The organism is Pseudarthrobacter sp. IC2-21 (assembly GCF_034048115.1).
Lineage (GTDB): Bacteria > Actinomycetota > Actinomycetes > Actinomycetales > Micrococcaceae > Arthrobacter > Arthrobacter naphthalenicus.
This window is the reverse complement of record NZ_CP139145.1, coordinates 115,343-171,729: the sequence shown is the minus strand read 5'-3', so window position 1 is coordinate 171,729 and position 56,387 is coordinate 115,343. Positions and strand designations below refer to the sequence as shown.

The following is a 56,387-nucleotide window of genomic DNA, read 5'->3' as shown; positions in this document are numbered from 1 at the left end:
GCTGCCGGCGCTGATTCCGCTGAAGTAGCCGCCGGAGACCACGGGCTGCGGGGCGGTTTGCGGTGCCGGCTTGGAGGAGTGGACGGTCTCGGGGCGGGACTGGAGCAGCAGCAGGTTCTCGCCGTCGGGGAGGTCCGCGTCGAGGGCCCATTCGATGTCCTGCGGGCACTTGTAGTGCTTCTCGGCGCGCTTGGCCATCTGCGCGACGGCGGTGAGTTCCCCATCGGTGAGGCTGCGGCGGCCGCGGCGTTCGTCGTCGACCTCGCGTTCCACGAGGCGCTTGGCGCCCGTGTCCGGAACCAGCTCGGCGTGCTTGTCACCGAGGTGTTCGGTGACGACGGCGAGCGTGACCTTGTCCAGCACGATGTTGTCCGGCGTGACCTGGCCGGAGACCACCATTTCGCCCACCCCGTAGGAGGAATCGATGGTGATCTTGGAGCGGTCCCCGTTGGTGGGATCCATGGTGATCGCGACGCCGGAAACCCGGGAGTTGACCATCTTCTGGACGACGACGGCCATGGACAGGCCCTCGTTCGGGATGTCGTTCTTCAGCCGGTAAATGATGGCCCGGGAGGTGAACAGTGAGGCCCAGCACTGGCGAATGTGCTCGGTGACTGCCTTGACGCCGTCGAGCCACAGGTAGGTGTCCTGCTGCCCGGCGAAGGAAGCGTCGGGCAGGTCCTCGGCGGTCGCGCTGGAACGGACTGCCACCGGAACGGGCGCGTCGAAGCGGTTCATCAGGGATTCGTAGGCACTGATGGTCAGCTCACGCATGGCCGGCGGGACGGGCCGGGAGCAGATGTCCTCGCGGATGGTGGCGGATACCTTGTCCACCTGGGCCATGTCCTCGGGATCGAGGCCGGCAAGGAGCCGGTGGGTCTCCTCGGTGATGCCGGCTTCGTCCATAAACGCATCGAACTGTGCGGTGGTGACGACGAAGCCGGGCGGGACGGGCATGCCGGCCGAGGTCATGGTGACCAGGGATGCGCCCTTGCCGCCGAGGTTTTCGAGTTTCGGCTCAATGCCGCCGTCGAAAAACTGGATGTATTCATTGCTGTGCATGGTGGTTAGGCCTTCCAACTGACAGGAACGGTCTCGGGGACGCGGAAGGAGAGGTTCTCGCGGAAGGGGATGCCGTCCGGATTGTCGAGCTGCAGGTCCGGGGCAAGCCGGGCCACTTCCTCAAGCGCGATCTTGGCCTGGAGCTTGGCGAGCATGTTGCCCAGGCAGTAGTGGATGCCGAAGCCGAACGAGAGGTGCTCGCGGGCGTTGCGGCGGGTGATGTCGAAGTCCTCGCCGGCTTCGAACTTGCTTTCGTCCCGGTTGGCCGAGCCCATCAGGAGCAGCAACTGGGAGCCTTCCTGGATGGCGACGCCGCCCACTTCGGTGTCCTTCAGGGCCTTGCGGCGCCAGCCGACGATGGAGCCCGCGTAGCGGAGGACCTCGTCGATGGCGGCGGGGATCTTCTTGGGGTCCGCCACCAGCTGCTGCCACTGCTCCGGGCGCGCCAGCAGTTCACGCAGGGCGTTGGAGATCAGGGTGGTGGTGGTTTCGTGGCCGGCGAAGAGCAGGCTGTAAAGGACGGACGCGATCTCATGGTCCGAGATTTCAGCGCCTTCCTGCTGCGCTTTGACCAGGTCGCCGGTGAGGTTGTCGCCGCCCTGCTCGTGTGCCACGCGGACCAGGCGGAGGCATTCCTGCCAGTACTCCACCAGGTTGTGGGCGTGCGGGATCTGTTCCTCATCGGTCAGGTCGCCCCAGGTCATGGCGGCCCGGGAATCGGACCAGCGCTTAAAAGTGTCAACCTGGGAGACGTCCGCGCCGATAAGGGTCAGGATGGTGATGGTGGGGACGTCGTAGGCGAGGTCCTTGACGAGATCGCCGCGGCGTTCGGGGCGGGCGAGCATCTTCTCGATGAGTGTGACGACGTTTTCGCGGATGAACGGTTCCAGCGCCTTGTAACGGCGCGGCGTGAAGGCTTTCTGGACCACGGCGCGGATGCGGGTGTGCTCCGGCGGACGGCGCGCGGAGAGGCCCGAGTAGGCGGTGAAGCCGCCGTCCTCCATGATCTTCCTGGCAGCGGCTCCGCGTTCACGGATGGGGGCCTGGGCGTTTTCACTGGAGAAGGTTTCCCAGTCTTCGAATACGGCCTTGATGTCGTCGTAGCGGGAAACAACGTACAGGCCAACGCGTTCATCGAACATGACAGGCTGTTCTGCCCGCAGTTCAGCGTAGGCGGTGAAGGGATCCTTCATCTGGAACGGCTCGTAGCCGTGGTGCCCGGCGGGGGCTTCGGCGCCGTACCGGAAGGGACAGCGGCCAGCCGTTTCTGTCGACGATGACATCTTGACTCCTGGTGACTTGGCTCCGCCCGGCACCGTCAGGGTGGCCGGGGGTTCTTAGTGACCAGTGTGGTCCACATCACCGCGGCGTGGATACACTCGCCTTCCACTGGACGGAAGTGACCTGACCCGGCGGAAACTTCTCCCCCTAAGGAGTTGTGCCGTGGCGGGCCACGTCCTGCTGCACCTCCCGGAAGGAGCCATCCGCGTTGAAGCCCAGCGCGAGGTGGGTCTTGCGCAGCCAGCGGCCGAAGATGAAGCCCGCAACGCAGTACAGGACAAAGAAAACAGCAAAGACCAGGATCCCGGCGTCCGTTCCGGAGCGGTAATCGGCATAGCGGGGATGGCCCGGCGCGATGTCTCCCTGGATCAACGGCAGGACGCGCCCGGCTAAGTACAGGGCAGTAACTGCCAGCGGACCGCCGAGCAGGTATCCAATGCAACCATTTCCGCGTTTGCGGATCGTGGCGTAGCGCGCAAACTGCCGCTGCCACTGCTCCCGGTCCGCTACGAGCAGGACCGCTGTCTTGTTATCCATGTGTCTCCCAGATGTGGCGCGTGCTGAGAAAAGCATAGGCGTGGCCACGGGGCTCCCCCGCCTCCGGCACCGGGGAACGGGGAGTTCGGGACGACTTGCGGTATGTTGGCGGCAAATCGAAAAGCCTGATCTGCTTTGATCTGACCGGGCGGAATCGGACGGGTGCAATGGGCGCCCTACCCCCAAAGGATGGAAGAAACGCACGATGACCGGTGCAACCAGGAAGGCGTCGGACCGCTCTGTCAGGTTCGGTTTCGCCTTCATCGGCCTTCTGCTCATCGCAGTCAACCTTCGGGTGTCCTTTGTCAGCGTGGGACCGGTCCTCGCAAACATCAGCAGCGACCTGCAGTTATCCGGCGCCGCAGCAGGGTTCCTCACAGGCCTGCCGCTCATTGCGTTTGCAGTCTTTTCGCCGGTGGCGCCCGCCTTCGCTTCCCGCCTGGGACTGGACCGGGCACTGTGGCTTTCCCTGCTGTTCCTCGCCGCGGGCATCGTGCTCCGCTCCTTGCCGGTGCCCGGCTTCATCTGGGCAGGCACCGCACTGATCGGCCTGGCCATTGCCTTTCTCAACGTCCTGGTGCCCTCGCTCGTTAAGCGGGACTTCCCGATGCGGGTCAGCCAGGTCACGGGCAGCTACACCGCCACCCAGGCGGCCTTCGCCGCAATCGGGGCCGCCGTCGTCGTCCCTGTCGCGCAGACGTCCCCGGCAGGTTGGCGGCTTGCCCTCGGAATCTGGGTGGGACTGGCCCTCCTTGCCATGGCGGTGCTTTTGCCGTGGCTGCGCCGGCACACGACGGGCGCCGCGCACGCCGCCCGGCAGGAGGTCTCCTACCGGTCGCCCTGGGCGTCAGCCCTGGGCTGGCAGGTGACAGCCTTCATGGGGCTGCAGTCGATCGCCTTCTACGTCCTCATGGCGTGGCTGCCCACCATCGAACAAAGCCGCGGCGTCCCGGCCACGACTGCCGGTATCCATCTGTCCATCTTCCTGCTCATCAGCGTCTTTGCCAGCCTCGCCGCAGGCGGAATCCTCCACCGGGGTTCGGACCAGCGGCTCGTGTCCTTTGTCAGCGGCGCCCTGACGTTCGTCACGTTCCTCGGGCTGGCCATTGCGCCGGACCTCATTCTGCTGTGGGTCCTGCTGGGGGCAATCGGCTGCGGCAGCCTCATTGTCATTGCGCTGTCGCTGTTCAGCCTCCGGACCGTGAATTACCCGCAGGCAGCGTCTTTGTCCGGCATGGCACAGTCCGTTGGCTACGCCCTCGCGGCGGCGGGGCCGGTGATGTTCGGCGGCCTTCGGGATGTCAGCGGAGACTGGACGCTTCCGCTCCTTGTCACTGCGGGCCTCATGGCGGTACTCGCCGTGATGGGCATTCTTGCCGGGCGTGACCGGGTGATCAGCGGGCGGGTTTGACTCATAAATTTTATGTAGCCTACTTAGTGTTTCGCCGTATCCAGTAGCCATTTTCTGAAATATGGTGATTATCACCACGCGATACCGAGTGGGTGTTAGGCCGGGTCAGTGCCCGGCCAAGCGAAACCAAGGAGAGTCCCATGTTGCTTTGGATAGCCATCATCATCGCAGTTCTCTGGCTTTTGGGCCTGCTCGCCAATATCGGCGGCGGCCTTATTCACATACTTCTGGTTGTTGCAGTGGTTGTGCTGATCTTCCATTTCATTCAAGGCAGGTCCCGGGTCTGACTGCGAATCCTCGTTTCGCCGTTGCGGGCCCCGGACCACGGAAGCCCGCAACAAGGCACCAGCAGAACCTCCCACGCCGATCAGGGTTCCCCGTAACGAAGTCCCATGGATAACCGAGCAGAGGTACGGCAGTTCCTGTCCTCGCGCCGTGCCCGCATCACCCCGGAACAGGCAGGCCTGGAACCCTACGGCGGCCGGCGCCGCGTCCCCGGACTGCGGCGCGAAGAAGTCGCACGCCTCGCGGGCGTCAGCGTGGAGTACTACACCCGCCTCGAACGGGGGAACCTCGCGGGCGTCTCGGACAGCGTCCTCGACTCGATCGCCGGCGCGCTGGAACTGGACCGCGCCGAGCATGATCACCTCTACGACCTGGCACGCGCGGCCGCGACCTCCGGCCGCAAGCGCAGCCCGGCAAACACCACAGGCCGCGGGGTCCGTCCCGTGCTGCAGCACCTGCTGGATGCCATCACCGGCGCACCCGCGTTCATCGGCAACAACCGGCTGGACATCGTGGCCGCCAACACCCTGTGCTACGCCCTCTACGCTGACATGTACCGCGGTGCGACGCGGCCGGGGAACCACTCGCGGTTCATCTTCCTGGACCCGCGGTCGCACAACTTCTATACCGACTGGAACAGCGCCGCCAGCGCCAATGTGGCCATCCTCCGCCGCGAAGCAGGCCGCAATCCGCATGACAAGGGAATCGCCGAACTCGTGGGCGAACTCTCCATGCGCAGCGACGACTTCCGCACCCGCTGGGCAGCGCACAATGTCAGACGCCACTACTCCGGCACCAAGTTGTTTCAGCACCCGGTGGTGGGGCTCCTGGAACTGGACTACCAGGTCCTGGAACTGGACGAGGACCCCGGCCACACCCTGACGGTCTACCCCGCCGTGCCCGGCAGCCCCTCGGAGGAAGCCCTCAAACTCCTCGCCTCCTGGGCCGCCACGGAAAACATCGTGCAGACCGCAAAGATGCCAGCCCGGAACCTGTAAGGCGCCAGGTACGGGTTCACCGAGGGGGGCCCTGCCAGTACCCCTCAAGGCAGGGCCTCCCTCAGAACTGCCGGATGCGCTTTGATGGAAGAGTGCCCGCTCGGCGCCACCCGCCCGCGGCCACGAACTCCAGCAGCTCCATCCGAAAGCTGTCTGCCCCTCTCAATAGGAGAAATATTGCTTATCGCTCATGCCTACGCTGCCCCGTCCGCTGACGGAGATCTCGTCCCCACCACCATCGAACGCCGCGACGTCGGCCCGCACGATGTTCTGATCGAGATCAAATTTGCCGGCATCTGCCACTCGGACATCCACACCGTCCGCGGTGAGTGGGGACCCCAGCAGTACCCGCTGGTTCCCGGCCACGAGATTGCCGGCATCGTCACCGAGGTCGGCACCGCCGTCACCAAGCACTCCGTCGGCGACCGCGTCGGCGTCGGCTGCATGGTCAATTCCTGCGGCGAATGCGTCAACTGCAAGAAGGGCGAGGAGCAGTACTGCCTCGCCGGAAACACCGGCACCTACGGCGCCGTGGACCGCGACGGCACCATCACCCAGGGCGGCTACTCCACCCACGTCGTCGTCACCGAAAACTTCGTGGTCAGCATCCCCGAAGGCATAGAGCTCGACGTCGCCGCTCCCCTTTTGTGCGCGGGCGTCACCACGTACTCCCCCTTGCGGCACTGGGGTGCCGGTCCCGGCAAGAAGGTCGCCGTCGTCGGCCTCGGCGGGCTCGGCCACATGGCCGTCAAGCTCGCGCACGCCATGGGCGCTGAGGTCAGTGTCCTGTCGCAGTCGCTGAAAAAGCAGGAGGACGGACTGAAGCTGGGAGCGGACCACTACTACGCCACCAGCGACGAGGCCACTTTCACGGACCTGGCGGGCAGCTTCGACCTGATCATCAACACGGTCAGCGCCTCGATCGACATCAGCTCCTACCTGCAGCTGCTGTCCCTCGACGGTGCCATGGTGAACGTCGGCGCCCCGGCCGAGCCGCTTCCCGTGAACGCATTTGCCCTCATCGGCGGCCGCCGCTCCTTCGCCGGTTCCATGATCGGCGGCATCCGCGAGACCCAGGAAATGCTCGACTTCTGCGCCGAGCACCACCTGGGCGCCGAGATCGAGGTCATCCCGGCCGGCAAGATCAACGAAGCGTACGAACGAGTCCTCGCTTCGGACGTCCGCTACCGCTTCGTGATTGATACGTCGACGCTCTCGTAATCGACGAAGTTTCACCGCTTAATACAGGCAGCCCCGGGACCACATCCTGGGGCTGCCTGGGTTAACTGGCACCGCCTGCAAGCGGTTCAGGTCCGCGGGCCGCGGTGCACGCCGATCAGCGTCTCCAGCGGAATCCGTGCGGTGGCCCGCTCAATCTGAGCGGAGATCCCCTTCAGGACCGGAAGATGCCGGGTCATGGTGGACGCGTGCGAGCTGGGCAGCACCAGGCCGAGACCGGCACCGATCCGGCCCGTATGGAACACGGGGACGGCGATGGAGCATGAGCCCAGCCGCACTTCCTCCAGGGTGGTGGCGTAACCCTGCGCCCGGATCTGGGTGAGCTCTTCGGCGAACCGCCGCGGGTCGATATGCGTGTGCGCGGTAGGCCGTTCGAGGTCCCGGTTCAGATAGGCGTCGCGGACCCAGTCGTCCTCGAATGCCAGAATGACCTTCCCGACGGCGGTCGCGTGCATCGGGAGACGGCCTCCCACGCGGGAGGCCCGGGGCACGCGTTTCGAGCCGTAAACGCGGTCAATGTAGAGGACTTCATGGCCGGCCCGTACCGCCAGGTGTGCGGTCTCGCCCGTGAGGGAAAACAGGTCCTGCACGTAGGGCTGGGCGGCGTCACGCAACTGGCGTCCGGTGTTCTGGGCGAGTTCCCACAGCCGGATGCCGAGCTGGTAGCGTCCGTTTGGCTCCCGTGAGAGGAAGCCCCAGTCCGTCAGTTCATTGACCAGCCGGTGCGTCGTGCTGAGCGGCAACCCGGATTTCTCCGCGATATCGGTCAGGCTCAGGGCGCCGCGGGAGGTCTCAAAGGCCTCCAGTATGGCCAGCACCTTGGACGTCACTGTGCGTCCGGGCTCGCGGCTGCCGCCGGCCATGGGGACCTCCTCGTTTCCGGACGCGCCTGCCAGTGTCCGGATTCGAGTCTAGATGGAGGCGGGGCCGTCGTCCCCGCCGGAGTTCGTGCCGGCGTTCTGTCCGGCGTTCGGTCCGGCCTTGAGCAGTTGTTGGCGCTGCGGCCACGCGGTGACCGATTCCAGCGCCGACAGCGCCCGTGCCATGGCTTTCGCCTCGTCCGTGAACAGGTGGCCGTGCACGCGTTGGCTGCACAGCCGGAGCGCCTGCCCCCGGTCCAGGCCGAACCAGTCCATCACCGTGTCGATGCCGTGTGGACTGAGCCGCCACGTTTTGTCGGCGTCCTTGACGATGGCGTCCTCGATGGAGAGTGCTTCACGGCGGGAGTCGTGGCCGTCAATGATGTCCAGAATCGCCGGGATTTTCGCGGCATCGTAGCCGGACTTCCCGAGAAGCTCCGCCCCGAGCCTGGCGCCCTCTTTCTCATGCAGCAGCACGAGGTCCGGCCTGCCGCCTCCCGGCGCGATCGCCGCCAGGACCTCCGACGGCGGCACCTGGGACCAGCCGATGTCGTGCAGCATGATCGCGGGAAGCACGACGGCGGCATCCGCTTCGGGGTGCGCGTCCAGCAGTGCGCTGGCCAGGCCGAAGGCGTACAGCGTGTGGGCGTCATTGTTCCGCACGTCAAGAAATGGCGCCGCCAGCTCCCACAGGGCAGCAAGATGAGGAGCCAGGGTGATGACACCATCGGGCTCCGCCTCGATTCCTGCCGTGACATCCGTTCCAAAGTGGTTGGCCGTTGCCTGCAACTTGGTCATGCTGCAACCTTGTTCCGTCACGGCGCCGGTGGCAACCTAAGCTCCCACTCAGCGGAAGCATTCTGCCCCCATTCCGGCCACAAAAAACCAGTCCCAAAAACTCCCCGCGCGCCCACAGCTGGGATAGCGTAGCCACTATGGCGCCGGGGCACTGTGGGCGGCATGGCAATCCGGAGCATTCCGCGCCTGGATTGCCGACTTCAAGGTTCGTTCGAGCAAAGGATGATCATGGCCGTATCAATTGAACTGGGCAAGAAACTCGACAAGGACTACGAGGGCAAGAGCCTGAAGGAAATCCTTGATGCCCCGCCGTCGGCGCTGGCCGGCCTGACGGAGAAGCACGACGAACTCCTCGCCGGAATGGGCATCAAGACCGTCAAGGACCTCGGCAGCAACAAGTACTTTGCCCTTGCCGGTGTCCTGGTGGCATTGTCCAACCACACCGACTAAGACTTTTCACAGCATCAGCAGGAGTCCGGCCGGAATTTCTCCCGGCCGGACTTTCCTTTCTCCGCTTGGCGCGGGAATTTCCGATGAGCGCGGGAACCTGTCTATTCGATCAGCGCCAACACGGCCCCCGCGCCGACAACTCCGCCGGCTAGAGCCCGCACGTCCGTCAGGGTCCCGTCCCTGTGCGCGGCAACCTGGGTCTCCATTTTCATGGCCTCCAGCACCACCACCGGATCCCCGGCAGCCACTTCGGCGCCCGGCTCCACCAGCCACTTCACGACCGTTCCGGCCATGCCCGCCCGCAGCTCGCCGGGCTGGGCGGCACCCGCCTCGGCGCCGCCGTCGTGCTCGTCTTCCATGGAAACCCCGGCCGGAACGCGCGCACCGGACCGCGCCCAGCCGTCCAACAGGGCGGCGGGAAGCCCGACGGCGAGGCGCCGGCCATCGACGTCAACGGTGATGGTGCGCCGCGCACCGTCCGGGACGGACGTGCCGAACTCCGGATCCGCCGCGATGGAGTCCGCGAAGTCCGTCTCGATCCAGCGCGTGTGGATCCCCAAAGCGGTTTCCGACGTGAAGTCCGGCGCCGCCACCACGGCGCGGTGAAAGGGCAGGACGGTGGCCACGCCGGTGATTTCCATTTCTGCGAGGGCCCGGCGGGCCCGGCGGAGCGCCTGCGGCCTGTCCGCGCCGGTGACGATCAGCTTGGCCAGCAGCGAATCGAACTGCGGCGCCACGATGGATCCGGACCGGACGCCGGAATCCAGCCGGATGCCGGGACCGGTGGGGCCGCTGAACGTGGCGATGGTTCCGGGCGAGGGCAGGAAGCCGCGGCCCACATCCTCTGCGTTGAGCCGGAATTCGAATGAATGGCCGCGCGGTTCCGGATCAGTGGTGAGGCGAAGGGGCTCGCCCGCAGCGATCCGGACCTGCTCCTGCACCAGGTCCACGCCGGTGGTCTCCTCGGTGATGGGGTGTTCCACCTGCAGCCGGGTGTTCACCTCAAGGAACGCGACGGTGCCATCGGCGGCCACCAGGAATTCGACCGTCCCGGCCCCCGTGTAGCCGGCTTCGCGGCACACTGCCTTGGCGGCGTCGTAAATTTGCCGGGTCTGTTCCCCGGATAGGAACGGCGCGGGCGCCTCCTCCACCAGCTTCTGGTGCCGGCGCTGCAGCGAGCAGTCGCGCGTACCCACCACCATCACGTTGCCGTGCTGGTCCGCCAGCACCTGTGCTTCCACGTGCCGCGGCCGGTCCAGGTAACGCTCCACGAAGCATTCGCCGCGGCCGAAAGCCACCACGGCTTCCCGGACCGCGGAGTCGAAGGACTCCTCGATCTGGTCCATTTCGCGGACTACTTTCAGCCCGCGGCCGCCGCCGCCGAAGGCTGCTTTGATGGCGACGGGCAGGCCGTGTTCTTCGGCGAAGGCCCGCGCTTCCGCGGCGGAGGCCACCGGACCGTCGCTGCCGGCAACCAGCGGGGCGCCGGCGCGGACGGCGATCTCGCGGGCCGTGATCTTGTTGCCCAGCTGCCGGATGGCCTCCGGGCCGGGGCCGATCCAGGTCAGGCCGGCGTCCAGGACCGCTTGGGCGAAATCCGCGTTCTCGGACAGGAAGCCGTAGCCGGGGTGCACGGCGTCCGCGCCGGACTTCGCCGCCACGCGCAGGAGGTTGGGGATGCTCAGATAGGTGTCCGACGGCGCGTTGCCGCCCAGGCTGTAGGCCTCCGTGGCGGCGGAGACGTGCATGGCGTCGGCGTCCACGTCCGCGTAGACGGCCACGGATTCGAGCCCGGCGTCCTCGCAGGCACGGGCAATGCGGACGGCGATTTCTCCGCGGTTGGCGATCAGGACCTTACGCATCAGTTGCTCACTTTGTCTGGGGAATCTGTTGAGGGGGAATCTGTTGTCTGCGAAGCGTTGGCCCGTTCGGAGGAGGCATCGGCGGCCGGTCCGTGGCCGGGAGCCCAGCGGAACCGGATCCGGCCCCCGATGGGAATCTGCGCGGCGAGATCCAGCTGGTGGTCCACCACCACACCGATCACGGGGTAGCCGCCGGTGATGGGGTGGTCGGCCAGGAACAGCACGGGCTGGCCTTCGGGCGGAATCTGGACGGCGCCGGCCACGGTTCCTTCACTGGCCAGCTCCCCCTCCCGGCTCCGGCGCAGCGGCTCACCGTTCAGGCGCATGCCCACCCGGTTGGAGCGGGGCGTCACTTCCCAGTCCTGGGCGCAGAGTGATTCGAGCGCGGCGGTGTCGAACCAGTCGTCCCGGGGTCCGGGGACGAGGTCCAGCACCGTCACGCCGGCGTCCGGAAAGTCGGGCTGCAGTTCGGGATTGCCCACCACGTTGGAGGACGTGGCGGCACCGGCTGCCAGCAGCTGCCCGGCGGCCAGCGGTGCGGGACCAATCCCGGACATGGTGTCCGTGGACCGGCTGCCGAGCACCGCCTCGGCAACCACACCGCCGCGGATGGCGAGGTAGCTGCGGAAGCCGCGCTCCGGCGGCCCCACTGTGAGGATTTCGCCGTCCAGCAGGGCGAAAGCGGTGGCCATGGGCACCTCGCGCACCTGTTCCGCGGGCTGGTTGTCAGTGCCGTTCGCATCGGAAACGTTCGACGGCGTCAGAACAGTCAGTGCCGATGGTGCGCCGGTGACGGCCAGCACCTGGTCCCCCGCAGCCTGCACGCGCAGCCCGCCGGCAACGGTTTCGACGACGGCGGCATGGGGCTGGTTGCCCACCATCCGGTTCGCGCGGCGCAGGGAGGACCGGTCCAGCGCGCCGGCGGCGGATACGCCCAGACCGGCGTGGCCGGGGCGGCCCAGGTCCTCGATCAGGCTCTGCAGGCCCGGGGACAGGATCCGGAGGCCGGACTGAAGCGAAGGATCGGTAACCGCGGGCCCTTCCGAGCCAGACGGAGCCTCAGGATCCGGAACTTCCACGAGTTCCCGGACGGCCCGGAACTGCACCCGGTCACCCGGCGCGGCCAGCGCCGGCTGCTCGCGGCCGAGGTCCCACATCCGTGCCGCGGTGCGGCCGATCAGCTGCCAGCCGCCCGGGGATTTCCGCGGGTAGACGGCGGAATAGTTGCCGGCCAGGGCCACGGCACCGGCGGGCACTTCCGTCCGGGGGGAGCTGCGGCGCGGGACTTCCAGTGACTGGTTCTCCCCCACCATGTAGCCGAACCCGGGGGCGAAGCCGCCGAAGGCAACGGTCCAGACCTGCCCGGTGTGGGCGGCCACCACTCCCTCCGCGCCCAGGCCGGTGAGGCGGCCGACTTCGGCGAGGTCCTCGCCGTCGTACACGGTATCGATGGTGACCAGCTTTCCCTCCGCATGGGACTGGGCCGTCAGGTCCAGCTCCAGCAGCAGCGAAGCCATCCGGCGCGCAGCGGCCGGTGAGTCCGCCCTGACCATCACCGTTTCAGCGGCGGCCAGGACGTCCACCTGGCCCGGCAGCGGCTGCTCCAGCAGGAGGGCCTGCAGGGCCAGCACATCGTGGAGCCCGGAGAGTTCGGCGAGCACCGCCGTCGTACCTACCGTCCTTACGGACAAAACGCGGGCGGCGAGCACGCGGGCTGCCGTGGCGGGGTTGCTGACTGTTTCCATGGGAATCCGGCCGCGCCGCTCAGGCGTGGCTGCCGTGGGCGTTGTCAGTGTGGAGCAGGCGGAGGTCCGCTTCCGGCTGCGGGTCACGGCCGAGGCGCATCCCCACGATGGTGACGACGGCGGTGAGCGCGATGTAGCCGGCGATCAGGTACCAGCCGCCGTTGGCCGCGCCGTAGAGGGCGGTGAAGATCAGCGGAGCCACGGCGCCGCCGATCACGCCGGCCAGGGTGTAGGCCAATGAACTGCCGGCGTAGCGCAGACGGGCCGGGAACTGTTCGGTGATGAAGGCTGCCTGCGGGCCGTACATAAAGGCGTGAAGGGCCAGGCCGATCACCACACCCAGGGTCAGCATCAGCACGGACCTGCCCGCGATCATCAGGAAGAACAGCGGAATGTAGACTGCCGTTGCCGCGGCGGCAATGCCGTAGACCCAGCGGCGGTTGAAGCGGTCGGTGAGGGCGCCGGCGGCCGGGATCAGGAAGAGCTGGAACGCGGAACCGATAAGGATGGCGGCCAGCACGTTGCCGGTGGTCATGCCCAGTTCCTTGGTGGCGTAGACGGCCACGAACACGGTGAACAGGGCATAGAGGACGTCCGGGCAGAGGCGGGAAAGTGCGGCGGAGATCAGGGCCTTGGGTTCGGTGGTGAAGACCTCCTTGATGGGCGCCTTGGGGCGCTCACCGTGTGCCTGGATGGCCTTGAAGACCGGGGTTTCCTCGAGCCGGAGACGGATCAGCAGGCCAAAGCCCACCAGGATTGCCGAGGCGAGGAAGGCCACGCGCCAGCCCCAGGACAGGAAGGCCTCATTGCTGAGCGATGCCGCCAGGACGGCCAGGACACCATTGGCCATCAGGTTGCCGGCGGGCGGCCCGATCTGGGCCGCGGAGGACCAGAAGCCGCGCTTGTTGGGGTCGCCGAATTCGCTGGACAGCAGTACCGCGCCGCCCCATTCGCCGCCGACGCCGATGCCCTGGGCAAGGCGCAGCAGAACCAGGATGACGGGGGCCGCGACGCCGATGACGGAGTAGTCAGGCAGCGCACCGATCAGGACGGTGGCGAGGCCGATCAGCACCAGGGTGAAGACCAGGACGTACTTGCGGCCCACTTTGTCGCCGAGGCGGCCGAAGATGACGCCGCCGATCGGGCGGGCCAGGTAGCCCACTGCGAAGGCGGAGAAGGACAGCAGGAGCCCCACGAATTCGTCGTTGGAGGGAAAGAAGATCTTGGGGAACACGAGGGCGGATGCGACCGAGTAGATGGCGAAATCGTAGTACTCGAGCGAGGTGCCGGTGAGGCTGGCGACGTACGCCTTGAGGGCGCCGCGCGGCGGTTTCCTGGACGCGGGCTTCGCTGCCTTGTTGGTGCTGGTCATGGGGTTCCTCCGGGGGTGAGGGTGGCTTGGTTGATGCGGTGACTGCCAGGCTGTGTGGTTCAGGCTGTGCGGTTCAGGCTGGACGTTTCGGGTTAGGCGAACGGGCTGATGCCGATGCCGGCGTCGCCGAGTGCGGACTTCACGGCCGAGGCCATGGCTACGGCCCCGGGTGAGTCACCATGCACGCAGATGCTTTCCGCGCGGAGCTTCAGGATGGAACCGTCGATGGTCCTGACCGATCCCTCGGTTGCCATCCTTAATACATGCTCCGCCACTTCGGCCGTGTCGTGAAGCACCGCGCCCGGGGCCGAGCGGGAGACGAGCGTTCCGTCCGGGTTGTAGGCCCGGTCAGCGAAGGCTTCGGTTACCGCCCGCAGTCCGGCCTTCTCTGCCAGCCGCAGGACTTCAGAACCGGGCAGGCCCATGATCGGCAGGCCGGGGTCCACCGATTTCACGGCATCGACGACAGCCTGCGCCTGGGCGCTGTGGGTGACAATGGCGTTGTAGAGGCCGCCGTGCGGCTTCACATACCGGACCCGCGCTCCCTCAACTGCTGCGAGAGCCTGCAGTGCCCCGATCTGGTAGACGACGTCGTCGGCCAGTTCGCCGGGGCTGATGTCCAGGAAGCGGCGGCCGAAACCGGCGAGGTCCCGGTAGCTGACATGGGCGCCGATGACGACGCCGGCGGCAGCGGCGTCACGGCAGGTCCGGCGGATAACGCCGGGATCGCCGGCGTGGAAGCCGCAGGCCACGTTCGCACTGGAAACAGAGGCAAACATCGCGGCGTCATCACCCAGGGTCCAGCGTCCGAAGGACTCGCCGACGTCGCTGTTCAGGTCGATGGTTGTCATGTGTGATCCCCGTCTCATTGAGTGGTCTAACTAGGATGCACTAAATTTAGCGATTGTTCAACAATCCTTCGATTCAACGATGTGACGATCATGTAAATTTTCAGGTATGGCCACTCCAAGCTCCGCCGTCAGATCCACCGCAGGCCGCCTCCGCGTGGCCGTTCCCTCCGTCGCGGAGCGGGTGGCGGATGAACTTCGCAGCCAGTTGGCCGAGGGAGCCCTGCTTCCCGGCGCACGCCTCACCGAATCCACCATCGCCGAGGACCTGGGCGTCTCCCGGAACACGGTGCGCGAGGCCTTCGCCGAACTGGCCAGCGAGCGGCTCGTGGTCCGGCAGCCCAACCGCGGCGTGTTTGTGGCGAGCCTCGGCGTGGGCGACATCCACGACGTCTACACGGTCCGGCGAGCCATTGAAGTCAGCGCCCTGCGCGGCGGGGGATCAGCGGAGGGCGTGGCCGCCGTGCGCGCCGCCGTCGAGGAGGGCAAGCGGGCCGCGGCCGCCGGCGACGAGGAAGCCCTGGGCAGCGCCAACCAGCATTTCCACGGCGCCATTGTGGCGCTGGCGGGAAGCAGGCGGCTGAACAGCATGATGGCGCAGGTGCTGGCCGAGATGCGGCTGTTTTTCCATAAGGCCACCATGGACGGGCAGTTCTACCACCACTACCTGCGCGAGAACGAGGCGATCTGCGAGGCGCTGGAGGCCGGCGAACCGGACCGCGCGGCCGACCTCCTGCTGGCCTACCTGGACCGCTCCGAGGACAACCTGGCCGACGTGCACGGGGACGCGGCCGACGCTGACTGAGCCGCCGGCCGCGTCCGCGGCACGCTACGTGAAGCTGTGCACTGCCGCCCGCTACTTGGCGGCGGCCGCCGGAGCGGGAACCTCACCCGCGGGTATGCCGGCGTCCGCTGCGGCACCGGTGTCCGGCTTGACCTTCAGGCGCTTGCCGAAGGCCGCGCCGCCGCCCTTGCCGCTGCGGTTCTTGTTGAAAATGTCGAAGCCGACGGCGATCAGCAGCACCAGGCCCTTGATGAGCTGCTGGTAGTCAGTGCCGAGGCCGAGGATGGACATACCGTTGTTCAGGACGCCCATGATCAGGCCGCCGATCATGGCGCCGGCCACAGTGCCGACGCCGCCCTGGACAGCCGCGCCACCGATAAACGCGGCGGCGATGGAGTCCAGTTCAAAGCCTGTGCCGCCGGCCGGTTGTGCGGAGTTGAGCCGGGCGGTGAACACGAGGCCGGCCAGTGCTGCGAGGACACCCATGTTCACGAAAAGCCGGAAGGTGACCGCTTTCGTCTTGATGCCGGACAGCTCTGCGGCATGGAGGTTGCCACCGATCGCGTAGGTGTGGCGGCCAAAGACGCTGTTGTTCATCAGTGCCGTGTAAACAATCACCAGGACAGCGAGAACGATCAGGACGATCGGGGTGCCCCGGTAGCTGGCGAGAAGGAACGTGATGATCAGCATGAGCAGGGCGATGAACACCGTCTTTATGGCGAACCAGGCCATCGGTTCATTCTCAAGATCGAACTTCTTCCGGACCCTGCGTTCTTTGACTGCCTGGATCACCAGTGCCACCGTGGCGCCCACGCCGAGAATGACCGTCAGCCATTCCAGGACGGAGGTGCCGCCGGAAATGTCCGGCAGGAAGCCGCCGCCAAGAGCCCGCAGCTCGGCCGGGAAGGGGGTGATCTGCTGGTTCTTGAGGGTGATCAGGGTCAGGCCTCGGAAGATCAGCATCCCGGCGAGGGTGACGATGAACGCGGGGATCCCAATGTACGCAATCCAGTAGCCCTGCCAGGCGCCCACCAACGCACCGACCAGCAGGCAGGCAGGGATGGCAATCCACCAGGCCCAGCCCCAGTGCACGATCATGACACCGGCCACCGCGCCGATGAAACCGGCAATGGAGCCGACCGAAAGGTCGATGTGTCCGGCGATGATGACCATCACCATACCGATGGCCAGGATCAGGATGTAGCTGTTCTGGACCACCAGGTTGGTGACGTTCTGCGGCTCCAGCAGGATCCCGTCAGTCAGGACTTGGAACAGCAGGACAATCAGGATCAGGGCAACAAAGATGCCAACCTGGCGGAGGCGGCTTGTCAGAAAGCCCAGGGATTCTCGGAGGGCGGACATGTTCGCTATTCCTTCTCTTGGGTCATGAAGTGCATAAGGGTTTCCTGCGATGCGTCGGCGATGGGAACCTCGCCGGTGATGTGCCCGGCGGACAGGGTGTAGATCCGGTCGCAGATGCCCAGCAGCTCGGGCAGTTCGGAGGAAATCACGATGACTGCCTTACCTTCAGCGGCCAGCTTCGCGATGATCGTGTAAATCTCAAACTTGGCGCCGACGTCGATTCCGCGAGTGGGCTCGTCAAGGATCAGCACGTCCGGGTCGGAGAACATCCACTTGCTCAGCACCACCTTCTGCTGGTTGCCGCCGGACAGTTTGCCCGTGATGGCCGCAACGGACGGGGCCTTGATGTTCATGCTCTTGCGGTATTGGTTGGCCACCACGGTTTCCTGGTTCTTATCCACCCAGCCCCGCTTGACCAGCTTGGGAAGCGCGGCCATGGACACGTTCCGCTTGATGTCCTCAATGAGGTTCAGCCCATAGCGTTTGCGGTCCTCGGTGGCGTAGGCGATCCCGTGCTTGATGGCGGCGGAAACAGTGCCGGTGTTGATTTCCACGCCGTGCTTGAAGACCTTGCCTGACGTTGCGGTGCCGTAACTGCGGCCAAACACGCTCATGGCCAGCTCTGTCCTGCCGGCACCCATCAGCCCGGCCAGCCCTACCACCTCGCCCTTGCGGACGTTGAGGCTGGCGTTGGTGACCACCATCCTGCTGTGGTCCTGCGGGTGCCGCACGGACCAGTCCTCGATCCGCAGGACTTCCTCACCGATCCGGGGAGTGCGGTCCGGGTAGAGACTCTCAAGGTCGCGGCCGACCATTCCGCGGATGATGCGTTCCTGCGTGATCCCGCCGTCGCCGAGGCGGAGCGTTTCGATGGTCTTGCCGTCACGGATGATGGTGACGGCGTCCGCAACCTTGCGGATCTCGTTGAGCTTGTGGCTGATGATGATGGATGTGACGCCCTGGCCTTTGAGATGCAGGATCAGGTCCAGCAGGTGGCCCGAGTCCTCGTCGTTGAGGGCGGCCGTCGGTTCGTCGAGGATAAGGAGCTTGACCTGCTTGGACAGCGCCTTGGCGATTTCCACCAGCTGCTGCTTGCCCACGCTGATCTGCTGCACAGGAGTGACAGGGTTTTCGCTCAGCCCCACCCGTGCCAGGAGCTTCGCGGCCTCCAGGTTGGTCTTGCGCCAGTCCACCCAGCCCCGCGTGGCCTGTTCGTTGCCAAGGTAGATGTTCTCCGCGATCGACAGGTAGGGGCTCAGTGCCAGTTCCTGGTGGATGATCACGATTCCGCGCTTCTCGCTGTCGCCGATGCTGGCGAAGTTGCAGGGCTCGTTTTCGAACAGGATGTCGCCGTCGAAGGAGCTGTGGGGGTAGACACCGGACAGCACCTTCATCAGGGTGGATTTTCCGGCACCGTTCTCGCCGCAGATGGCATGGACCTCGCCGCGGTTCACCTGCAGGGTGACGTCCTGGAGCGCTTTCACGCCCGGGAAGGTCTTCGTGATTCCGCGCATTTGAAGAATGGGTGTGTTCATCGCCAATTCTCACTGACTGGTTGTATCTGGGACCGCCTGCGGCTGCAGGGGTCTACGGGAAGGGCGGCGGCCAGGACCCGACGGCGGGCCGCCGCCCTTCGAGATCGCTACTTGACGTCGGCCGCCGTGTAGTAGCCGGAGTCGATGAGTTCCTTCTGGTAGTTGTCCTTGGTGATGATGACGGACTTCAGCAGGTACGCCGGGACAACCTTGACCTTATTGTTGTAGGTCTTGGTGTCGTTGACCTCGGGCTCCTGGCCCTTCAGGAGGGCATCCACCATCTTCACGGCCTGGGCGCCCAGCTGGCGGGTGTCCTTGAAGATCGTTGAGTACTGCTCACCGGCGGTGATGGACTTGACGGAACCCTTTTCGGCGTCCTGCCCGGTAACGATCGGCAGGCTTCCCTTGGCGTAGCCGCCGGTGCTGGTCAGGGCGGAGATGATGCCGATGGAGAGGCCGTCATACGGTGAGAGGACGCCGTTGAGCTTGGTGCCGGAGCTGTAGGCGGCGGTGAGGATGTCTTCCATGCGCTTCTGGGCCACGGGGGCCTGCCAGCGCAGGATGGCTGCCTGCTCGAACTTGGTCTGTCCGCTGGGCACCTTCAGGGTGCCGGCATCCATGTACGGCTTGAGGGTGTCCATGGCGCCTGACCAGAAGAAGTTGGCGTTGTTGTCGTCCGGGCTCCCGGCGAAGAGTTCCACGTTGAAGGGCCCCTTGCCGTCCACCTTCTTGCCGGCCGCATCGACCAGGCCCAGGCCGGTCAGCAGCGATGTGGCCTGCTGCACGCCGACGGTGTAGTTGTCGAAGGTGGTGTAGAAATCGACGTTCGGCGTGCCGTTGATGAGCCGGTCGTAGGCGATGACCTTGACGTTCTGTTCCTTGGCCTTGGCAAGGACGTCGGTCAGCGTGGTGCCGTCAATGGCCGCCACAATCAAGGCCTTGGCGCCCTTGGTGAGCATGTTCTCAATCTGCGCCACCTGCGTGGGGATATCATCGTTGGCGTACTGCAGATCGGCCTTGTAGCCAAGCTTGGCGACGGAGTCGGAGACGTTCTTGCCGTCCGCGATCCACCGCTCCGACGTCTGCGTCGGCATTGAGATTCCCACCAGGGCGCCGGCGGCACCGCTGGCGGCGGGCTCAGCCGACGCGCCGCCGCGGCTGCCGCAGCCAGTGGCTCCGACAGTCACAGCGAGGACAACCGCAACGGTGCCCAGGAGTTTCCTGATCTTCACAATTTTCTCCTTTCGCGGGCACGTGGCCCGCGAAGTTGCTGATCGCAGCCCTGCACGTCGTTGTGCCCCCTGCGGGGCGGGTAACAGCGGAAGGAATGCGTAGGTCTGGATGGAACGGAATGCGGCCGGTGAACGATCGCCGGCAAATTGTTATCGCTAACAATGCGTCAAACATAGCTTCTCAGTGCATGTGAGTCAACGCACATCGGCGTTTATCTTAGACCGGATCCGCAACGCATCCGCCCCGTTGACGGATGCATCACGCGGCAAAGATGCGCCACGCAGCGCGGTGGGAGGCTCCCGGTTCAAGCCGCACGAGGTCGGTGCCGCTGTTGAACGCGTCCGGCGGGCAGGTCATCGGTTCGACGGCGAGCCCCAGCCGGGTGGGCAGCGGCGGTTCCGCGTCCCCGGTGTAGAGCTGCACCCAGGCGCAGCTTCGGTCCCACGCCATCCCGGCGCCGGTCCCGCCCGGGGCCCGGACCACCACGCACGCCTGCCCACCGCCGTCGAACGCTATGTCGGTGAAGGCGTGGTCGATTGCCATGGAGCCGATGGCGCGGGCAGCGCGGAAGTCGTAGTTGTGCCCGGCCACCGAATGGGCGGTCAGCGGCAGCAGCCTGTCGGCCGTCACTCCCAGGAATGTACCTGCGGGAATTTCCAGGCTCCATTCGTCCAGGGGCGCCGGTCCCGCCAGCAGATAGGGGTGCGGGCACACGCCGTACGGTGCGGCCTGCTCCCCCGCGTTGGTTGCAGTCACGGTGGTGTGCAGGCCGTCGCTGTCCAGCCGGTACTTGGCGGTGATAGTCAACGCGAACGGGTAGCCCGGCGTCGGCCCGATGCTGCAGCACAGCGTGAGCGCGGACTCGCTGCGCGTTTCCAGTGTCCAGTCGAGCTCCGGGGTGAAGCCGTGCAGGGCGCACTGCCGGGCCGGTTCGTTCACCGGCACCTGGTAGTCCACACCGTCAAACGTGTACTTTCCGTCCGGGATCCGGTTCGGCCAGGGCGCAACGATCACGCCGCGGAAGGATGGGTTGGGCCCGTCGGCCGGGAACGGGACCACGAGGTCCCGTCCCCCGTGCTGCAACACGCGGACGGCCGCTCCGCGCGCAGTGATCTGCGCGGTGTACTGCCCGTGCCGAAGCCCGTATTCGGGTCCGGTCACAGGCCGCCGGCCAGCTTGTAGTAGGCGGCGTTCCAGGCGAGTTCCTTCTTGAAGCCCCGGATGGTGGTGCCCTCGTCGATGGTGAGCAGCTCGGTCTGGGCGATCTCGGCGAAGTCCTCGAACACGTCCATTCCGACGGCGGTGGAGAGCACGGTGTGGTGGGCCGCCCCGGCGGTCAGCCAGGCCGCGGCCGAGGTCGCGAAGTCCGGTTTCGGCGCCCACAGCGCGCGGGCCACCGGAAGGTTGGGCAGCGGCTCGTCCAGGTCCACGACGTCCACCGCGTTCGCCACGAGGCGGAACCGGTCACGCATGTCGGACAGGGCAACCACAACGCCGGGGCCGGCGTCAGTGTCGAAGACCATCCGTACCGGGTCTTCCTTGCCGCCGATACCGAGGGGGTGGATTTCGACGCGCGGCTTGGTAGCGGTCAGGGAGGGGCAGACCTCCAGCATGTGGGCGCCCAGGATCTTTTCCTGGCCCGGGACGAGGTGGTACGTGTAGTCCTCCATCAGCGAGGCGCCGCCGGGGAGGCCCGCGCCCATCACCTTGGCCGCCCGGACCAGGATGGCTGTCTTCCAGTCGCCCTCGGCGCCGAAGCCGTAACCGTCGGCCATGAGCCGCTGGACGGCCATGCCGGGCAGCTGGCGCAAGGCGCCGAGGTCCTCGAAGGAGGTGGTGAAAGCGGCGGAGCCGTTGGCCTCCAGGAAGCTGCGCAGGCCCAGTTCGATCCGCGCGCTGTAGCGCAGCGACTCATGCCGCGCTCCCCCGGCGCGGAGTTCGGGGGCCACCTCGTAGAGGTCCTCGTACTCCGCAACCAAGGTGTCGACGTCGGACTCTGCGGCGCCGTGCACCGCTTCGGCGAGTTCGTTGACGGACCAGGTGTTGACGGAGACGCCGAAGCGGAGCTCGGCTTCGGTCTTGTCACCTTCGGTGACGGCGACGTTGCGCATGTTGTCGCCGAAGCGGGTGAGCTTCAGGGTCCGGACGGCCGCCCAGCCGGCCGAGGCGCGCTGCCAGGATCCCACCTGACGGGACACGTCGGGGTTGGATACGTGCCCCACCACTGTCTTGCGCGGAATGCCGAGGCGCGACTGGATGTAGCCGAACTCCCGGTCGCCGTGCGCGGCCTGGTTCAGGTTCATGAAATCGAAGTCGATGTCCGCCCACGGCAGTTCAACGTTCGCTTGGGTGTGCAGGTGCAGGAGCGGCTTGCGGAGCAGGTCCAGGCCCCGGATCCACATCTTGGCCGGGGAGAAAGTGTGCATCCAGGCGGTCACGCCAATCACGGCGTCGTCCGAGTTCGCTTCCAGGGCGGTGCGGCGGATGGCGTCCGAATCGGTGAGCACGGGCTTCCAGACGAGCTTGACCGGGACATCCGAGGACTCGTTGAGGGCGGCGGCTATCTCCTGGGACTGTGCAGCCACCTGTTTGAGGACGTCCTCGCCGTAGAGGTGCTGGCTGCCGGTGAGGAACCAGACTTCGTACTGCTCGAGCGAAGTTCTGTTTGCGGAGGTGTTGATGGTGTTGGGCATGGATTCTCCTGCTGAAGTAAAAGGGGCGACGGCGGTGGGTGGCCTGGTGGCCTGGTGAGTGGCCTAGCGGCCGTAGACGTTCTGGTAGCGGTCGTACAGGGAGCCGATCTGCGCCGGATCGATGGGCAGGGGCTCGCCAAGCTGGCGGGAAATATGGACGGTCCGGGCCACTTCCTCGCACATGACCGCGGCTTTCACTGCCGCCCGGGCGTCCTTGCCGATCGTGAACGGCCCGTGGTTCTGCATCAGGACGGCCGGCGAATTGGAGTTCTTGAGCGCCTCCACGATGCCCTGGCCGATCGAGTCGTCCCCGATCAGCGCGAAGGGGCCAACCGGGATGGGGCCGCCGAACTCATCGCCCATCATGGTGAGCACGCACGGGATCGCCTCGCCGCGTGCGGCCCAGGCGGTGGCGTAGGTGGAATGCGTGTGGACAACACCGCCGACGTCGGGCATGTTGCGGTAGACGTACGCGTGCGCCGCGGTATCCGACGAGGGCGACAACGGCGGGTTGCCCCAGTGGACGGTGCCGCCGCTGCCGATGTTGGCGCCGCTGACCGGAGTGCCGTAGAGGTCCGTGACCACCAGAAGCTCGGGACGCAGGTCATCGTAGGAAACCCCGGACGGTTTGATGACCATCAGATCGTGCCCGGGCACCCGGGCGGACACGTTGCCTGCGGTCCACACCACCAGCCCGTAGCGGGTGAGTTCGGCATGCAGGGCGCACACCTCGGCCCGCAGTTGGGCGATGGATTCCTGCAGCGCGCTCATGCGGAAACCGCGGCCGTGACGAGGGGGCGGACGGCGCGGCGCTGGATGGCCTTGAGCCGGTGCATGACGTCGTTGGTGCCGCGGCCGAAGTAGTCGTGCAGCGTCCGGTACTCCTGGAATAGGTCCTCGTAGGCGGCAACGTTCGCCGGGATGGGGGTGAAGACCGCGCCAGGCTCGGAGCCCATGGCCTCGGCTGCCGCGCGGATGTCGGGGTATCGGTCCGCGGCCACGGCCGCGTGGATGGCTGAACCGAGGGCGGGACCCTGGGTTGAGCCGATGGTGGAGAGCTGCAGGCCCGTGACGTCGGCGTAGATCTGCATCAGGAGCGTGTTTTTTACCAGCCCGCCGGCCACGATGAATTCCTTGACGGGCACACCGGAATCGCGGAAGGCGTCCACGATGGTCCGGGTGCCGAAGGCGGTGGCTTCCAGCAGGGCGCGGTAGGTGTCTTCCGGCCGGGTGGCGAGGGTCTGCCCCACCACGAGGCCGGAGAGTTCATGGTCCACCAGCACCGACCGGTTGCCGGAATGCCAGTCCAGGGCGATCAGGCCGTGTTCGCCGATGGCCTGGTTTGCGGCGAGTTCGGTGAGATATTCGTGGATGCCCAAGCCGCGGGCAGCGGCGGCGTGGTGGTACTCCGGCGGGACGCCGTTCTTGGTGAACCAGCCGAAGATGTCGCCGACGCCGGACTGTCCGGCTTCGTAGCCCCACAGGCCGTCCACAATGCCGCCGTCCACCACGCCGCACATGCCCGGGACTTCGTGCAGTTCGGCGCCGTTCATGACGTGGCAGGTTGAGGTGCCCATGATGGCCACCAGCTGTCCGGGTTCCACCGCTTTTGCCGCCGGGACGGTGACGTGGGCATCCACATTGCCTACCGCCACCGCGATCCCCTCCGGCAGCCCGGTCCAGGCGGCCGCCTCGGCCGTGAGGTAGCCCGCGGCGTCGCCCAGACGGCCGATGGTGTGCGCCAGTTTGGTCCTGACGAAGTCCTTGAACTGTGGGTTGAGGGCCGCCAGGAAATCCTCGGAGGGGTAGCGGCCGTCCTGGTAGATGCCCTTGTAGCCGGCGGTGCAGGCGTTGCGGACGTAGTTGCCGCAGAGCTGCCAGACGATCCAGTCGGCGGCCTCCACCCAGTGGTCCATCGCGGCATAGGTCTCCGGGTCTTCCTCCAGGAGCTGCAGTCCCTTGGCGAATTCCCATTCGGACGAGATGAGGCCGCCGTAGCGCGGGAGCCAGTTTTCTTTGCGCTCGGCGGCCAACGCGTTGATGCGGTCCGCCTGCGGCTGCGCCGCGTGGTGGCGCCACAGTTTCACGTAGGCGTGCGGCCGGTTGGCAAAGCCGCCGACCTCATTCAGTGGCGTCCCGTCGGCCTTGACCGGCACCATGGTGCAGGCGGTGAAGTCGGTGGCAATCCCGACGACGGCGGCGGGGTCGATCCCGGCGTCGGCGATCGCCGCAGGGACCGCGTTGCGAAGGACGTCGCGGTAGTCGTTAGGCACCTGCAGGGCCCATTCCCCGGGAAGCCGGGCGGCGCCGTCGTCCGCTACACCCGCGACATCGGGCGGCAGGGTGTCCGTCACCACCGCATGCGGGTAGTCGAAGACGCCGCTGCCCAGCTCCTTGCCGTCACGGACCCGGACCACCACAGCGCGCCCGGAGAGCGTGCCGTAGTCCACGCCAATGACAAAGTTTTCGGTTCCGTCCACTGAGACGTCCATCAAATCCTCCAAGGTAATTTCGCAGCATTGCGAACCCCACCATTGTTAGCGCTAACAAAGAAGGTGTCAAGGAAATGATGCGTTCGGGTGATTCGAGTGGGCTCCCGGCGTCAGGGTTGGGGCGGCCGGGCGGCGGTGCTGGCCCGCACCACCAGCTCGGGGCCGACTACCAGGGTGCCGCCGGCGGCACCCTCCTCGATCTGGGCGCGCATCAGGTCCATGCAGCGCTTGCCGAGTTCCTCGAAGTCCTGGCGGACAGTGGTCAGCGGGGGCATGAAGTAGGCCGATTCAGGCTGGTCGTCGAAGCCGACCACGGACACGTCCTCGGGTACGCGGACGCCCTTCTCGCCGAAGGCCCGCAGCAGGCCCAGGGCCATTTGGTCGTTGCTGACGAACACTGCTGTGGCGGTGCGCTGCTCGGCCAGCTGCTGCCCGATCCGGTACCCGCTGCCCGCACTCCAGTCGCCCTCGACCAGCAGGTCGTCACTGAGGCCGGCTTCCGCCAGTTCCTCGCGCCAGCCGTCAACACGGGCCTGGCCGTCGATCCAGTCCAGCGGTCCGGAGACGTGGCCGATGCGCCGGTGGCCAAGGCTGATCAGGTGGGCCACCGCCAGGCGTGCGCCGAGCTTCTGGTCCAGCATCACCCCGCACAGGTTCCCCTGGCCGGCTGCGCCCACCACGATCACCGGCACGTTCAGTTTCAGGCGCTCCAGCACCTCCAGGGTCCCGTCGTGCGGGGCGATCACAATCAAACCGTCCGTGCCCTGGTCCGTCAGGTGGCGCACGGCATCGGAAATCGCCTCGGACCCGGCCCCCTTGATCGCGGCAATGCTCACGAAATAGCCTGCCTCCCGGGCGGCCTGCTGGACGCCCAGGAGTGTATTCGCCGGCCCGTACTGTCCCAGCTCGGAGGCGACGACGCCGATGGTCTGGGTACGGCGGGTCACCAGACTCCGCGCGGCGGTGTTGCGCCGGTAGCCAAGCTCGGCAATCGCCGCTTCTACGCGACCCCGCGTCGCTGCACTGACATTGGGGTGGTTGTTGATCACCCGCGAGACCGTCTGGTGGGAAACATTGGCCCGCGCTGCCACGTCTTCAAGCCGCGGCAGGCGCCGGTCATGATTGCTTCCCATACGAGTTGCCCTTCCTCCGTTTGCGGCACGTGCGTGACATCAAGTTACCGCAGGGAGGTGCCCCTATTGGGCGCTCCGGCCGAGCGTGACCACAGCTCCCGGCTAGGCTGGACGGATGAAACGCCGACTTGCCGTCCTGTCCGCAGTTCCCCTGCTCCTCGTTATTGCCGGCTGTGGTTCGGTGCAGGAAGCGGCCGGAAACGCCGCGAATGACGCCGCTTCCAAGGTAGCCACCGCCGCCACGGATGAGGTTCGCAAGCAGGTCTGCACGGTGGTGGAGGACGGACTGGTCAGCGCCTCGGACAGGGCGGCGCTGGGCGGACTCGTCTCCGCCGCGGACGCGGCCGGGGTGCCTGCGGAAATTACGACGCCGCTGGGCCGGATCGCCGACGCCGGTGACAAGGTGCCGGCTGATTCCGTCGACGCGCTAAGGGAGGCTTGCGGGGCGTAGGTGTTCGCGGCGTTTGCCGCGCAGCACGCGGTAGTTCCGGGAGCTGTGTCTACTCGCGCTTTGGTGCTGCTAACGGACCTTAAGATCTGCGGCCGGATACGCGAGGTCCGCGGCGGAACCCCGGGCCACGTGCCATCGGGCGTCCAGAACGTGTGATGATCGGCCCGAAGTCAGCTGACGGTTTCTATCAGTAGCCGGGCGCCGGCCCGGGCGCCGTCAGACTCCCGCAGGCGTTGCCCCACGGCGGCCGCGGCCAGACTGAAAGCTGGCAGGTTAATGACGTCTCCGAGAGCGTGGGCGATCTTATCTCGTGACGCTGAAGATTTGATCAGCAGTCCGGCTCCAGCGTCCTGCACCGCCTGACCCACCATTCGCTGATCAAGGAGGGGGTGCATGGGGGCTATCACCAGAGGCAGACCGTGCGCCAAGGCGAGCATCGTTGTTGCATGCCCGCCATGCCCGAGCACCGCAACGCACTCTGGCATTACCTCCTTGTGCGGAAGGTACCGGTAAACGGTCGTGTTCCGGGGTGCCTGTATTGACGTCGGACTGATAGCGGGCCCGGTTGTCAGAATCACCTCCACAGGAAGATCGTTCACTGCATTCAACGCCTTCTGCAAGAATGCCTCCTGCCCGCTGAATGCTGTGGTGGACAAACTGATGAGGACACGTGGCCTGGTGCCAGGCCGGAGCGCCTCCGCCGGCCTGTCAATGTCGATTACCGCCCCGGACCAGACCACTTTCCCATCCCGGCTCGGCTTGCCGGCCGGGTCAAGCTGCTGATCTGCGCACACCAGCACCCGGTGTGCACTTCTCATCACCTTGCCCGGGCCCAATCCGCGCACGGCCAGGATGGCCGCAATCGGACTACGCCGGAACGGGCCATCGAAGAACGCATAAAGGCTGTGGACCAGGGCCACGGTGCGGAACCCAGCCTTGACGGCGGCGTCCATGGCGCCCAGCAGCAGGCAGTCCACGATCACCACATCCGGGGGCTCCTTCCTGGCTTCTTCCAGAAGGTCCTGTGCGATGCCAGCGTCCGCGAACACGGATACCATCATGGAGACCTGGCGCAGTGTTGGCATCTGCTCTGCCGGCGTCATCCTTGGCGAATGGCTGTAGGGCCGAAACTCCGCACCTGAAGTCCCAATTGCAGCGGCCTGACGAGAATGACCCAAAAAGCGCACCCTGTGACCAAGGTTCACCAGCTCGCGTGCAATGCCGAGCGCGGGTGGCAAATTCCCTCCGGCGTCGAGGGTTGCAAAAAGGAAGTACGACACGCGCATTCTCCTGCCATCAGCAAGGCTACGGACCGATGGTCAGAATTTTAGGCCCTTTCTACGGCCGCGGAGACCCTGGGATCCCTTTGGGGCTACTCCCGCCTGTTGTATATGGCCGATAACGGACGTTATGTCAAGTTGTACTCTGCGTATCTCATCAGATGAATCATCAGGGCCCTCTCCCGCGGAGTTCTGTAGGGGGCCCGAACGATGAACTCCCAAGGAAAGACCGCCCCACTACCGAAACCCTCGGCGCCCGTCTGCAAGATGTGGCCCACCGAGAAGAGACTGGCTTCTTTTATGCCGGCCATTGATCAAGATTTCCGCAAGATATCTATTCAAGGTGTTGTTTCCGTACGCAATTACTGCAAATGGTATACGGTGGAACCATGACCGAACGAGAAGATCTTCTCCGCAGACTTGAACACGCAGGCATTCTTGGTGCGATTAGCTGGGCATACCGCTCCGCTGCGCGGCAAGTGGCGGAAGATTATTCCGAGGAATCAGGGCACGACGTGGCGTGGGTGGGACAGACGCGTTATACCCTGTTTCGCGATCGGCTAGACCGGGTGTTCTCCTGCGGCCGCTACTCACTCGCTGCGGACGCATTGCCTGGTGAAGGTAGAGATGTCGTAACAGCAACACTGCCTCAGGCTGAAGTCGACTCGATGCCCGCAATCGAAGCGGACGTTGTCCAACGTTCAAACTTGAATAAAAGCGTCGGCTGGTCCTTTGAAGATATCCGGTGGTTGTTGGCATCCGGTCCATACCGGAAGCTGGACGCCATTCGGTGGGACAGAAAAAGTCAAACTAAAAAGCTAGTCGCGCAACAGCGAAATTTCAATCCGGACCAGGCCTCGCTGTTCGAGGCTCTTCCCGAAGTCGAAACAGCAGCGTTGTTCGACGCCACGACATCCCCCGATTTTGAGGATTTGGATCGTCTGACCCTTGTTGTTGCTCATTCGCAAGACGTCGTGTCTTGGCTTGGTGAACTGGGGATCGGGATGCCCAGGCTAAGTCAAGGGGACGGATCGGCATGGAACTGGTTCTCAAACCTCCTCGCCGCACCTCCTGTCAGGACAAATTCTCGTCTGGTTGTCCAGGCTGCTTCGAATGACGACCATTTGAACGAGCCCGACGCGCCCGTCAAGCTCCGCAGCAGGAACGCTGCCAGCAACCGACTTCAGAAGAACGCTATTAATCCATGAACAGCACCATTGATGGTCCCAGCCGAGCAGCCGACGTCGCCGCTTTTTTCGACGGTTCCCGTCTTACAATTGCGCGCAAACTAGCCGGTTGGCGGAAGAGCAGCCTAGCTACGGCAATCGGAATGAGTCCTGCAGCAGTTAGCTCATGGGAGTTTGGAGATAAGCGTCCTAGCCCGGCCGCCATAGCTCAACTGGCGCTCACACTGCAAGTGGACCCTAGCTTCTTTTCTTCGCGGCCGGGCTCTCTCACGTCAGCGAAGAGCACTCCACATTTCAGGTCTCTCCGATCGACCACTCAGATTGCTCGGGACCAAGCGGACGCATACGGGCTGCTGGCCGTTGATGTAGCCTCGGCGCTGGAATCTCGCGTAGAGCTTCCCGCTGTCAACGTACCGGTCTACCCCGTCGACGAAAGTGGTTTGGAAGGCAACGGTCCCGAGCTGGCCGCCAAGCATGTTCGGGACGGTTGGAGCCTGCCAGCGGGCCCCATCCGGAACATGATCCGCCTGCTCGAGAACAACGGCGTCCTGGTGGTCTTCAGTCCTGAGCAGACTGCTTCCGTCGACGCGTACTCGTTCTCTACCGCCGTTCGCCCTGCCATTGTTTTGAATCCAGTAAAGCGCGACTATTATCGCCAGCGCTTCGATGCCGCACATGAACTGGGCCATCTAGTTATGCACGGAGATTCGGAACCAGGTGGCCGTCTTGTTGAAGAGCAAGCAAACAGGTTCGCATCCGAATTTCTTGCTCCCGAAGCCGAGATTAAGGATGAGCTACCGACGGCTATAAACGCCGCCGCCTGGAGGACATTTGGGCGACTAAAGGAGGAATGGCGCGTGAGCCTTCAGTCGCTTCTGTTCAGGGCGCGTCAGCTCGGGCGGCTATCAGATGTCTCGTACAGAAACGCCATGATGACCGTCTCCGCGAAGGGTTGGCGCCGGGCTGAACCAGGCCTAATTTCAACCGTCGAGACACCCTCGCTACTTGCTCGTTCAGTCGAGTTGTTGACCGCAGAAGGCGTGAGTGAGCAGGCACTCATACACGAGTGCGGAGTGCCCGCCGAGCTTTTTCGCGTCATGACGTCGCGCACCCCTGAGTTGACCCTAACGGCGCAAGACTCCGTGCAAACACCTGAGGGCAAGCCACAAAAGGCGCAAGTGGTTTCGCTGCTACACCGCCGCGAGCTTCGTTAGGGCTGAGCGAACGTTCATGCCGGTGATCCCGTGGCCAATAACTGAATTCGGTCCGGGCTGCAGACCTTGCTCAACGGCGCCTTATGTTCAAGTTAGATTGAACGACGCCCGTGCTGACGAAACGAGGCGCCTATGTCTTGACTTTCTCCGGGGAAGGGCCTAGAACTCAACCTGACAGGATGAGGTTGGAGGCACCGGTGACTGGACAGCGGATCGGGTACGTACGCGTGAGCACGCTGGACCAGAACGAGAAACGCCAGCTCGAAGGCCAAGTTCTGGACAGGGTCTTCACCGACAAGGCCTCCGGCAGGGACACGGCCAGACCAGAACTTACGGAATTGCTGCGGTTCGCCCGGGACGGGGACACCGTGGTCGTGCACAGCATGGACCGGCTCGCCCGGAACCTCGATGACCTGCGCGCCCTCGTCCAAGGGCTGACACGCAAAGGTGTGCGGGTGGAATTCGTCAAGGAGAGCCTGGTCTTCACTGGCGAGGACTCCCCCATGGCTAACCTCATGCTCTCCGTCATGGGCGCCTTCGCCGAATTCGAACGTTCCCTCATCAGGGAACGCCAAAGGGAAGGCATCGCCCTCGCCAAGCAGCGCGGCGCCTACAAAGGACGGAAAAAGACCCTCACACCCGAACGAGCCGCCGAACTCGTTCAGCGCGCCAGCACAGGCGTTCCCAAAGCCCTCCTTGCCCGTGACTACGGGATCAGCAGGGAGACCGTCTACCAGTACCTGCGCCACGCCAACCTGGAATGAGCTTTCCCGTCCGGGGCGGGCGTTATGCCATATCCGGACGCCGCCGTAGCTTGACGGAATCTTTATTATCGGCGTTGAGGACACCCTGGTAGGCACTGTTCGTAGCATTTCTTGTGGCTTGCCAGACTTGTTGGCGAATTGCCAAACGATCTGGCGAATCTTGCCAGCGAGTTGGCGGAGCGCTGGTGAGATCGCCCGAAAACTTGCACATAGTCAGCTCTGGATCGGGTCGTCGCTTGGCATCGGCGCCGGAGACCAAGCCCGAACGACCCTGAAGCCGAGCCTTTCGCCAACTCCGATGGCAACGCGAGCTGGCGGCGCTCTGTTCGTACGGGCGCATACTTCGGTCCGCTCGCCTGCACCGTTGCCAGCAAGGGACAGTGCGATTTCCCCGCTAGGCCAAGCTCCTCAGCTCGCCAACTAACTGGCAATTTCGCCATCTATCCTGACAAGCCACATTTCTGACCGTTGCCAGTGGAAATTGGCACCCGATCACCGTACGTCTTCTGTGACTAGAAAAGCTCCGTAGCGAGGGATAGCTTCTGGACAACAGCCAGCGGGCTGCGGTGAACGTCTGATGCGAACGCGGGGGCGAACTTGCCAGAGCAAAGGCGACTGGCAATGAATGTACTGAGGAACAGAAAGTGGAACCTGATATTGGACTAGGACAGCTGTTGCAAAGCACCGAGACCGTCCTGGCTTTGCCTGATCGGTTATTTCCTCTGCGCCCCGGGGCATGGTGGCTGCCAAGCGCCTGATCGTGTGGCTAAGCTTCTGGTGCCACGTCCGCGAGTAAGACCGCTGCCAGCGCCGCGTCCCGCGGTACGTGAAGATCCAGTCCAGTTGCTACGCGAAGACTCGCCAACCGATTGACCACCGTATTCCGATGGCAATAGAGGGACTCCGCCGCAGCCTTGATGGATCCGCTCTCTAGAAACATGGTTGCGGTCTCAATGACTCTTGTCCTCTCCTGGAAGGGGATGGTCTTCAATCCCTGCGTAAATTGTTCCGCCCATCCCGGGAGCGGCTCGACAGGTGGTCCAAAGCAAGTCTCGGCCAAGCGATCCGCGCGTCGACCAGACAGCGGTCTTTTCTTCCCATCCGAGCGAGAGCCACGGCAGCGGCGAAGTGCGCCGGTACGCTCGACAGCCCCTTGATGGCCCCGATGTACCCTCCATGGACACCGGTATAGAAGGCGATGTCGCCTTCGGCATACTGGCGTCGGAAGATCACGAATACGCCTCCCGATTCGTAGTCGAAGATCGCATCCCTCTCTCGCTGACGCTCGAGGAAACTTTGCAGCAGGGGCATCTCGTCTCCGATCGCCGACACGAGCTCGAAGGTGGCGTCGAGGGGTACCTGAAGGGTACCGGCGATTCCCTCCAGCAGCCCGGGCTGGGGTTCCCCGGTCGGGGATACATGCCGGTCAGGGTCTGGCGGGTGATCCCGAGTTCGGTGCAGAGGGTGCTGACTTGGTTCCGGGCTTGCCCATGGACGCCAAAGCGAGCCGGAGTTTCGCCGCGGTCATTTTGTCGGGCCTTCCCCATTCCGGCCACGGGCGCAGGCTGACGCGAGGCCGGCGATGGTGCGTTCGGAGACGAGCTCGCGTGCGAACTCCAATGGTCGCCGGCGGACATCCGCTTGTTCATCAGGGTGTTCGTTCCAAGCAAGTCCTGAGCGGGCCAGCATTCTCGTTTTCATGGCTAGTAGGCCATGGGGACTATCTGGCCAAATGTTCCGTCGTCGTTGAGTCTTACGCCGTTGTATTTAAAGGTGCGGAGCACTATACGGCGGTCCTCGATCGCCAGGCCGTCAACGGACTGGAGGAGCTGCCGCTCGACGTGGAGTAGGTCCATGGGGTTGTTTAGCCAGACGACCATGTGGATGTTGTTGGCCCCGGTGACCGATGACATTAGGCGCAGGGCCGGTACCCGGGCGGGGAGTCCTTCACCCAGGGTCGGGACCCGGTCAGGCGGTATTGAGCCCCACAGGATGGCGCTGTAGCTGCGTCCTGATCCTCGTCGGGCGACGTCGCAGCGCACGGTGATGTATTTTCCACCGACCAGGCGGGTAACGCGCCGTGCGGCGGCCACCGGGGATATGCCGGCGACGGCAGCGAGTTCGCGAAGACTGGCGCGGCCATCAGCACTGAGCTCACGCATCAGAGCCTGGTTGGCGGTATCCATTTTTACCGCGGCTCCTTCGCCGGCATTAAATGCTTGCTTATGGAGTTGGGACAGGCTGCGCAGTTTTGCTGCCGGCAGTGCGTGGAAGTGCCACCGGCCGGCGTCGAGGATCTGGCTGGTGACGGAACGCACCGAGTAGTGCAGCACCCCGTCAAGACTGCCGATGGTAGTGAGCAGGAAAGTGGAGATGCTGTGCTCTGCCGCAGCGATCGTCAACAAAAGATGTGCCGGGCCGGCGATGAACTGGATGGACATGAGCCGCTGGTCCGGAATGAGTTTCTCGACAACGTCCAGGACGCGGTTGTTCTGGCAGGTCAGTTCGACGAACGCCACGTCCATGACCCGCAAAAGTTCTGGCCCCGGTGTGATCGAGACACGGGCGAGTCCAGCACCGGTCAACCGCGCCCATCGTCGCGAAAGCGTCGTGGGGTGAACGTTCAGGACCTCAGCCAGGTCTTCCCATGGCGCACGCGGTGCCACTTGGAGGGCGTTGACCAACTCAATGTCCCGTTCCGCCAAGGGAGAACTATGCTGCACTATTTCTTCCATGGGATTATTTTCCTGCATTTTGGGACGCATTTTCTCGTGGACCGTAGAGTTTGCCTTCGTCCATATGACCCACGCCACATCGGAGAACCAATGGGATCCCCCTCATCATTCCAGTCCGTCGCAAAAGCGGACAAGCAGGTTGCAGTGATACGCCGGGCAGGCCAGGTCGCCTTTTGCCTCCCGAATGCAGGGTCAGCGTTGTGATGGCTCTGAAGACTCCCACGGAGCCGCGCCGCAGACTTGGGGCCCGGATTATCGACGGTGTAGAACGCGCCGGCAACAAGCTGCCTGAGCCTTTCGCCTTGTTCCTCTACTTGCTGTTGGGGGTCGGCATTGTCTCTACGGTTGTGTCATGGTTCGGCGTCAACACGCAGGTTCCCGGCAGCAGCAAGTTGACTCCCGTCAAGGGACTGTTCACCGGCGAGGGCATCGCCTGGCTGATGACCACAGCGGTCGATAACTTCATCTCCTTTCCCCCTCTCGGCGTAGTGGTCACCCTGTTGCTTGCCGTCGGCGTGGCAGAACGCACGGGCCTGCTGCTCACTCTCGTGAAGTCGACGCTGGGCCGGGCACCGCGATGGGCCCTGCCGTACGTGATCGCGCTCGTGGCCTTGTGCGCACACATCATGTCTGACGCCTCGATCCTGGTAATTCCGCCGATCGCGGCGCTGGTGTTCAAAGCTGCAGGACGCAACCCGGTGGCCGGGCTGCTGGGATCCTACGCGATCGGCATTGCCGCGTTCAGCTGCACGCCTTTCGTCACGTCGACCGACGCCCTGCTGGCCGGCATCTCGAACGCTGCTGCCGTACCAGTGGCCGGGGTGGTCCTTCCCGTGACGGCGGTGTCCAACCTGGCACTGAACGTGGTGCTATCGGTCGTTCTGACAGTGGCCGGCGGCCTTGTCATTGACAAGATCCTTGAGCCACGCCTGAACCGGATGGGCGTCGGTACCGGCAAGGCAGCCGAGCACGACAGTGATGCGGCGGCATCCGCAGCAGTCACCGCACCCGAACGCAGCGCCCTGCGCTGGGCCGGGCTGGCGCTGGTGCTCGTAGTCGCCGGCGTGCTGGCCCTGACCCTGCCCGAAGGCTCCCCGCTGCGCAACGAGCAAGGCGGGTTCCTGCCAAAATCCCCTCTGCTGAGTTCAGTCATCTTCCTCGTGTTCACCGTCCTGATCGTTCCCTCCATCGTGTACGGGGCCCGATTGCGCAAGATCACGGGGATCCAATCCGTGGTTGAGATGATGGGCCAGTCCGTCAAGGACGCCGTTTCCTTCATCGTGGTGGCTTTCGTCATGGCTCAGTTCCTGGCCCTGTTTACCTGGAGCGGTCTGGCCTCCTGGGTCGCTGTCAACGGCGCCCGCACTCTGCAGGACGTCAACTTCACCGGCTTCGGTGCCGTGATCGCATTCATTGTGGTGGTCTCGTTGCTGAACCTGCTCATCGCGTCGGGTTCCTCGCTGTGGACCCTCATCGCCGCAGTATTCATTCCGATGTTCGCCCTGATCGGCTACGAAGCCGGATTCATCCAAGCCGCCTTCCGCGTCGGAGACTCCGCCACCCAGGCCCTCACTCCACTCAACCCCTACCTCGTCATCATCCTCGCGTTCCTCCGAAAATATGAGCCCGACGCCGGCATTGGTTCGATAATCGGCCGGATGCTCCCCTTCACCATCGTGTTCTGGATCCTCTGGGTACTCGTGCTCAGCGCATTCTTCTTCACCGGCACCGGAACCGGGCCGGGCATGGGAATCCTGGTCCGCTGACCGAAACAAAAGACTGCGCCCCTGACGCCAAGAACACCAACCATAATGATGCGACGTAAGGCAGTACTGTGATGCACGAAGCACGACTTCCCCTGACCCCCTCCCCCACCGGGGCCGTTCTGAGGCTCACGGGAGCCAGACTGATCGACGGCACCGGCGCAGCACCTGTCGATGACGCAGAAGTTATTATCGACGGTGACCGCATCCTCTATGCCGGCCCACGGCGCGGCCCCGATGACCATCCTGAAGCAACGACCGTGGACCTCAAAGGAAAAACGCTCCTGCCCGGGTTCATCGATACTCACGTCCACCTGTCGCTATCGTTGGAAACGCCCCCGGCACAGCGCGCCGCACGGTTCGAGTCCGAACACGTCCTGGCCGCCGCAGGGATCATCCACGACACCCTCATGGCCGGCATCACCACAGCCAGGGACCTCGGCGGTCTCGACGCCGGCTACCGCAGAGCGATAGCGGGCGGCGCCATCCTCGGCCCGCGACTTCATTTGGCGGTTGCTGTGCTCTCCCCCACCGGGGGACACGCCGACACGTGCATGCCCAACGGCGAAAGGAGCATGTCACTGACGGCCTTGATGACCGTAGATTCTGACGACGAAATGCGACGCGCCGTTCGGACGCTGATTCGCTCCGAGGCCGACGTCATCAAGATCTGCACCACAGGCGGCGTATCCAGCCCTTCGGACACACCCCACGATCTTGGCGTTCCTGAACACCAGATCCGGCTGATAAAGAACGAGACCGCCCGCCGCAGCGGCCAGCCTGTCGCGGCACACGCCCAGGGAGCCGCCGGCATCCTCGAAGCACTGCGTGGAGGGGTTACGAGCATCGAACACGGATATGAGATCGATGCTGAAGCTATCGCGCTCCTGCAGGAGCAGGACGCTTTCCTGGTCCCGACCCTAAGCTCCGCCCTGCGCGTCCCGGACCCCGCGAAGGTCCCGGCCTACCTGTACGAGAAAAAAGTGCTGTGGTCCGGGATCGCCCGCGAACATCTCGGCGCGGCTCTCAAAGCAGGGGTGAAGGTCGCCATGGGCACAGACGCCGGCGTTTGTCCCCACGGCGAGAATTTGAAAGAGCTCGCGTACATGGTTGAACTGGGCCTGTCCCCCATGGACGCCATCGTCGCAGCCACCAAAAACGCGGCGGAACTGATGAGATTGGACGACCACCTTGGCACCCTGCAGGCCGGCAAGCTCGCCGACCTGGTCATAACAGAGATTGACCCGCTAACGGACATCAGCCTGCTCTCAGACCCGACCACCATCGGCGCCATCATCCAAGGCGGACGATGCGTGAAGGACCTCAAAGGATGGCTCCCCATGCCCGCCGCCTCGACGTTCAACGCCTCCTGAAACTCAGGGAACCACCTCGACGGACTGGACAGGCCCTCATCGAAACACTTATAGACCAACTCCATGGATCGACGACAATCACCGCAGGGACCGGACACCGGGCTCCCACGAGGCGCACTTACTGCGCCCCTCGGCCGGTCACCGGACCGGCCCCGTTACTGGCCGCGGCGGTCTTTGCTGCGGCAAAAACGTCCCGCCACTAGTCGGGGTGGTGCTCCGTCTAATGGTGGGGCCGCGCCTCTCAGTGGCGGCGGTGGTCGTGCAGCGGTGGTGCTGGGGGCAGGACCGGGGTGACAATTACTTCGCCGGTGGCGGTGGAATCCTCGTTCAGCATCCATCCCGTACGTTTGTGCGTTCTGACCCCGACGTCGGACTCGATGACTTGCACCGCAGGTGCAGCCTGTTGGAGGCCGGCTTCCACGTCGGCGATGGCACCTGGTGTGCGTAGCCAGAGATAGAACGTCAGATTGGCGTCTCCGGTTGTGGCGGCACAAAGCCTTAAGGTTCGGTAGGAGCGAAGATAACTTACTGCCGCCTCCAGCTGGGCGGGCGGTACGCGCACGTACCATTGGCAACCTATGGGGTAACCGGACCAGTCCTGGGCTAGTTCACAACGCAACGCCAGCAGGCCGGTCTCACATGCCTGGCGCAAGTGTCTTGTTACGGTGGTCGGATGGGTGCCCGTTTCGGCTGCGATCTCGACCGCGGAGGCTCGCCCGTCCCGTGCCAGTACGGTCATTAATTGCGGCAAGGTTGGAGGAGTGGCGCCGGGCGGACGTGTCACGCCGGGATGCAGGGCAGCTATGCGTCGTTGCTGCTCAGGGGACAGCACGTCCAGGCGCCAGTTGTTTCCGGCCGAGTAGAGCCTGGTCGCGAGCGTCACTTGGCTGCGCATAATGTCGGGATCGGTGCGCACTATTGGCAGCACGCCCCTGGCCACCTGTTCCCAATTGCGGGTGAGGACGGTCAGCCGGAGGTCCCAGGCCCGGGCCGCTTCCTCCACGGTTCCGATCTCGGGGACAGCGCACAGGCGTTCGAGTACTTCCGCCCGGTGCCCGGAACGGCATTCGAGGCCGATGAAAGTGACACACCCCTGGCCGTCGGCGGTGCCGATATGACCGGTGATCCAAGCCTGTCCGTCCGCGCGGAGCCGTTCCCAGCGGGCGGCAAGGGTTGCCGGATGCCGGCGGAGCACGGATCCGAGCTGGGTCCACGTGGCGCGGGGAGCGAGCTGAAGAGCGTGAATCAGTTCGAGGTCATCAGGAGGAAGCTCCATGCAGGATCCTTCGGTTTTCAGATGGTTGGCTGCAATTTTCTCACGATATCGAGCGTGTGTACGGGTGAGACCTTCACACTCAAGGGATCCAATTTTCCTGCGAAAGGGCCCGCCGTGGCACGTCCCGCTTCCTCCGCCGACCTGACCATCGCCCTGCGCGATGATGCTGCCGCCCTGGCCGGCCAGATTGCCGACCTTCGCCACCGCCTGCACCGCGAGCCGGAGGTCGGGCTGGACCTTCCGCGCAGCCAGGAAAAAATCCTCGCCGCCCTCGATGGGCTGGGCTATGAGATCACCACGGGCACGGACACCACGTCAGTGACGGCCGTGCTGCGGGGAGCAGCGGGATCGAACGCCGGAGAATCGGTGCGTCCGGTGGTGTTGCTGCGTGGTGATATGGACGCCTTGCCGGTACAGGAGAAGACAGGTCTTGCGTATGCCTCCGAGGTTCCCGGCGCAATGCACGGCTGTGGCCACGACCTGCACACAGCGATGCTGGTGGGCGCGGCGAACCTGCTCGCGTCCCGGCGGGACCACCTCTCCGGCGACGTCGTCCTGATGTTCCAGCCCGGCGAAGAAGGCTTCGACGGCGCTGGAGTCATGATCCGCGAGGGCGTCCTGGATGCCGCCGGACACCGCCCGGACGCCGCCTACGCACTGCACGTCATGAGCGCCCTCGGCGACAGCGGGGCCTTCCTTTCCCGTCCGGGCCCGGTAATGAGCTCCTCGGACGGGCTGGTCGTGACCGTCCACGGGGCAGGCGGGCACGGCTCGGCACCGTTCGCTGCCAAAGACCCGGTCACGGTCGCCGCCGAAATGGTGCTGGCGCTGCAGTCCATGGTCACCCGCCAGTTCGACGTGTTCGACCCTGTCGTGATTTCCGTCGGCATGCTGCAGGCCGGCACCAAGCGCAATGTCATCCCTGACACGGCCCGCTTCGAAGCCACCATCCGTTCCTTCTCCGCCCAAGCCAAGACACGGCTAAAAACCTCAATTCCGCGGCTACTGGGAGCCATCGCAGCAGGCCACGGGCTGGAGGTCTCGGTCGACTACATCGAGGAGTACCCGGTGACCCTCAACGACGGAGCCGAGTCCGCCTTCGCGCGACACACTGTCGACGAACTGTTCGGCCCCGGGCGCTACAGCGAGCTGGCCCACCCGCTGGCAGGTTCCGAGGACTTCTCCCGCGTCCTGGCCGAAGTGCCGGGCGCATTCCTGTTCCTCTCCGCCGTCCCCGACGGCACCGACGCCGCCACAGCGGCCTACAATCACTCACCGTTTGCCGTCTTCGACGACGCCGTACTGGCCGACGGAGCCGCACTTTACGCACGTCTTGCCCTCGATCGCCTCGCCTCCGCCTGAGCCTGGCTTACCTTCCCCGCCCCTTCCCAGGAGACTTCCATGTCCACTCCCCGCCCCAAGATGGCCACGCAGGCCGATGGGTCCACCCGCATGAGCCCGCCCCAGCGGTCCCGAATCCTCAAGACGCTGATTGGCACCGGCGCCGGGAACGCCGTCGAATGGTACGACTGGGCCATCTACGCCACGTTCGCCTCCTTCATTGCCTCCCAACTGTTCAGCAAGCAGGACACTTCAAGCGCCTTCCTCGCAACCCTCGCGATCTTCGCCGTCGGGTTTGTCGCGCGCCCGCTCGGAGGTTTTATCTTCGGCTGGATCGGCGACAAGGTAGGCCGCAAGGCCTCACTGACGCTCTGCGTCGGTCTGGCCTCGCTCGGCTCCCTGGTGATCGGACTGACCCCCACCTACGACTCGATCGGCGCGGGCGCGTCGGTCATGCTGCTTATCGCACGGCTGATCCAGGGCCTCGCGCATGGCGGGGAGCTTCCGAGCGCCCAAACCTACCTCTCGGAAATGGCACCACCGTCCCGCCGCGGCTACTGGGCATCGCTGATCTACGCTTCGGGCACAGTCGGCATCCTGTTCGGGACCCTGCTGGGCGCAGTCCTCTCCACTGCCATGCCGGAATCGACCATGGCCGCCTACGGCTGGCGCATCCCCTTCCTCCTCGGCGCAGTCTTCGGGCTGGTCGCTCTGGTCATGCGAGCCCGCATGGAAGAGTCCGAACTCTTCGAATCCGGGACCGCCACCCATGACGCTGTCGTCCCCGGCAACCCCACCCCACCCCACAGCAGCCTGTTCACCGATCTGGCCCGGCACTGGCGCCAGGCCCTGCAGGTCATCGGCCTTACCGTGGGCCTGACTGTCGCCTACTATGTCTGGGGCGTCTCAACCCCGGCCTACGCGATCAACGTCCTGAAGATCGACGCAACGGAAGCCCTCTGGGCCGGCGTGGCAGCCAACCTGGTCTTCATCGTGGCCCTGCCCTTGTGGGGCCGGCTCTCAGACCGGATAGGCCGGAAACCGGTCCTCCTGATCAGCGGCATAGGCAGCGCGCTGACCTTCTTCCCCGCCACCTGGTTCGTCCAAAACTCGGCCATGCAACTGGGACTCGCCATGTCTGCCATGCTGGTCTTCATCGCCGCATCCGCCTCCATCATGCCAGCCGTCTACTCGGAACTCTTTCCCACTGCCGTCCGCACCATCGGAGTGGCAATCCCGTACGCACTCTGCGTGGCAGCCTTCGGCGGCACCGCCGCATACCTCCAGGCCGGGTTCAGCATCTGGTTCGGCCCCGGCGGCCCCACCGTTTTCGGGGTGTACACGATCGTCCTGCTGCTGATCGGCGCTGCCACAGCGCTCTCGCTACGCGAAAGCCGCGGCATCGACCTCAGCACCCGCTAGCCAGCGGCCCACACCATTGCCCCTGCGACGATGGCGAGGCGGCACTGCAAGGCATGTCTTAGGGAGGGGAAGGGTTTTCTGAGCTGCGAAACAGTGATTGGCCGGGACCGCCGCTCCCCCGTCCGCCGGGTAGGTTCGGCGCCGGACTCCCGCGGGATAAGTGACTTTCAGCCCCCGAGTGCCGAAGTGCTTGCCTGCCTGTCCACCGTTCAAGGTTCCGTCCGCAGTGGGCTTGCCCGGGGGGATTTCTGAACTGCGCGCGGCTGCTTGATGCATTCCAACTTATGAGGGGAGGTTTTCAACCATCGTCGCAACAGACTCCTTTTTCGAACGCTACAGCTCTCCCCCACCTATTCTTGAACGGTGACTCTCATGTCAGCTGTTCTTTCCTTCGCGCTTGTTGCCTGACTTCTGACACTGGTCCCCGGCCCGGCCTGGACACAGCGTTAGTCCTGCGGTCATCCATTTCCCGGTCGCGAAGCTTCGCCTTCGCCACCGCCCTGGGGATCAGCACCGGCGCGATGATCTGGGGCGTAGCCGTGGGCGTATCAGCGCTGCTCGCCGCTTCGGAGTAGGCCTACCGTGTGCTTCCGCTCGCCGGAGCGGCCTACATGGTCTGGCTGGGAGCGACTCTCCTGCGGAAGAGTCTGCGAAAAGACAAAGTTCCTGCCAAGCCGGCAGGTAAAGCGGCTGAATTCACCTCCGGAAGCAATCATTTGTTCAAAGGCTGGCTGACCGGTACCGGAACAAACCGGAACAAACCTGCTCAATCCCTAGGTGGGTGTCTTTTACATCGCCACCTTCCCCCAGTTCATACCCGCAGGCACGTCACCACTGCTGATGGGCGTGCTGCTCGCCGGCGTCCACTGCCTGCTGTCCATGGCCTGGTTCACATTGCTAATCCGGCACGGGCTGCGCCGCCCGCTGGCTCGAGGTCGCCCGAAACATCCGCATCATCAACAGCATCACGGATCTGTCCTCGTAGGTTTCGGCGTGAAACTGGCCCTCGGACCCGCCCACTAGCTTTTCCTTGCTGTCCTCAAATACCTACAGGACTGAGGCTTGGGCAGTTTGACGAATTCTCCATTATCGGCGTTCTGCCACCTGTTATTTCGGGTGTGATTTGTTGTGTGTTCTAACCGTTGAAATACTGTGTCATCCGTGGCAGCATGGAGACATGACAGCAGTTGCAGGAGCCCGCGGAGGTCTGAAAGCCCACCAGGATTCCATCAGGTTGCCCGAGGCTGAGCTGGTCCGCGACCTCAGGGACATCCTGGGAGCGAAACTTGTCGCCTACATCGGCTCAGTGAAAGAAACCCGCGCCGTACGCCAGTGGGCCGACGGTCAGCGGAAGCCCTCCGCAGAAGTCATGACCCGGCTGCGGCACGCGTATCATGTCGCGGCGTTGCTGGCCGAGCGCGACTCCCGGACCGTGGTTCAGGCCTGGTTCCAGGGCATGAATCCTCAGCTTGACGACGTACCGCCGGCGAGGCTGCTGCGTGAAGGCCTTATCGACGAAGCCGCACAATCTGTCCTTGCCTCTGCCCGGGCCTTCGCGGCCGCCGGCTGACGGATGGAGCAGAACGAACTAGCCATCATTCCGGCGGCCGGCACTGTATGGCGCATCGGGTTCCGCCCCGAACCCTGGGCGTGGAGCGGCTGGGAATGGGCCACGGACGGCCGCTTCCCCGGCCGTTGGGACGACCTGCACGGCAACTTCCGCACTGTCTACGCCGGCTCAAGCCTGAAAGCATGCCTACTAGAGGTTCTGGCCGGTTTCCGGCGCGATGCCCGGCTCGCTGCGGAAGTGGACGAAATCGTCGAGGACGATGAAGACCAGGTACTGTACCCGACCATCCCACCAGGCGAAGTTCCGCGTGAATGGCTGGAGGCACGCGCCGCGACCCGCGCCGAGCTCTCCGGGCGTTACTGCGCCGTCACCGCCTCGCAAACCGTGGCCGCCCTGTATCCGCATTTCATCGCCACGGCTTTGAGTCTCGGGCTCGCTGACTTTGATACCGCGGCGTTGAAGGATGCCAGACCTCGGCAGCTGACCCAGGCCATCGCAGCATGGCTCTACGAAACAACAGCGGTCGACGGGGTTACCTTCGCCTCCCGGCACGGCGATGACCTTCGCGTGTGGGCCGTTTTTGAGCGGCCCGGGGATCCCCCAGTCAGCCCCAAACTTGGCCGAACCCAGATAGTCGACGTCCACCATGAAGCTGCAGCTATCAAGGAAGCATTCGAAATTCTCAAGCTCAAGTGGCGGCGTGAAGAGTAGGGCACGCCTCAACAGCCTCTGCAGTCAGGCCCAGCTGTCAGTTAGCTGACGAAAGGTCCCTTATCGGCGAACGAATGCTGGCGGGGGAGAGCCCCAGAAAAGGTATTCCCAGTCCTGTACAACGACCACTGCAACCCCTTGAATCCGCTTTCGCGATGATGCCTTCATGAAGGCCCGCTTGATCCTTCGATGGCGCCGACGCCGCCGTTCTTAAGGCATCTGGCGGGTTGGGCAAGACACCCCGTTCGCTGCTTGGCGCCCTTGAATTGCGGTCCCGGCCAGGAGTTGGGGGAAAGAGGACCAGAGAGGGGCGCATTCATCCACCACGAGGACGGGCTTGACCTGGCCGAACCCGGTCCGACCCGCGGTATGCCTGGATACGGCGGGTCGGAACGGGTTCCGCTTAGGGTGATACGGTCTGCCGTTCAAGGGCAAACTGCGCATATTCTTTCAACAGCTCCGGATCATCTACCGACCCTAGATCGGCAACCGCTTCCAGCGGGGCCCCTTGGAGTAGCTTCTTGACAGGCACCTCCAGCTTCTTTCCGGTGCGGGTATGCGGGATTCCGGGCATGAAGATAATCTCGTCGGGCAGGTACCGGACGGAGAGGTTCTCACGGATGGACCTAGTGATCGCTTCCTTGGCCACATCCGGATTGATCCCGTCGGCGAGGTGGACGAACAGCGGCATGTAGTAATCAGTGCCCAGCTCCGCGCCGACAACCAGCGCCTCGGCCACCGCCGGCAGCGATTCAACCACCGCGTAGATATCTGCCGAACCGAGACGCAACCCGTTGCGGTTGAGGGTCGAGTCGGAACGGCCGTGGATGAGGATGCCACGGTCTGTGAACTCTATGTAGTCCCCATGCCGCCACACTCCCGGATACATGGCGAAGTAGCTCTCGTGGTAGCGGCTGCCGTCATCTCCCCAGAAGCTCAGCGGCATCGAGGGCATTGCCTGAGTCACCACCAGTTCACCCTTTCGCCGGGTGGGATCGCCGGCTTCATCCCACGACTCCACGCGCACTCCGAGTGCCGGAGCCTGGATGTAACCGACATGCACGGGAAGAGTCGGGGATCCCCCCACGAAGATGGAGGCGATATCTGTACCGCCACTCATGGAGGCCAGCCAGATGTCACCCACACTGCCGTAGACCCAGCGATAGCCGTCGGCCGACAGCGGCGATCCCGTGACCTGAAGGGATTTCAGGGCACCCAGGTCGTGATCCTGCATCGGCACGAGGCCGGCCTTCGCGCAGGAATGGACGAATCCTGCACCCACACCCAGGACGGCGACCCGCTCGGCTGCGGCAATCTGCCATACCCGGTCGATCGACGGGAAAGTGGGATTTCCGTCGACGAGCACAGCCGTTGCCCCCACGCCCAGCGCGCATACGAGTGCGTTCCACAGCACCCAGCTCGTCGATGCCACATTGAGGTAGCGGTCCCCGGGCCGCAGGTCGGAGTGGATGAGGAGCATTTTCATTTCCTCAAGCAGCGCCCCGCCGTGGCCATGCACGATGCCTTTGGGAATGCCCGTTGTCCCCGAGGAGAATAGGACCCACAGGGGGTGACTGAACTCGACGTCCTCGAAGACGAGCTCCGACGGTTCGGCCACGGCCTGAGCCCAGGCGACAGCCGGGGTCCGGGTCGGGATACTCGGGACGGAGGTATGCCGTCCCACCCAAATCACGTGCTCGAGGGTGGGGAGCTGGGCGAAGACTTCTGCCAGCTCCGCGCGGCGGTCCCGGTCCTTCCCGCCGAGCATGTAGCCCGGGGCGGCGATGACCACCTTGGGACGGAGCTGGGCGAACCGCGAAACGATTGCACCTGGACCAAACTCAGGGGCACAGACGGACCAGACGGCGCCGATCGAGGCGGCGGCGAGGAGCCCGACGACGGCCTCGGCAACATTCGGGAGGATCGCTACCACCCGGTCTCCGTGGCCCACGCCGCGGGCACGAAGGTGCGCGGCCAGGGAAGCCACCTCGCGCCGCAGCGCATTCCAGGTGACCTCTTCGCGCGTTCCGTCCTCGGCGATGCCGATCAGCGCGGTGCCCTCGTGGCCCTGCAGCAGGTGCCGGGCGAAGTTGAGGGTGCGTCCAGGGAACCAGCTCGTGTGCGGCATGGGATCCGTGGTGCAGACGGGCCCTGGAATCCCGCCGAACTCGACCCCCGCAAACCGGGCAAAGTGTTCCCAGAACTGCTCCGCCTCATCCACCGACCACTGCCACAGCTCGTCATAGCCCGTACCGACGTCGATGCCCTGCCCGCCCAGGAAGGCGGAGAAACGTCCCACGCCGGTCTCCGCGCCGTGTTCGAGATCCGGCTCCCAGATCACGTCGCCATCGGCGGCATGGGCGTTGAGGATCATGCTCTCTCCAAGGGCAGGGAAGCCTCCCTGCGCCGTTCGGCGATCTGGGCTGCCGTGAGCGGTTCGGTCCCGATCAGCACGAAGAGGACCCGGGCGGTGGTGTCGGTGCGGTTGGACCATGCGTGGCTGGTGGCGCGTTGCACGGCCACGTCGCCGGCGCGCATGGTCGCCTCACCCTCATCGACCAGCAACGTGATTTCACCCTCGAGAACCACGGCGTAGTCCAACGAGTCGGTGCGGTGGAACCAGAAGTGCTTGGATCCGCTGTGCTCGGCGCCTGCTTCGGCCTCGTCGTGCCCGTCGAGCTCACTGAAGATCACCGAGCCGGCCTCATCCGGGTAGACGGAGTCCGGCGGGAAGTCGGCAATGCGCAGGATAGTCTCGCCGGCGGCGGGGAAGCTGGGTATCTCAGCGTCCGCCGTGGCCGGGTCGGCGTCGGTGACGTGGTCGATGGGTCCGGCTGCGGTCAGCCAGGGCACGGTGGCACCGAATCCGGGAATCATGTCCGAAGACCAGTGGTTGGGCGCGGCCCCGTCCGAGAGGATGATGGCGCGTCCCTGATCATCGTGCCCGGTGACGATGCGGCGAACTGGGGGCCGGGTCATTATGCTACCCATTCTTCGTGCGGGTAGGTGCGTGGCTCGGGCCACCATGGGGCCTTTTGGCGTTCCGTCGAAATCGGTGTGCGCAAAGTGCCAACTCCTTCCAGTTCCAGCTCAATGACGTCGCCGGGTTGCAGGAATTTGCCGATTTCAACGCCGGCGCCGAAGCCCATGGTGCCCGAACCGATGAGGTCGCCCGGCTGCAGGCGGTCGGAGATGGAGACGTAGGCCAGCAACTCTGCGGGGGTGTAGACGAAGTCCTCGACCTTGGTGTCGGAGAGCACCTCGCCGTTGACGCGGACTTGGCCGCGCAAACCCTCGATGGAGTCAATTTCGTCCATGGTGGTAACCCAGGGCCCGATGCCGTAGCCGAAGTCTTTGCACTTCTGCGGGCCCATACCGATCGCCATTTCCGCGCCTTGGATATCGCGTGCGCTGAAGTCGTTGAAGACGGTGATGCCAAAGAGGTGGTCCAGTGCCGTGTCCGGGGTCAGGTCGCTTCCGGACTTGCCAACGATGTAGCCGATTTCGAGTTCCCAGTCGAGGGCCTCGGTGAAGTCGGGGTAGGGCAGCTCTTGGTTGTGTCCATAGGACATGGCAGTGGTGCCCTTGAAATAGCCCGGACGATCGTAGATCGAGCGTGCCGGCTGGGCCTTGGCGACAATGCGGTGGAAGTTTTGGATGTGCTGTTCGAACGTCAGCCCGTCGCGTATGACCGGAGAGTCGACAGCCGCGCGCCATGAGACCTCGTCGATACTGTGGGATGCGTCATCAGCCGCGCCAAGAGCGTCATGGGCAGCGTCCAGGAAAATGGAACCGCCGCCAATTCCTGCGGCCAGGCTGCCAGGGAGAATCGCAAGGGCCAACGCCCGGGCTCGTTCCGGATCAGCCGCTTTGCGCTGAAGTGTCAGGGCGTAGGCGCGGGCGAGGTCAATGACCCGGCCCTGTTCGGGCTGGGCCGCGACGAGTCGGATCTGTTCGCCGTCGGGCGTTGGGACGGCAATTCTTCCAAGTTTCATGGCTGCTCCTTAGCTATTCTACATACGATACGTACAGTATCGCATCGGGTTTATGGAGTTGCAATAGGCAACTTCGTGGGTGACGCTCAGTTATGGATGGTGGCGGACCGTGCGGCCCTCACGAGCGGTTCGCCGTCGTATAGCTCTTCCAAACGGACGTTTGGCGGAAGCATGTCCAGGCTTCGGCGGATCTCGGTCAGCAACGCCAGTCCCCGGTGATCCACCGCAAGGGTGCGGGCCCGTGAACCCCAGGCTCTTGCGGCCGCGTCTTGGTAACCGCAGCGTTCGAGCAACTCGATGCCCTGCTCATCTTCCATCGACACTCCGGCCCCTACTCCTAGGACCATGGCGCGAAGGTAGCGTTCCAGCTCCTCGGATTCGAGAACCCCGGCGCGGACCACCAGGCCTTGGCCGGGCAGTTCCGGCAGCAGGGCGTTGACATCCAGCACGCGCTTCATCCCGGCCAGTTCGGCGAGTTGGTCGAACGGCGGTCCGAGCAGAGTCGCGTCCACTTGACCGCCAAGGAGTGCGTCGAGTCGTTCGCGCACGCCGCCGACCACCACGTAGTCGACGTCGACGTCCCGTAACAGGCGCTTGGCGATGAGCGCGAACCCATTGTCGGGGGCGTCCACCGCAAACCGGCATCCCGCCAGGTCCGCGATTGATTCCACGTCACCACCCGCGTGGATGCCCAGCGGCGTCGTCGCCTCGACTTGGGCCACCAGGCGCAGGTCGGCCCCAGCTCGGGTCCACTCGAACAAATTGTCGATTGCTGTGACCACCATGTCCTGCTCCCCGGAAAGCAGGGCCCGCAGCTGCTCAGAGCTCGACGTGGTCCGGGTGGGCAGCACCTCTAATCCCTGCAGGAATCCCAGTTCGTCCGCCAGCAGATAGGACACCGGCGGGACGAAGTGGCTTTGGCGCAGGCTCACCAGGCGGCCGCCCCGGCGGCAGCGACCGCGGCCGGGCGATCCACATACCAGGGAGGCAACTGCCCGCTGGGCCCGCGGACTGTCGAACGTTGGGTGCCGAGACCCGAGATCTCCGCTTCCATCACGTCGCCGTTCTTGAGGAATCGGCCCCAATGCGAACCGTTGCCCGCTGGCGAACCGGTGATCAGGAGATCCCCTGGCTGCAGCACAGCGACGGAGGAGGCGTAGGCGATCAGGCTCGGGATGTCGAAAAGCAGGTCATCGGCGAGGGCATCCTGCATTACTTTGCCGTTGAGGCTCAGGCGGATCCGCAGCTTCGCCGGGTCCGGTACGAACCGCTTGGGCACCACATAGGGGCCGGTGGGGAAGAACGTCGGTTGGTTCTTCGCGCGGAACCAGTCGGTGCCCATCATCGCGATGTCGTTGCGTGGGACGAGCGTGCGCGCAGTGACATCGTTGACAATCGTGTATCCGGCGACGTAGTCGAAGGCGTCGGCGGCCGAGACCCGGTGCGCCCGGCGGCCGATGACCACGCCCAGCTCCAGTTCCCAGTCGATGTTGCCGCCGACATCAGGCAATTGTACGTCGTCGTAGGCGCCGCAGACCGCCGAGGGGATCCCGGTCCAGATGTACGGGTCGCCGGAACGGCCGCGCTCATCGATTTCGGCCGCGGCGTTGGCTGCCAGTTGTGCCGGGTTGGCGCCTTCCGCACCGAGCTTGTGGGCGACGCTCATCTGCAGGACGTGTTCGCGGTAGTTCGCCCCGGCAGCAATGATGGTGCCCACCGGCTGGACCGGTGGCAGCACCTTAAGTCCCTCGAGCGGGCGGCCACCTGCCGCGGCCGGGTCGAGGGACCCGATCACCTCCAGGTTTGCGTCCCAGTCGGCGAACAGGTCCCCGATCCGCGTGATGCCCGGCATCACGGTGCGCAGGTCAACGACGGCGTCCCCGAAGACGGCCCCGGGGAATTGCTTCCCTCCGTCCTCGAAGGTACCCAGCGTGAATTCGTGCATCAGTCTTCCTTCTGTGAAGCCGGTATCCGACCTTGTTGGCAGTCGCTAGACCGGCGGGGCGACGTACAGGCCGTTGTCCTTGTTGTTGAACATCTCCTTGGTAATGAAGTCGTCCATGTCCCCGCCGGTGCCCCATTGGTCGGAGGTTTCGGGTTCGCGCACATCGAAGATGCTCGGATGCCAGTTGTCTTCCTCGACCGTGTCCAACTCGGTGGTGTATTCCATGGTGTTGCCGTTGGGGTCCAGGAAGTAGGTGAAAGTGTTGTCCCCGGCACGGTGGCGGCCAGGACCCCAGAGTTTCTGGTGGCCCGAGCGCAGCAGCTTTCCGGTGCCGCGCATGTATTCGTCGATGCCGCGCAGCTCGAAGGATGCGTGCTGCAGCGAGGCGTGCGGGCCGCGCGCGATCGCCATGGAGTGGTGCTGCTCGTTGCAGCGCATGAAGTAGAAGAGGTCGCCGACCTCCGGGTGGTTCAGGGTGTCCGAGAGGCGGAAGCCCAGGTGCTGCTCGTACCACGCACGCATCTTTTCCGGCTCCGGGGAGTTGAGAACCACGTGGGAGAGCTTCACCGGGATGGCCTCGCGCTCCTCGATCTTGCGGTGCTTGCGCACCTCGACGTCGGAGGAGACCTCGATGGTGCGCCCCTCCAGGTCGAAGAAGCGGAAGCCGTATCCCCCGCCGAGAGTCTTGACGTCATCGGGTTCGCCAATGAGCTTCACGCCCTTGGCGATGAGGTCCGAGGCGAGCTGGTCAACCGAAGCCTTGTCCGCCGCGCCGAACGCGACCATGTCAAGGCGCTTGTCATCGGCCTTGCGCACCCGGACCGAATACTGTTCCGGGGAGCCCTCGGCGGCGAAGTAGGTCACGCCGCCGTCGTTCTCCATTTCAGTGAGTCCCCAGTGGTTCTTGTAGAACTCAACCTGCTTTTGGTAATCGGGCACCGCGATGTCGAAGTGCCTCAGGTGCGTGATCGGGCTGAATGCCATGGTGGTCTCCTATGTTCTGACGCGGATGTGGGTCTAGATGTGTGCCGGCACGTCGCAGCCGACTTTCGGGATACTGCCGATAAGGCGTTCGAAGGCCTCGAGGGTGTCGCCAAGGCCCAGGATGTACCGGTCCGGGCGAACGACGACGATGTTGGCGCCGGCGGCCGTAAGGATCTGGCCGACCTTGGCCGGATCGAAGAGCACGACGACGTCGTCGTTCCCCTCCAGCTGCCTGCGCAGGGAGGAAGGGAGCTCGGCATAGAGCTCGCGGGTGGTTGCCACCAGGAAGCGGGAACCCACCATGTCGTCCAAACGCACCCCGTCGGCGAGGATCGGCTGCGTGGCCAGACGGCCGGCACGGTCGTCGGTGCCGCCTTCGTGCAGGCCCGGTCCCAGTGGGGGCGCAACAGGTGCCGATGCCGCGGGGTTCGCCCGGATGAAGGCGTCACGTTGCTTTGCCACCCCGGCGTCGGTGGTCTGCAGGAAGCCGGCGGCGTTGGCCGCCTGCTCGACCCAGAAGCGTGCGTGCGGCAGACGCTCGCTCTCATAGGTGTCCAGGAGACTGTCGTCCGCCGCACCGCGCTTGACTGCATCGAGCTTCCAGACCAGATTGGCCACATCGCGCATTCCGGCGCACAAGCCCTGCCCAAACAGCGGCGGGGCCTGATGTGCGGCGTCGCCTGCCAGGAAGATGTTCCCCGCGCGCCACTGCTGGGAAATGCGTCCCCGGAACGTGTAGGTCGCCAGCCGGTCCGCCGTGAACTTGTCCGCCGGCAACACGCCGTGGCTGAGGCGTTCGAGGCCGGCGGGGGTCGCAATTTCCTCGGGGTCATCGCCTGGCATGAGCATGAACTCCATCCGCACCCGCTTGCCGGGGAGGCGGATCCACAGGGCAGGCCGAGTGTGGTGGCCCAGGAAGATCATGTCCGAGGACAAGCCCGGGCTCCCTTCAAGGATCCCGTCCGCGACCAGCCACTGCGCATCCTCGCCGATTTTTTCGGTCTCGATGTTCAGCGCCTTGCGACTCTGCGAGCGGGCTCCGTCCGCCGCGATGGCCCAACGGGCACGGATGAGGGATTCCTCACCGTCCGACTTGCGCACCGCGACTTCGACACCCTCTTCGGCGTTGCGTACCGAGAGCACGGTTATGCCGCGGCGCAGCTCGACACCGGGCAGTTCCTCAACGACCTCCTGCAGCAGGACTTCGATCTCAGGCTGGTGAAAAGTAAGGTCGTCGTGCCATCCCTGGGCCCCGAGCCGTCCGGTCGGCACGGAAACCAGGACCTCGCGCTCCTCATTCTCGATATGCATCGAAGCCATCGGCAAGGTGGCCCTGGCGAAGCGCTCGGCAACCCCCAGCGACTGGAGGGTACGGAAGGTCTCGCCATCGAAGTGCACGGCGCGCGCAGTAGGCCATGCCTGGACCTCGCGTTCCACGCCGACGGCACTCAGGCCAGCGCGGCCCAGCAACGCCAGGGCCGTGACCCCCACGGGCCCTCCCCCGACCACGACCACGTCAACGTTGACGATGTCAGTCATCTCGCTCCTTCAAGTTCAGTACGTATCGTTTCGGATAGAATGTAACACCCATCACTTCGTGGCACAAGGGCACTGGAAGGCTGCGATGCGCGTCAGCTTTGCGGCTTAGGCCCTCCAAACAGTTTTGAGGTTGCAGAACTCCCGGATGCCTACCGCGGCGAGCTCACGTCCGAAACCGGAGCGCTTAATCCCCCCGAACGGCAGCTCCTGGTAGGAGACGGTCATACCGTTGATGAACACCGCACCGGCGTCGAGATTGGTCGTAAACCATGCCTCTTCCTCGGCGTCACGGGTCCAGACCGCACTGGAAAGACCGAAAGTGGTCTGATTGGCGATCCGCAGGGCGTCCTCGCGATCCGCCGCACGGTACAGCGATGCGACGGGCCCGAAGGTCTCCTCCTGGATGATCCGCATCTCTTCACTGAGCCCTGCGAGCACAGTGGGGGCATAGAAAAAGCCGGGGCCCTCGGGAATCGTCCCGCCGGTCAGCACCTCGGCGCCCAGGGAGCGCGCGTCCTCAACAAGCTCGGCCAGCTCGTCGCGTCCGGACGCGGTGGCCAGCGGCCCCACCTGGGTTGCGGGGTCCAGCGGATCCCCTACGACAAGCTCCGACATCAGCTTCACGAATTCGGCGGCGAACGCGTCATAGACCTCGGTGTGCACGATGAAGCGCTTGCCGGCGATACAGGACTGGCCGTTGTTGCTGATTCGCGCGCGCACGGCGGTCGCCGCAGCGGCGGCGACGTCCGCCGAGGGCATGACGATGAACGGGTCCGACCCGCCCAATTCCAGCACGGACTTCTTCACGTGGTCAGCGGCAATGGAGGCCACCGAGCGTCCCGCCGGCTCGGAACCCGTCAGGGTCACCGCCTTGACCCGCGGATCGGCAAGGACGGCCCCCACCTCGGAACCGCCGATCAGCAGGGTGCGGAAGGAACCGACCGGGAACCCCGCGCGCTCAAAGAGGGTGTCAAGGAAAAGCGCGGCCTGGGGCACGTTCGAGGCATGCTTGAGCAGACCAGAGTTACCGGCCATAAGCGCCGGTGCCGCAAACCGGATGACCTGCCAGAACGGGTAGTTCCACGGCATGACCGCCAGGACAGTGCCCAGCGGCTCGTACCGGGTCCACGCCCGGCTCGCGCCAACCGTTGAGGGGTCCGCCAGCGGGGCATCGGCCAGGAATTCCTCGGCGTTCGCGGCGTAGAACCGCATGGCCTTGACGCACTTGTGCACCTCGGCGATCGATTGCCCAATCGGCTTGCCCATCTCGACGGTGATCAGCTCGCCCAGGCCCCCTGCCTGGTCCTCCAGAATGTCCGCCGCGGCCAGCATCCACTGCGCTCGCTTGGCGAAGGTGGTGCCCCGCAGCAGCCGCGCCGCTTCGGCGGCTTCCGCGATGCGCTCCTGGACTTCCTGGGCCGCGTGCGGCTCGATGATCATTTCGGTCGAACCGGTGGTCGGGTTGACGGTGGCGATTGCCATGGCTGGGATCCTTTTCCTTGAGACGTGTTCTCGATCACGAGTGTATAGGATACGATTCGTATCGGACACTATTTAGGCCTACGCAATAAATCCACCCACGCCCGCAGCCCGTGGACCGGCTGCCCGACATCAAGGAGTGCCCCCGTGAGCACCAATGGCGAGTTGCCGACCAAACTTCCGCTCTTCCTCACCGACGCCGACGTTGCCAGCCTTTCGGACTGGGCCCGGGCAATCGAAGCCATCCGCGCCGCCTACAAGGCCCCTGGCGACGAGGCCGGAACCCCGGGGCGGATCTTCGCCCAGACCCCGCGGGAATGGTTGCGGATCATGCCCTCGGTACCATCCAGCGGCCAGCTGTTCGGCGCTAAGTCAATCGCCGGGTCCTTCGCGGACGGCCTGCGCGTCAGCTACCTGATTTCCCTCTTCGACAAGGACACCGCGGATTTGGTGGCGCTGGTTGACGGAAATCGCGTCACCGGCCTGCGCACCGCCGCGACCACCGCTGTGGGCACCTCCACGATCGTGCCGCAACGGCCGCTGACCGTGGGCGTTATCGGCTCCGGTTTTGAGGCCCGTTCCCACCTGACGGCCTTTTCCCACCTGCTGGAGTTCGCCGACATCCGAGTGTTCAGCCCCAACCCCGCCAACCGCGAGGCCTTTGCGGCTGAGTTCGACGGCGCGTTCGGGGCTCCCGCACGGGCCGTCGGTTCGGCCCGCGAGGCTGCCGAAGGCGCGGATCTCATCCTGTGCGCAGCACGCTCCCGCGATGAATCCCCGACCTTGCAGGCCGACTGGGTCGGAGAAGACACCGCTGTGGTATCGATCGGTTCTACCACAGCAGCCCAGCGTGAGCTGCCCGCCGAACTTATCGCCCGCGCCGCAGTGGTCGTGGTGGATTCCCGTGACGAGGTCGTCAACGACAGCGGGGACATGATCGCGGCCCGCGTACACGGCGTCGATGTCGATTCGATCGTTGTCACTCTCAATGCCGTCCTTTCCGGTGCAACCGAGATCGATTGCGCGCACGGGATCAGGATCTACAAGTCGACGGGTTCAGGCCTGCAGGACATCGTGGTTGCCGAGATGCTCGTGGACCGCGCGCGCGCCGAGGGCATCGGCACCGTCCTGCCCGTCGGCATTGTCACCAGCCGCAAATAACACCTCACAGAAATAAAGGAGAACACCATGGTGGAATACACCAAATCCGAGGCCCGCTCCTGGGCCAAGGAGAACTTCACCGGCACCGTCGCGGTGACTCACCCATCCTTCACCCCTGACTTCGCGGACATCAACGAGAACGCGATCCGCCACGACATCCTCCTGCTCAAGGAACGCGGCTACGCCGGTTCCCTGATCATCGCCGAAGCGAATGTCACCCCGGAGGAGAACGCCCGGATCACGGCCGTCGCCCGCGAAGCGGCCGGCCCTGACTTCGCACTCTTCTTCCACGCCATCTTCGGCACCCTGGAAGAGAACATCTACGCAGCAAACCTCGCCACCAAGGCCGGCGCCGACCGCGCCCTGCTGGCCTACCCCTCATCGTTCTGGCCGACCTCCTACGACGAGGTCTTCAATTACACGAAGCGTTTCACCGACGAAACCGACTTGGCCACTATGCTGTTCCCGCTGCCCGCCTGGGGCTTCGAGCGCATCCACCCCGCCGGCATGAGTGTTGACTTCGTGCGCCGCGTCCTCGACGCAATGCCTAGTATCGTGGCCATCAAGGCCGAACAGGGCTACCCGGGCATCCCCGGGGTCATGGAGATGTACCACCACTTCCGCGACGAAGTAGTGATCTCCTGCCCCATTGAGGCCGAAATAATCCCCCTCATGTCGGTCCTGGACGTCCAGTTCTCGGGCACCGCGAACACGAACTGGATGGGCGACTACTACCCCAAGGCCTTCGAGCTGGCGCGCACCGGCAAGTGGGAAGAAGCCATGGAGCGCTACTGGCAGGTCCAGCCGGCCCGGGCCGCCAATATCGCCGTTTCGTCCACATCCACCCCGGGCACCAGCTCCATCAACCGCACCCAATGGAAGTACCAGGAGTGGCTCTCCGGCTTCAACGGCGGCGCCCTGCGCCCGCCGGCAGTCAGACTTCCCGACCGCTTCATGAAGCAACTGCGCGCAAGCCTGGAAGCCTCGGGGCTGCCCGTCACTGACGCGCCGGACTCCGAGTTCCTGCGCGGTCGCGTCAGCGCCTAAGCCGTTCCGAGGCGGTGTACCGCCTGCAGATTGCCCCTTGGGGCCGAACCGGATTGCGGGTTCGGACTTCCAAGGGGCTTTTTGCGGGGGGAACCGGCACGTATTAACACATCAGTCCAAGCCAGCGGGAACGGCTTGCTTCCGGACCGACCGTCAGCGGGCCGGCGGCAGGGAACCTGCCTGGAGCCAACGGACCGCCGGCGAGGGTGTTTAGGTGTGCCCTTCAGCCACTGCCTCCCTACCGGTGGCCGTGTCCACGGGCCAACGCAGGAGAAGGACCCCTTCCTTCGTGGATGCCGCTTGGCATGTACGAAGGAGGGCCCTTCCTGCGGTCTGACCGGTGCCTGGACGCTTCGGACACCAAGCGCGGCGGCCTAATCCATGGCCGCCGCACGTTGCGGGCGTTCTTCTGGAGGCAACGAACCAGCGGGCATGGCTTCCGCGTGTTCCACGGGCCCGGTTTGCCGAGAGTGCCGCCGAAGCTCCGTCAACGAACCAAGAAGCAAGCCGATGGGCAACAGCAGAACCAGGAACATGTCATCGCTATTTGCCCGGGTTAGCGAAGAACTCGTTGAGCCGGTCGGTGGGCAGGAAGTCCTGAGGGTCGCCGGCCAGGTCGGTCAGGTCGCTGACTTCCCAGGACGGGTCAGCGACCTTGGCGAGGTTGTCCCGGGAGACGATCACTGAGGGTTCAACGATCTGGTTGATCTTTGGTCCCTCGCCCTTCAGGATGCGCAAGGCCACATCGACCACTGCCTCACCGGTGCGAACTGACGGAGTCGTTGTGCCAAAGTATGGGTACTCGGGGTTTGCCAACGCCCAGGAGGAGAATCCCTGGCTGGATCCATCGTCAGCGATCGGCGGGACCTCCATTCCTGATTCCTCGAAGGCGTTGCGGATGCCCACGCCCATCGTTCCAGCCTGCAGCACGGCGTCCACACCGGCAGGATTGGTCGCGAGGAACTTCTGGACCTCTGCCTGGGCGGTGGCCGGCTGGAAGAACCCGGTGACCGTACCGGCGACCTTGATGTCGGGGCAGTTCTCCAGGACCGCGTCGATGCCCTGGGCCGCGAAGGTCGAGACCGGGATGCCCGGGATGCCGTCGACGCGCAGGACTTTGCCCTTGCCCCCGATGGCCCCTACCGTGCCGGCCGTAACCTGGGCGATGGC

General features: G+C 64.8%; 49 protein-coding genes and 1 pseudogene (2 of these 50 running past the window's edge). 18 read left to right on the top strand and 32 right to left on the bottom strand.

Annotated features, from left to right (window positions below):
• The 3 genes from SBP01_RS00755 to SBP01_RS00745 all read right to left on the bottom strand — a co-directional run.
• Positions 1-1,062, bottom strand: the 5' portion of a protein-coding gene (locus SBP01_RS00755) for a PEP/pyruvate-binding domain-containing protein (protein ID WP_320537147.1). 18 nt of this gene lie to the left of the window's left edge; 1,062 of the gene's 1,080 nt are visible here — the first part of the coding sequence; it begins with the start codon at positions 1,060-1,062; its stop codon lies off the left edge, out of view.
• A gap of 5 nt (positions 1,063-1,067) precedes the next feature.
• The gene (locus SBP01_RS00750) at positions 1,068-2,345 is read right to left on the bottom strand and encodes a cytochrome P450 (protein ID WP_320537146.1); all 1,278 of its coding nucleotides are present in this window, start codon (positions 2,343-2,345) and stop codon (positions 1,068-1,070) included.
• A 145-nt stretch (positions 2,346-2,490) separates the two neighbouring features.
• On the bottom strand, positions 2,491-2,880 hold the full coding sequence (locus tag SBP01_RS00745; RefSeq protein ID WP_320537145.1) for a hypothetical protein: 390 nt from the start codon (positions 2,878-2,880) through the stop codon (positions 2,491-2,493).
• A gap of 205 nt (positions 2,881-3,085) precedes the next feature.
• Between SBP01_RS00745 and SBP01_RS00740 the strand changes: the two genes are divergently transcribed.
• The 4 genes from SBP01_RS00740 (at position 3,086) to SBP01_RS00725 (ending at position 6,795) form a co-directional block, all read left to right on the top strand.
• Positions 3,086-4,291 (top strand): MFS transporter, encoded by a 1,206-nt coding sequence (locus tag SBP01_RS00740; RefSeq protein ID WP_275215909.1) that lies wholly within the window; start codon positions 3,086-3,088, stop codon positions 4,289-4,291.
• A gap of 140 nt (positions 4,292-4,431) precedes the next feature.
• Positions 4,432-4,578 (top strand): lmo0937 family membrane protein, encoded by a 147-nt coding sequence (locus tag SBP01_RS00735; protein WP_275215908.1) that lies wholly within the window; start codon positions 4,432-4,434, stop codon positions 4,576-4,578.
• A 105-nt stretch (positions 4,579-4,683) separates the two neighbouring features.
• The gene (locus SBP01_RS00730) at positions 4,684-5,574 is read left to right on the top strand and encodes a helix-turn-helix transcriptional regulator (protein ID WP_320537144.1); all 891 of its coding nucleotides are present in this window, start codon (positions 4,684-4,686) and stop codon (positions 5,572-5,574) included.
• Between the two features lie 177 nt (positions 5,575-5,751).
• Positions 5,752-6,795, top strand: coding sequence for an NAD(P)-dependent alcohol dehydrogenase (locus SBP01_RS00725; RefSeq protein WP_275215906.1), 1,044 nt, complete (start codon positions 5,752-5,754; stop codon positions 6,793-6,795).
• Between the two features lie 86 nt (positions 6,796-6,881).
• Here the strand turns inward: SBP01_RS00725 and SBP01_RS00720 are convergent, their stop codons facing one another.
• Both SBP01_RS00720 and SBP01_RS00715 read right to left on the bottom strand, forming a co-directional pair.
• Positions 6,882-7,676: an IclR family transcriptional regulator gene (locus SBP01_RS00720; RefSeq protein ID WP_320537143.1), complete on the bottom strand. Its 795-nt coding sequence runs from the start codon at positions 7,674-7,676 to the stop codon at positions 6,882-6,884.
• Between the two features lie 48 nt (positions 7,677-7,724).
• The gene (locus SBP01_RS00715; RefSeq protein WP_320537142.1) at positions 7,725-8,471 is read right to left on the bottom strand and encodes an HD domain-containing protein; all 747 of its coding nucleotides are present in this window, start codon (positions 8,469-8,471) and stop codon (positions 7,725-7,727) included.
• A gap of 228 nt (positions 8,472-8,699) precedes the next feature.
• Between SBP01_RS00715 and SBP01_RS00710 the strand changes: the two genes are divergently transcribed.
• On the top strand, positions 8,700-8,921 hold the full coding sequence (locus SBP01_RS00710) for a hypothetical protein (protein ID WP_275215903.1): 222 nt from the start codon (positions 8,700-8,702) through the stop codon (positions 8,919-8,921).
• 101 nt (positions 8,922-9,022) lie between these two features.
• Here SBP01_RS00710 and SBP01_RS00705 read toward each other — a convergent pair whose 3' ends face one another.
• The 4 genes from SBP01_RS00705 to SBP01_RS00690 all read right to left on the bottom strand — a co-directional run bounded on the left by SBP01_RS00705 (position 9,023) and on the right by SBP01_RS00690 (position 14,751).
• Positions 9,023-10,783: an acetyl/propionyl/methylcrotonyl-CoA carboxylase subunit alpha gene (locus SBP01_RS00705; protein WP_320537141.1), complete on the bottom strand. Its 1,761-nt coding sequence runs from the start codon at positions 10,781-10,783 to the stop codon at positions 9,023-9,025.
• Entirely contained in the window at positions 10,783-12,528 is a 1,746-nt protein-coding gene (locus SBP01_RS00700) for a 5-oxoprolinase/urea amidolyase family protein (protein WP_320537140.1), read from the bottom strand. Before SBP01_RS00700 ends, SBP01_RS00705 begins: the two co-directional genes overlap by 1 nt.
• Before the next feature lie 19 nt (positions 12,529-12,547).
• Positions 12,548-13,900, bottom strand: coding sequence for an MFS transporter (locus SBP01_RS00695; protein ID WP_275215900.1), 1,353 nt, complete (start codon positions 13,898-13,900; stop codon positions 12,548-12,550).
• 92 nt (positions 13,901-13,992) lie between these two features.
• Entirely contained in the window at positions 13,993-14,751 is a 759-nt protein-coding gene (locus tag SBP01_RS00690; RefSeq protein WP_320537139.1) for a 5-oxoprolinase subunit PxpA, read from the bottom strand.
• Positions 14,752-14,857: 106 nt separating this feature from the next.
• Here SBP01_RS00690 and SBP01_RS00685 point away from each other — a divergent pair, with 106 nt between their 5' ends.
• Complete coding sequence (locus SBP01_RS00685) at positions 14,858-15,553, top strand: GntR family transcriptional regulator (RefSeq protein WP_320537138.1); 696 nt, start codon at positions 14,858-14,860, stop codon at positions 15,551-15,553.
• A gap of 51 nt (positions 15,554-15,604) precedes the next feature.
• Here the strand turns inward: SBP01_RS00685 and mmsB are convergent, their stop codons facing one another.
• The 8 genes from mmsB to SBP01_RS00645 all read right to left on the bottom strand — a co-directional run bounded on the left by mmsB (position 15,605) and on the right by SBP01_RS00645 (position 25,980).
• Entirely contained in the window at positions 15,605-16,894 is a 1,290-nt protein-coding gene (mmsB, locus tag SBP01_RS00680) for a multiple monosaccharide ABC transporter permease (protein ID WP_320537137.1), read from the bottom strand.
• Between the two features lie 5 nt (positions 16,895-16,899).
• Complete coding sequence (gene mmsA / locus SBP01_RS00675) at positions 16,900-18,429, bottom strand: multiple monosaccharide ABC transporter ATP-binding protein (RefSeq protein WP_320537136.1); 1,530 nt, start codon at positions 18,427-18,429, stop codon at positions 16,900-16,902.
• A gap of 107 nt (positions 18,430-18,536) precedes the next feature.
• On the bottom strand, positions 18,537-19,661 hold the full coding sequence (gene chvE, locus SBP01_RS00670) for a multiple monosaccharide ABC transporter substrate-binding protein (protein ID WP_320537135.1): 1,125 nt from the start codon (positions 19,659-19,661) through the stop codon (positions 18,537-18,539).
• 259 nt (positions 19,662-19,920) lie between these two features.
• Positions 19,921-20,823, bottom strand: a complete 903-nt coding sequence (locus SBP01_RS00665; protein ID WP_320537134.1) for an aldose 1-epimerase family protein — start codon at positions 20,821-20,823, stop codon at positions 19,921-19,923.
• On the bottom strand, positions 20,820-22,355 hold the full coding sequence (gene araA / locus SBP01_RS00660) for an L-arabinose isomerase (RefSeq protein ID WP_320537133.1): 1,536 nt from the start codon (positions 22,353-22,355) through the stop codon (positions 20,820-20,822). Before araA ends, SBP01_RS00665 begins: the two co-directional genes overlap by 4 nt.
• Before the next feature lie 63 nt (positions 22,356-22,418).
• Positions 22,419-23,126: an L-ribulose-5-phosphate 4-epimerase gene (locus SBP01_RS00655; RefSeq protein ID WP_320537132.1), complete on the bottom strand. Its 708-nt coding sequence runs from the start codon at positions 23,124-23,126 to the stop codon at positions 22,419-22,421.
• The gene (araB, locus tag SBP01_RS00650; RefSeq protein WP_320537131.1) at positions 23,123-24,847 is read right to left on the bottom strand and encodes a ribulokinase; all 1,725 of its coding nucleotides are present in this window, start codon (positions 24,845-24,847) and stop codon (positions 23,123-23,125) included. The genes SBP01_RS00655 and araB overlap by 4 nt, the downstream gene beginning before the upstream one ends.
• A gap of 110 nt (positions 24,848-24,957) precedes the next feature.
• Positions 24,958-25,980 (bottom strand): LacI family DNA-binding transcriptional regulator, encoded by a 1,023-nt coding sequence (locus SBP01_RS00645; protein ID WP_320537130.1) that lies wholly within the window; start codon positions 25,978-25,980, stop codon positions 24,958-24,960.
• 115 nt (positions 25,981-26,095) lie between these two features.
• Here SBP01_RS00645 and SBP01_RS00640 point away from each other — a divergent pair, with 115 nt between their 5' ends.
• On the top strand, positions 26,096-26,431 hold the full coding sequence (locus SBP01_RS00640) for a hypothetical protein (protein WP_320537129.1): 336 nt from the start codon (positions 26,096-26,098) through the stop codon (positions 26,429-26,431).
• Between the two features lie 170 nt (positions 26,432-26,601).
• Here SBP01_RS00640 and SBP01_RS00635 read toward each other — a convergent pair whose 3' ends face one another.
• Positions 26,602-27,711: a glycosyltransferase gene (locus SBP01_RS00635; RefSeq protein WP_320537128.1), complete on the bottom strand. Its 1,110-nt coding sequence runs from the start codon at positions 27,709-27,711 to the stop codon at positions 26,602-26,604.
• Between the two features lie 389 nt (positions 27,712-28,100).
• Here SBP01_RS00635 and SBP01_RS00630 point away from each other — a divergent pair, with 389 nt between their 5' ends.
• The 3 genes from SBP01_RS00630 (at position 28,101) to SBP01_RS00620 (ending at position 30,876) form a co-directional block, all read left to right on the top strand.
• Positions 28,101-28,919, top strand: coding sequence for a hypothetical protein (locus tag SBP01_RS00630; protein WP_320537127.1), 819 nt, complete (start codon positions 28,101-28,103; stop codon positions 28,917-28,919).
• Entirely contained in the window at positions 28,916-30,112 is a 1,197-nt protein-coding gene (locus SBP01_RS00625; protein WP_320537126.1) for an XRE family transcriptional regulator, read from the top strand. Before SBP01_RS00630 ends, SBP01_RS00625 begins: the two co-directional genes overlap by 4 nt.
• A 197-nt stretch (positions 30,113-30,309) precedes the next feature.
• The gene (locus tag SBP01_RS00620; protein ID WP_320537125.1) at positions 30,310-30,876 is read left to right on the top strand and encodes a recombinase family protein; all 567 of its coding nucleotides are present in this window, start codon (positions 30,310-30,312) and stop codon (positions 30,874-30,876) included.
• A 766-nt stretch (positions 30,877-31,642) separates the two neighbouring features.
• Here SBP01_RS00620 and SBP01_RS19715 read toward each other — a convergent pair.
• The 4 genes and pseudogenes from SBP01_RS19715 to SBP01_RS00605 form a co-directional block, all read right to left on the bottom strand.
• Positions 31,643-31,816, bottom strand: coding sequence for a helix-turn-helix domain-containing protein (locus SBP01_RS19715; protein WP_414004311.1), 174 nt, complete (start codon positions 31,814-31,816; stop codon positions 31,643-31,645).
• 47 nt (positions 31,817-31,863) lie between these two features.
• Complete coding sequence (locus SBP01_RS00615; protein ID WP_320538415.1) at positions 31,864-32,187, bottom strand: hypothetical protein; 324 nt, start codon at positions 32,185-32,187, stop codon at positions 31,864-31,866.
• Positions 32,188-32,268: 81 nt separating this feature from the next.
• Positions 32,269-32,493 (bottom strand): annotated as a pseudogene (locus tag SBP01_RS00610) (recombinase family protein); the annotation flags it as partial.
• Between the two features lie 86 nt (positions 32,494-32,579).
• Positions 32,580-33,611, bottom strand: coding sequence for an Lrp/AsnC family transcriptional regulator (locus SBP01_RS00605; RefSeq protein ID WP_320537124.1), 1,032 nt, complete (start codon positions 33,609-33,611; stop codon positions 32,580-32,582).
• A 203-nt stretch (positions 33,612-33,814) separates the two neighbouring features.
• Between SBP01_RS00605 and SBP01_RS00600 the strand changes: the two genes are divergently transcribed.
• Together SBP01_RS00600 and SBP01_RS00595 are read left to right on the top strand one after the other, a co-directional pair.
• The gene (locus SBP01_RS00600) at positions 33,815-35,377 is read left to right on the top strand and encodes an AbgT family transporter (RefSeq protein ID WP_320537123.1); all 1,563 of its coding nucleotides are present in this window, start codon (positions 33,815-33,817) and stop codon (positions 35,375-35,377) included.
• Positions 35,378-35,448: 71 nt separating this feature from the next.
• Positions 35,449-36,747 carry an amidohydrolase family protein gene (locus tag SBP01_RS00595; RefSeq protein ID WP_275212865.1) on the top strand — a complete coding sequence of 433 codons (1,299 nt, stop codon included), beginning with the start codon at positions 35,449-35,451 and terminating at the stop codon, positions 36,745-36,747.
• 241 nt (positions 36,748-36,988) lie between these two features.
• Here SBP01_RS00595 and SBP01_RS00590 read toward each other — a convergent pair whose 3' ends face one another.
• Positions 36,989-38,023 carry an Lrp/AsnC family transcriptional regulator gene (locus SBP01_RS00590; protein ID WP_320537122.1) on the bottom strand — a complete coding sequence of 345 codons (1,035 nt, stop codon included), beginning with the start codon at positions 38,021-38,023 and terminating at the stop codon, positions 36,989-36,991.
• Positions 38,024-38,170: 147 nt separating this feature from the next.
• Here SBP01_RS00590 and SBP01_RS00585 point away from each other — a divergent pair, with 147 nt between their 5' ends.
• The 4 genes from SBP01_RS00585 to SBP01_RS00570 all read left to right on the top strand — a co-directional run bounded on the left by SBP01_RS00585 (position 38,171) and on the right by SBP01_RS00570 (position 43,067).
• Positions 38,171-39,385: a M20 family metallopeptidase gene (locus tag SBP01_RS00585; protein WP_320538393.1), complete on the top strand. Its 1,215-nt coding sequence runs from the start codon at positions 38,171-38,173 to the stop codon at positions 39,383-39,385.
• 90 nt (positions 39,386-39,475) lie between these two features.
• Positions 39,476-40,786, top strand: a complete 1,311-nt coding sequence (locus tag SBP01_RS00580; protein WP_320538392.1) for an MFS transporter — start codon at positions 39,476-39,478, stop codon at positions 40,784-40,786.
• Positions 40,787-41,963: 1,177 nt separating this feature from the next.
• Positions 41,964-42,356, top strand: a complete 393-nt coding sequence (locus tag SBP01_RS00575) for a hypothetical protein (RefSeq protein WP_275212867.1) — start codon at positions 41,964-41,966, stop codon at positions 42,354-42,356.
• A gap of 3 nt (positions 42,357-42,359) precedes the next feature.
• Complete coding sequence (locus SBP01_RS00570) at positions 42,360-43,067, top strand: RES domain-containing protein (RefSeq protein WP_320537121.1); 708 nt, start codon at positions 42,360-42,362, stop codon at positions 43,065-43,067.
• Positions 43,068-43,470: 403 nt separating this feature from the next.
• Here SBP01_RS00570 and SBP01_RS00565 read toward each other — a convergent pair whose 3' ends face one another.
• The 8 genes from SBP01_RS00565 to SBP01_RS00530 all read right to left on the bottom strand — a co-directional run bounded on the left by SBP01_RS00565 (position 43,471) and on the right by SBP01_RS00530 (position 53,012).
• Positions 43,471-45,441, bottom strand: a complete 1,971-nt coding sequence (locus tag SBP01_RS00565; RefSeq protein WP_320537120.1) for an acetoacetate--CoA ligase — start codon at positions 45,439-45,441, stop codon at positions 43,471-43,473.
• Positions 45,438-46,046 carry a cupin domain-containing protein gene (locus tag SBP01_RS00560; RefSeq protein WP_320537119.1) on the bottom strand — a complete coding sequence of 203 codons (609 nt, stop codon included), beginning with the start codon at positions 46,044-46,046 and terminating at the stop codon, positions 45,438-45,440. The genes SBP01_RS00565 and SBP01_RS00560 overlap by 4 nt, the downstream gene beginning before the upstream one ends.
• Entirely contained in the window at positions 46,046-47,062 is a 1,017-nt protein-coding gene (locus SBP01_RS00555) for a fumarylacetoacetate hydrolase family protein (RefSeq protein ID WP_320537118.1), read from the bottom strand. The genes SBP01_RS00560 and SBP01_RS00555 overlap by 1 nt, the downstream gene beginning before the upstream one ends.
• Before the next feature lie 86 nt (positions 47,063-47,148).
• A complete protein-coding gene (locus SBP01_RS00550; RefSeq protein WP_320537117.1) occupies positions 47,149-47,994 on the bottom strand; it encodes an ABC transporter substrate-binding protein in 846 nt (281 codons plus the stop codon).
• Positions 47,991-49,007, bottom strand: coding sequence for a fumarylacetoacetate hydrolase family protein (locus SBP01_RS00545; protein ID WP_320537116.1), 1,017 nt, complete (start codon positions 49,005-49,007; stop codon positions 47,991-47,993). The genes SBP01_RS00550 and SBP01_RS00545 overlap by 4 nt, the downstream gene beginning before the upstream one ends.
• Before the next feature lie 45 nt (positions 49,008-49,052).
• Positions 49,053-49,991, bottom strand: a complete 939-nt coding sequence (locus SBP01_RS00540) for a VOC family protein (RefSeq protein ID WP_320537115.1) — start codon at positions 49,989-49,991, stop codon at positions 49,053-49,055.
• Between the two features lie 33 nt (positions 49,992-50,024).
• Positions 50,025-51,530: a bifunctional 3-(3-hydroxy-phenyl)propionate/3-hydroxycinnamic acid hydroxylase gene (locus SBP01_RS00535; protein ID WP_320537114.1), complete on the bottom strand. Its 1,506-nt coding sequence runs from the start codon at positions 51,528-51,530 to the stop codon at positions 50,025-50,027.
• A gap of 105 nt (positions 51,531-51,635) precedes the next feature.
• A complete protein-coding gene (locus SBP01_RS00530; protein ID WP_320537113.1) occupies positions 51,636-53,012 on the bottom strand; it encodes an aldehyde dehydrogenase family protein in 1,377 nt (458 codons plus the stop codon).
• Between the two features lie 144 nt (positions 53,013-53,156).
• Between SBP01_RS00530 and SBP01_RS00525 the strand changes: the two genes are divergently transcribed.
• Complete coding sequence (locus tag SBP01_RS00525; protein WP_320537112.1) at positions 53,157-54,170, top strand: ornithine cyclodeaminase family protein; 1,014 nt, start codon at positions 53,157-53,159, stop codon at positions 54,168-54,170.
• Positions 54,171-54,197: 27 nt separating this feature from the next.
• Entirely contained in the window at positions 54,198-55,217 is a 1,020-nt protein-coding gene (locus SBP01_RS00520) for a dihydrodipicolinate synthase family protein (protein ID WP_320537111.1), read from the top strand.
• 543 nt (positions 55,218-55,760) lie between these two features.
• On the opposite strand, the gene SBP01_RS00515 is transcribed toward SBP01_RS00520, so the two are convergent.
• Positions 55,761-56,387 carry the end of a substrate-binding domain-containing protein gene (locus SBP01_RS00515; protein WP_320537110.1) on the bottom strand. 633 nt of this gene lie beyond the right edge of the window, so the window shows 627 of its 1,260 coding nt (coding positions 634-1,260); the start codon falls outside the window, past its right edge; the stop codon is at positions 55,761-55,763.

What these genes read in the sequence shown, in the direction of transcription:
- SBP01_RS00750 (WP_320537146.1), bottom strand. Translation starts at nt 2,345, where the DNA reads ATGTCATCGTCGACAGAAACGGCTGGCCGCTGTCCCTTCCGGTACGGC.
- SBP01_RS00745 (WP_320537145.1), bottom strand. Translation starts at nt 2,880, where the DNA reads ATGGATAACAAGACAGCGGTCCTGCTCGTAGCGGACCGGGAGCAGTGG.
- SBP01_RS00740 (WP_275215909.1), top strand. Translation starts at nt 3,086, where the DNA reads ATGACCGGTGCAACCAGGAAGGCGTCGGACCGCTCTGTCAGGTTCGGT.
- SBP01_RS00735 (WP_275215908.1), top strand. Translation starts at nt 4,432, where the DNA reads ATGTTGCTTTGGATAGCCATCATCATCGCAGTTCTCTGGCTTTTGGGC.
- SBP01_RS00730 (WP_320537144.1), top strand. Translation starts at nt 4,684, where the DNA reads ATGGATAACCGAGCAGAGGTACGGCAGTTCCTGTCCTCGCGCCGTGCC.
- SBP01_RS00720 (WP_320537143.1), bottom strand. Translation starts at nt 7,676, where the DNA reads ATGGCCGGCGGCAGCCGCGAGCCCGGACGCACAGTGACGTCCAAGGTG.
- SBP01_RS00715 (WP_320537142.1), bottom strand. Translation starts at nt 8,471, where the DNA reads ATGACCAAGTTGCAGGCAACGGCCAACCACTTTGGAACGGATGTCACG.
- SBP01_RS00710 (WP_275215903.1), top strand. Translation starts at nt 8,700, where the DNA reads ATGGCCGTATCAATTGAACTGGGCAAGAAACTCGACAAGGACTACGAG.
- SBP01_RS00705 (WP_320537141.1), bottom strand. Translation starts at nt 10,783, where the DNA reads ATGCGTAAGGTCCTGATCGCCAACCGCGGAGAAATCGCCGTCCGCATT.
- SBP01_RS00700 (WP_320537140.1), bottom strand. Translation starts at nt 12,528, where the DNA reads ATGGAAACAGTCAGCAACCCCGCCACGGCAGCCCGCGTGCTCGCCGCC.
- SBP01_RS00695 (WP_275215900.1), bottom strand. Translation starts at nt 13,900, where the DNA reads ATGACCAGCACCAACAAGGCAGCGAAGCCCGCGTCCAGGAAACCGCCG.
- SBP01_RS00690 (WP_320537139.1), bottom strand. Translation starts at nt 14,751, where the DNA reads ATGACAACCATCGACCTGAACAGCGACGTCGGCGAGTCCTTCGGACGC.
- SBP01_RS00685 (WP_320537138.1), top strand. Translation starts at nt 14,858, where the DNA reads ATGGCCACTCCAAGCTCCGCCGTCAGATCCACCGCAGGCCGCCTCCGC.
- mmsB (WP_320537137.1), bottom strand. Translation starts at nt 16,894, where the DNA reads ATGTCCGCCCTCCGAGAATCCCTGGGCTTTCTGACAAGCCGCCTCCGC.
- mmsA (WP_320537136.1), bottom strand. Translation starts at nt 18,429, where the DNA reads ATGAACACACCCATTCTTCAAATGCGCGGAATCACGAAGACCTTCCCG.
- araA (WP_320537133.1), bottom strand. Translation starts at nt 22,355, where the DNA reads ATGCCCAACACCATCAACACCTCCGCAAACAGAACTTCGCTCGAGCAG.
- SBP01_RS00655 (WP_320537132.1), bottom strand. Translation starts at nt 23,126, where the DNA reads ATGAGCGCGCTGCAGGAATCCATCGCCCAACTGCGGGCCGAGGTGTGC.
- araB (WP_320537131.1), bottom strand. Translation starts at nt 24,847, where the DNA reads ATGGACGTCTCAGTGGACGGAACCGAAAACTTTGTCATTGGCGTGGAC.
- SBP01_RS00645 (WP_320537130.1), bottom strand. Translation starts at nt 25,980, where the DNA reads ATGGGAAGCAATCATGACCGGCGCCTGCCGCGGCTTGAAGACGTGGCA.
- SBP01_RS00640 (WP_320537129.1), top strand. Translation starts at nt 26,096, where the DNA reads ATGAAACGCCGACTTGCCGTCCTGTCCGCAGTTCCCCTGCTCCTCGTT.
- SBP01_RS00630 (WP_320537127.1), top strand. Translation starts at nt 28,101, where the DNA reads ATGACCGAACGAGAAGATCTTCTCCGCAGACTTGAACACGCAGGCATT.
- SBP01_RS00625 (WP_320537126.1), top strand. Translation starts at nt 28,916, where the DNA reads ATGAACAGCACCATTGATGGTCCCAGCCGAGCAGCCGACGTCGCCGCT.
- SBP01_RS19715 (WP_414004311.1), bottom strand. Translation starts at nt 31,816, where the DNA reads ATGTTTCTAGAGAGCGGATCCATCAAGGCTGCGGCGGAGTCCCTCTAT.
- SBP01_RS00615 (WP_320538415.1), bottom strand. Translation starts at nt 32,187, where the DNA reads ATGCCCCTGCTGCAAAGTTTCCTCGAGCGTCAGCGAGAGAGGGATGCG.
- SBP01_RS00605 (WP_320537124.1), bottom strand. Translation starts at nt 33,611, where the DNA reads ATGGAAGAAATAGTGCAGCATAGTTCTCCCTTGGCGGAACGGGACATT.
- SBP01_RS00600 (WP_320537123.1), top strand. Translation starts at nt 33,815, where the DNA reads ATGGCTCTGAAGACTCCCACGGAGCCGCGCCGCAGACTTGGGGCCCGG.
- SBP01_RS00595 (WP_275212865.1), top strand. Translation starts at nt 35,449, where the DNA reads ATGCACGAAGCACGACTTCCCCTGACCCCCTCCCCCACCGGGGCCGTT.
- SBP01_RS00590 (WP_320537122.1), bottom strand. Translation starts at nt 38,023, where the DNA reads ATGGAGCTTCCTCCTGATGACCTCGAACTGATTCACGCTCTTCAGCTC.
- SBP01_RS00580 (WP_320538392.1), top strand. Translation starts at nt 39,476, where the DNA reads ATGAGCCCGCCCCAGCGGTCCCGAATCCTCAAGACGCTGATTGGCACC.
- SBP01_RS00575 (WP_275212867.1), top strand. Translation starts at nt 41,964, where the DNA reads ATGACAGCAGTTGCAGGAGCCCGCGGAGGTCTGAAAGCCCACCAGGAT.
- SBP01_RS00570 (WP_320537121.1), top strand. Translation starts at nt 42,360, where the DNA reads ATGGAGCAGAACGAACTAGCCATCATTCCGGCGGCCGGCACTGTATGG.
- SBP01_RS00565 (WP_320537120.1), bottom strand. Translation starts at nt 45,441, where the DNA reads ATGATCCTCAACGCCCATGCCGCCGATGGCGACGTGATCTGGGAGCCG.
- SBP01_RS00560 (WP_320537119.1), bottom strand. Translation starts at nt 46,046, where the DNA reads ATGACCCGGCCCCCAGTTCGCCGCATCGTCACCGGGCACGATGATCAG.
- SBP01_RS00555 (WP_320537118.1), bottom strand. Translation starts at nt 47,062, where the DNA reads ATGAAACTTGGAAGAATTGCCGTCCCAACGCCCGACGGCGAACAGATC.
- SBP01_RS00545 (WP_320537116.1), bottom strand. Translation starts at nt 49,007, where the DNA reads ATGCACGAATTCACGCTGGGTACCTTCGAGGACGGAGGGAAGCAATTC.
- SBP01_RS00540 (WP_320537115.1), bottom strand. Translation starts at nt 49,991, where the DNA reads ATGGCATTCAGCCCGATCACGCACCTGAGGCACTTCGACATCGCGGTG.
- SBP01_RS00535 (WP_320537114.1), bottom strand. Translation starts at nt 51,530, where the DNA reads ATGACTGACATCGTCAACGTTGACGTGGTCGTGGTCGGGGGAGGGCCC.
- SBP01_RS00530 (WP_320537113.1), bottom strand. Translation starts at nt 53,012, where the DNA reads ATGGCAATCGCCACCGTCAACCCGACCACCGGTTCGACCGAAATGATC.
- SBP01_RS00520 (WP_320537111.1), top strand. Translation starts at nt 54,198, where the DNA reads ATGGTGGAATACACCAAATCCGAGGCCCGCTCCTGGGCCAAGGAGAAC.